The sequence below is a fragment of the Variovorax humicola genome, from assembly GCF_037889915.1.
Classification (GTDB): domain Bacteria; phylum Pseudomonadota; class Gammaproteobacteria; order Burkholderiales; family Burkholderiaceae_C; genus Variovorax; species Variovorax humicola.
The window spans coordinates 734008-790919 of the sequence record NZ_JBBKZV010000001.1; the positions used below are offsets into that span (position 1 = coordinate 734008).

The 56912-nt window shown below is 67.3% G+C and carries 50 protein-coding genes (1 of these 50 running past the window's edge); 16 read left to right on the forward strand and 34 right to left on the reverse strand.

The genetic code is table 11. The features are described 5' to 3' along the window. Both WKW80_RS03500 and WKW80_RS03505 read left to right on the forward strand, forming a co-directional pair. Positions 1-105, forward strand: the end of a protein-coding gene (locus tag WKW80_RS03500; RefSeq protein WP_340362120.1) for a MarR family winged helix-turn-helix transcriptional regulator. The gene continues 438 nt to the left of window position 1, outside the view; only the last 105 of its 543 coding nucleotides appear in the window; its start codon lies beyond the left edge, outside the window; its stop codon occupies positions 103-105. 219 nt (positions 106-324) lie between these two features. Beyond that, positions 325-1197 carry a RibD family protein gene (locus tag WKW80_RS03505; protein WP_340362121.1) on the forward strand — a complete coding sequence of 291 codons (873 nt, stop codon included), beginning with the start codon at positions 325-327 and terminating at the stop codon, positions 1195-1197. On the opposite strand, the gene WKW80_RS03510 is transcribed toward WKW80_RS03505, so the two are convergent. The 9 genes from WKW80_RS03510 to WKW80_RS03550 all read right to left on the reverse strand — a co-directional run bounded on the left by WKW80_RS03510 (position 1140) and on the right by WKW80_RS03550 (position 10987). Further along, a complete protein-coding gene (locus tag WKW80_RS03510) occupies positions 1140-2066 on the reverse strand; it encodes a class I SAM-dependent methyltransferase (RefSeq protein WP_340362122.1) in 927 nt (308 codons plus the stop codon). The two genes, WKW80_RS03505 and WKW80_RS03510, sit on opposite strands and share 58 nt — an antisense overlap. Then, the gene (locus WKW80_RS03515; RefSeq protein WP_340362209.1) at positions 2063-3124 is read right to left on the reverse strand and encodes a glycosyltransferase family 4 protein; all 1062 of its coding nucleotides are present in this window, start codon (positions 3122-3124) and stop codon (positions 2063-2065) included. The genes WKW80_RS03510 and WKW80_RS03515 overlap by 4 nt, the downstream gene beginning before the upstream one ends. 5 nt (positions 3125-3129) lie before the next feature. Continuing rightward, positions 3130-3528, reverse strand: a complete 399-nt coding sequence (locus WKW80_RS03520; RefSeq protein ID WP_340362123.1) for a 6-pyruvoyl trahydropterin synthase family protein — start codon at positions 3526-3528, stop codon at positions 3130-3132. A gap of 22 nt (positions 3529-3550) precedes the next feature. Then, positions 3551-4543, reverse strand: a complete 993-nt coding sequence (locus tag WKW80_RS03525; protein WP_340362124.1) for a zinc-dependent alcohol dehydrogenase — start codon at positions 4541-4543, stop codon at positions 3551-3553. 11 nt (positions 4544-4554) lie between these two features. Then, positions 4555-5436 carry a 1-acyl-sn-glycerol-3-phosphate acyltransferase gene (locus WKW80_RS03530; RefSeq protein WP_340362125.1) on the reverse strand — a complete coding sequence of 294 codons (882 nt, stop codon included), beginning with the start codon at positions 5434-5436 and terminating at the stop codon, positions 4555-4557. 7 nt (positions 5437-5443) lie between these two features. Then, complete coding sequence (locus WKW80_RS03535; protein WP_340362126.1) at positions 5444-6739, reverse strand: SGNH/GDSL hydrolase family protein; 1296 nt, start codon at positions 6737-6739, stop codon at positions 5444-5446. 300 nt (positions 6740-7039) lie between these two features. After that, positions 7040-8335 (reverse strand): phosphopyruvate hydratase, encoded by a 1296-nt coding sequence (eno, locus tag WKW80_RS03540; RefSeq protein WP_340362127.1) that lies wholly within the window; start codon positions 8333-8335, stop codon positions 7040-7042. Positions 8336-8385: 50 nt separating this feature from the next. Then, positions 8386-9753, reverse strand: coding sequence for a dicarboxylate/amino acid:cation symporter (locus tag WKW80_RS03545; RefSeq protein ID WP_340362210.1), 1368 nt, complete (start codon positions 9751-9753; stop codon positions 8386-8388). Positions 9754-9898: 145 nt separating this feature from the next. After that, the gene (locus WKW80_RS03550; RefSeq protein ID WP_340362128.1) at positions 9899-10987 is read right to left on the reverse strand and encodes a tartrate dehydrogenase; all 1089 of its coding nucleotides are present in this window, start codon (positions 10985-10987) and stop codon (positions 9899-9901) included. 111 nt (positions 10988-11098) lie between these two features. Here WKW80_RS03550 and WKW80_RS03555 point away from each other — a divergent pair, with 111 nt between their 5' ends. After that, complete coding sequence (locus WKW80_RS03555; protein ID WP_340362129.1) at positions 11099-12022, forward strand: LysR substrate-binding domain-containing protein; 924 nt, start codon at positions 11099-11101, stop codon at positions 12020-12022. Between the two features lie 43 nt (positions 12023-12065). Here the strand turns inward: WKW80_RS03555 and WKW80_RS03560 are convergent, their stop codons facing one another. Then, positions 12066-12872 (reverse strand): alpha/beta fold hydrolase, encoded by an 807-nt coding sequence (locus WKW80_RS03560; RefSeq protein WP_340362130.1) that lies wholly within the window; start codon positions 12870-12872, stop codon positions 12066-12068. A gap of 530 nt (positions 12873-13402) precedes the next feature. After that, complete coding sequence (locus WKW80_RS03565; RefSeq protein ID WP_340362131.1) at positions 13403-14713, reverse strand: O-acetylhomoserine aminocarboxypropyltransferase; 1311 nt, start codon at positions 14711-14713, stop codon at positions 13403-13405. Positions 14714-14857: 144 nt separating this feature from the next. Between WKW80_RS03565 and WKW80_RS03570 the strand changes: the two genes are divergently transcribed. After that, the gene (locus tag WKW80_RS03570; RefSeq protein WP_340362132.1) at positions 14858-15313 is read left to right on the forward strand and encodes a CBS domain-containing protein; all 456 of its coding nucleotides are present in this window, start codon (positions 14858-14860) and stop codon (positions 15311-15313) included. Between the two features lies 1 nt (position 15314). Here WKW80_RS03570 and WKW80_RS03575 read toward each other — a convergent pair whose 3' ends face one another. From WKW80_RS03575 to WKW80_RS03605, 7 genes are all read right to left on the reverse strand, one after another. After that, entirely contained in the window at positions 15315-20429 is a 5115-nt protein-coding gene (locus WKW80_RS03575) for a malto-oligosyltrehalose synthase (protein ID WP_340362133.1), read from the reverse strand. Continuing rightward, the gene (treZ, locus tag WKW80_RS03580; protein WP_340362134.1) at positions 20422-22242 is read right to left on the reverse strand and encodes a malto-oligosyltrehalose trehalohydrolase; all 1821 of its coding nucleotides are present in this window, start codon (positions 22240-22242) and stop codon (positions 20422-20424) included. The genes WKW80_RS03575 and treZ overlap by 8 nt, the downstream gene beginning before the upstream one ends. Before the next feature lie 18 nt (positions 22243-22260). Next, the gene (locus tag WKW80_RS03585; RefSeq protein WP_340362135.1) at positions 22261-23100 is read right to left on the reverse strand and encodes a mechanosensitive ion channel family protein; all 840 of its coding nucleotides are present in this window, start codon (positions 23098-23100) and stop codon (positions 22261-22263) included. Further along, complete coding sequence (treS, locus tag WKW80_RS03590; protein ID WP_340362211.1) at positions 23097-26450, reverse strand: maltose alpha-D-glucosyltransferase; 3354 nt, start codon at positions 26448-26450, stop codon at positions 23097-23099. The genes WKW80_RS03585 and treS overlap by 4 nt, the downstream gene beginning before the upstream one ends. A 13-nt stretch (positions 26451-26463) precedes the next feature. Further along, positions 26464-28503 carry an alpha-1,4-glucan--maltose-1-phosphate maltosyltransferase gene (locus WKW80_RS03595; protein ID WP_340362136.1) on the reverse strand — a complete coding sequence of 680 codons (2040 nt, stop codon included), beginning with the start codon at positions 28501-28503 and terminating at the stop codon, positions 26464-26466. Beyond that, a complete protein-coding gene (glgB, locus tag WKW80_RS03600) occupies positions 28496-30394 on the reverse strand; it encodes a 1,4-alpha-glucan branching protein GlgB (RefSeq protein WP_340362137.1) in 1899 nt (632 codons plus the stop codon). The genes WKW80_RS03595 and glgB overlap by 8 nt, the downstream gene beginning before the upstream one ends. Positions 30395-30530: 136 nt before the next feature. Further along, on the reverse strand, positions 30531-31751 hold the full coding sequence (locus WKW80_RS03605; RefSeq protein WP_340362138.1) for a polyhydroxyalkanoate depolymerase: 1221 nt from the start codon (positions 31749-31751) through the stop codon (positions 30531-30533). A 128-nt stretch (positions 31752-31879) separates the two neighbouring features. Between WKW80_RS03605 and WKW80_RS03610 the strand changes: the two genes are divergently transcribed. Next, positions 31880-32536 (forward strand): glutathione S-transferase, encoded by a 657-nt coding sequence (locus WKW80_RS03610; protein WP_340362139.1) that lies wholly within the window; start codon positions 31880-31882, stop codon positions 32534-32536. A 44-nt stretch (positions 32537-32580) separates the two neighbouring features. On the opposite strand, the gene WKW80_RS03615 is transcribed toward WKW80_RS03610, so the two are convergent. Both WKW80_RS03615 and WKW80_RS03620 read right to left on the reverse strand, forming a co-directional pair. Continuing rightward, positions 32581-33183 carry a hypothetical protein gene (locus WKW80_RS03615; RefSeq protein WP_340362140.1) on the reverse strand — a complete coding sequence of 201 codons (603 nt, stop codon included), beginning with the start codon at positions 33181-33183 and terminating at the stop codon, positions 32581-32583. Beyond that, complete coding sequence (locus WKW80_RS03620; protein WP_340362141.1) at positions 33180-33557, reverse strand: hypothetical protein; 378 nt, start codon at positions 33555-33557, stop codon at positions 33180-33182. The genes WKW80_RS03615 and WKW80_RS03620 overlap by 4 nt, the downstream gene beginning before the upstream one ends. Before the next feature lie 154 nt (positions 33558-33711). On the opposite strand from WKW80_RS03620, the gene WKW80_RS03625 reads away from it, so the two are divergent. Beyond that, complete coding sequence (locus WKW80_RS03625) at positions 33712-34800, forward strand: PA0069 family radical SAM protein (protein ID WP_340362142.1); 1089 nt, start codon at positions 33712-33714, stop codon at positions 34798-34800. A 6-nt stretch (positions 34801-34806) separates the two neighbouring features. Here WKW80_RS03625 and WKW80_RS03630 read toward each other — a convergent pair whose 3' ends face one another. Then, entirely contained in the window at positions 34807-35367 is a 561-nt protein-coding gene (locus WKW80_RS03630; protein WP_340362143.1) for a methyltransferase family protein, read from the reverse strand. A 93-nt stretch (positions 35368-35460) separates the two neighbouring features. Between WKW80_RS03630 and WKW80_RS03635 the strand changes: the two genes are divergently transcribed. The 9 genes from WKW80_RS03635 (at position 35461) to WKW80_RS03675 (ending at position 43252) form a co-directional block, all read left to right on the forward strand. Further along, complete coding sequence (locus WKW80_RS03635) at positions 35461-36441, forward strand: dialkylrecorsinol condensing enzyme (RefSeq protein WP_340362144.1); 981 nt, start codon at positions 35461-35463, stop codon at positions 36439-36441. Then, a complete protein-coding gene (locus WKW80_RS03640) occupies positions 36431-37567 on the forward strand; it encodes a beta-ketoacyl-ACP synthase III (RefSeq protein ID WP_340362145.1) in 1137 nt (378 codons plus the stop codon). The genes WKW80_RS03635 and WKW80_RS03640 overlap by 11 nt, the downstream gene beginning before the upstream one ends. 2 nt (positions 37568-37569) lie before the next feature. Further along, the gene (locus WKW80_RS03645) at positions 37570-37962 is read left to right on the forward strand and encodes a DarG family dialkylresorcinol biosynthesis protein (protein ID WP_340362146.1); all 393 of its coding nucleotides are present in this window, start codon (positions 37570-37572) and stop codon (positions 37960-37962) included. Positions 37963-38282: 320 nt separating this feature from the next. Further along, positions 38283-39263 carry a BtrH-related acyltransferase DarH gene (gene darH, locus WKW80_RS03650; RefSeq protein WP_340362147.1) on the forward strand — a complete coding sequence of 327 codons (981 nt, stop codon included), beginning with the start codon at positions 38283-38285 and terminating at the stop codon, positions 39261-39263. 9 nt (positions 39264-39272) lie between these two features. Further along, a complete protein-coding gene (locus WKW80_RS03655) occupies positions 39273-40184 on the forward strand; it encodes an ABC transporter ATP-binding protein (RefSeq protein ID WP_340362148.1) in 912 nt (303 codons plus the stop codon). Between the two features lie 12 nt (positions 40185-40196). After that, entirely contained in the window at positions 40197-41354 is a 1158-nt protein-coding gene (locus tag WKW80_RS03660; protein ID WP_340362149.1) for an ABC transporter permease, read from the forward strand. Beyond that, positions 41351-41626, forward strand: a complete 276-nt coding sequence (locus tag WKW80_RS03665) for a phosphopantetheine-binding protein (RefSeq protein WP_340362150.1) — start codon at positions 41351-41353, stop codon at positions 41624-41626. The genes WKW80_RS03660 and WKW80_RS03665 overlap by 4 nt, the downstream gene beginning before the upstream one ends. Continuing rightward, positions 41623-42741: a beta-ketoacyl synthase N-terminal-like domain-containing protein gene (locus WKW80_RS03670; protein ID WP_340362151.1), complete on the forward strand. Its 1119-nt coding sequence runs from the start codon at positions 41623-41625 to the stop codon at positions 42739-42741. Before WKW80_RS03665 ends, WKW80_RS03670 begins: the two co-directional genes overlap by 4 nt. Beyond that, positions 42719-43252, forward strand: a complete 534-nt coding sequence (locus WKW80_RS03675) for a hypothetical protein (protein WP_340362152.1) — start codon at positions 42719-42721, stop codon at positions 43250-43252. Before WKW80_RS03670 ends, WKW80_RS03675 begins: the two co-directional genes overlap by 23 nt. Before the next feature lie 17 nt (positions 43253-43269). Here the strand turns inward: WKW80_RS03675 and WKW80_RS03680 are convergent, their stop codons facing one another. The 5 genes from WKW80_RS03680 to WKW80_RS03700 all read right to left on the reverse strand — a co-directional run bounded on the left by WKW80_RS03680 (position 43270) and on the right by WKW80_RS03700 (position 50679). Next, positions 43270-44733 (reverse strand): efflux transporter outer membrane subunit, encoded by a 1464-nt coding sequence (locus WKW80_RS03680; protein ID WP_340362153.1) that lies wholly within the window; start codon positions 44731-44733, stop codon positions 43270-43272. After that, the gene (locus WKW80_RS03685) at positions 44730-45938 is read right to left on the reverse strand and encodes an efflux RND transporter periplasmic adaptor subunit (protein WP_340362154.1); all 1209 of its coding nucleotides are present in this window, start codon (positions 45936-45938) and stop codon (positions 44730-44732) included. Before WKW80_RS03685 ends, WKW80_RS03680 begins: the two co-directional genes overlap by 4 nt. A 63-nt stretch (positions 45939-46001) precedes the next feature. Further along, entirely contained in the window at positions 46002-49208 is a 3207-nt protein-coding gene (locus WKW80_RS03690) for an efflux RND transporter permease subunit (protein ID WP_340362155.1), read from the reverse strand. 144 nt (positions 49209-49352) lie between these two features. Next, the gene (locus WKW80_RS03695) at positions 49353-49553 is read right to left on the reverse strand and encodes a 4-oxalocrotonate tautomerase (RefSeq protein ID WP_340362156.1); all 201 of its coding nucleotides are present in this window, start codon (positions 49551-49553) and stop codon (positions 49353-49355) included. Between the two features lie 361 nt (positions 49554-49914). Next, the gene (locus WKW80_RS03700) at positions 49915-50679 is read right to left on the reverse strand and encodes a class II aldolase/adducin family protein (protein ID WP_340362157.1); all 765 of its coding nucleotides are present in this window, start codon (positions 50677-50679) and stop codon (positions 49915-49917) included. Between the two features lie 173 nt (positions 50680-50852). Between WKW80_RS03700 and WKW80_RS03705 the strand changes: the two genes are divergently transcribed. Beyond that, positions 50853-51581: an alpha/beta fold hydrolase gene (locus WKW80_RS03705; RefSeq protein ID WP_340362158.1), complete on the forward strand. Its 729-nt coding sequence runs from the start codon at positions 50853-50855 to the stop codon at positions 51579-51581. 12 nt (positions 51582-51593) lie between these two features. On the opposite strand, the gene WKW80_RS03710 is transcribed toward WKW80_RS03705, so the two are convergent. The 8 genes from WKW80_RS03710 to WKW80_RS03745 all read right to left on the reverse strand — a co-directional run. Next, the gene (locus WKW80_RS03710) at positions 51594-52145 is read right to left on the reverse strand and encodes a GNAT family N-acetyltransferase (RefSeq protein WP_340362159.1); all 552 of its coding nucleotides are present in this window, start codon (positions 52143-52145) and stop codon (positions 51594-51596) included. A 113-nt stretch (positions 52146-52258) separates the two neighbouring features. Further along, positions 52259-53689, reverse strand: coding sequence for a decarboxylating NADP(+)-dependent phosphogluconate dehydrogenase (gnd, locus tag WKW80_RS03715; protein WP_340362160.1), 1431 nt, complete (start codon positions 53687-53689; stop codon positions 52259-52261). Beyond that, positions 53664-54347, reverse strand: a complete 684-nt coding sequence (locus WKW80_RS03720) for a 3'-5' exonuclease (RefSeq protein ID WP_340362161.1) — start codon at positions 54345-54347, stop codon at positions 53664-53666. Before WKW80_RS03720 ends, gnd begins: the two co-directional genes overlap by 26 nt. After that, positions 54344-54742, reverse strand: coding sequence for a TfoX/Sxy family protein (locus WKW80_RS03725; RefSeq protein ID WP_340362162.1), 399 nt, complete (start codon positions 54740-54742; stop codon positions 54344-54346). Before WKW80_RS03725 ends, WKW80_RS03720 begins: the two co-directional genes overlap by 4 nt. 7 nt (positions 54743-54749) lie before the next feature. Beyond that, positions 54750-55019, reverse strand: coding sequence for a hypothetical protein (locus tag WKW80_RS03730; RefSeq protein ID WP_340362163.1), 270 nt, complete (start codon positions 55017-55019; stop codon positions 54750-54752). Then, positions 55016-55483, reverse strand: a complete 468-nt coding sequence (locus tag WKW80_RS03735) for a GNAT family N-acetyltransferase (RefSeq protein ID WP_340362164.1) — start codon at positions 55481-55483, stop codon at positions 55016-55018. Before WKW80_RS03735 ends, WKW80_RS03730 begins: the two co-directional genes overlap by 4 nt. Beyond that, entirely contained in the window at positions 55480-56391 is a 912-nt protein-coding gene (locus WKW80_RS03740; RefSeq protein ID WP_340362165.1) for an alpha/beta fold hydrolase, read from the reverse strand. Before WKW80_RS03740 ends, WKW80_RS03735 begins: the two co-directional genes overlap by 4 nt. A 115-nt stretch (positions 56392-56506) precedes the next feature. Beyond that, positions 56507-56912, reverse strand: a 406-nt coding sequence (locus WKW80_RS03745; protein WP_340362166.1) for a zinc-binding dehydrogenase, incomplete at its 5' end; no start/stop codon positions are given.

The window sequence follows — 56912 nt, forward strand, 5'->3', positions numbered from 1 at the left end:
CTGGTGAAGGGGCTCGAAAAGCTCTACCACTCCCTGATGGATGCGAGGGACGAGGCAGACATCGCTTCGTCTGCTCGGCCGCCGGCCGATGATGGCTTGACCTGACCGGACAAAGGTCGGCGAACTGCACAGGGCCGCGCATGAAACCTGCGTGCGTTGGTAATGTTCAGCTTCACCGGCGACGCTTTCGTGGCTGAAGCCACCCGCCATTACGATTTGACATGCCCGCTCGGCGAATCATCGCGTCAGAATGGCCGGAAAGCGCAAAAGCCGAGGGCTTTGCGCACAACCCGAGGTGTCCACACGTATGAGCCCTGCCTGCGCATGAAAGCCGAAACACTTGCCGCCCCTGGTGTCGAGGCGCTGTGGCCCCTGTGCCTGCACATCGTCCGACAACGCCGTCTCGGCAAGCCGCCGCCGGACGGCGCAGCGCTCACATGGCATGAGTCGCAAGGATTTACCCTCGGCGACGACTGGAGCGCGCAGGCGGCCGAGCTGTTCACGCTCGTCAAGCCCGTGCTCGATCGCACGCCCGGCAGCACTCCCTGGGTGATCGGACAACTGGGCCAGAGCCTCAACGGCTGCATCGCGACGCGCAGCGGCGATGCCAACTACATCAACGGTGCCGAGGTGCTGCTGCATCTGCATCGGTTGCGTGCGCTCAGCGACGCGGTGGTCGTCGGCGCGGCAACGGCAGCCATAGACAACCCGCAACTCACGACGCGCCATGTGGAGGGTGACAACCCGGTGCGCGTGGTGGTCGACCCGACGCTTCGCCTGTCGCCGGCGTTGCGCGTCTTCTCTGACGGCGCGGCGCCGACCTTGCTGGTCTGCGATGCCTCACGCGAGGCGGAGGCGGCAAGACGCGTGGGCGCGGAGCAGGTGCTGGGCGTGCCGCACCTCACGGGTCCGGACGGCGCCGTGGACGTGCGCGCCTTGCGGGCGGCCTTGGTCGGGCGCGGCCTGCGCGTGCTGTTCGTGGAGGGCGGCGGCATCACCGTGTCGCGCTTCATGCGGCAGGGCTGCATGGACCGGTTGCACTTGAGCATCGCCTCCGTGGTGATCGGCGATGGACGGCCGGGCCTGTTGTTGCCGCAGGACTTGTCGCTGCGCGAGTGCGCCCGTCCGCCCTGCCGGGTTTACCGGATGGGCGCGGACGTGCTGTGGGACCTTGACCTGCGGGCAGCGATGCCTTGAGCCGGCACGGCCAGTACGTCCACATGGCCGACACGCAAGGATGTGCGCTCGATCGCGGCCAGGCGCCGTGCTTTCCAGCCGTGCACGAGCGCTTGCGCCGAAGCATCCTGTTCCAGCGCCGCGGCGGCCATGCCGTGGACCATGGCATCCAGCATCGCGTGACGCGAGGGCTCGATGTACCAGTCGCTGCGGGCCTGCCTCAGCGTGAAGCCCGGCCCGCGGAGGCGCGCGACGACATGGGACGGGGCGCCGGTGCCGAGGGCCGGGCCAAATCCCTTGTCGCTCAGTTGGTGCGCGGAAAAAAGCGCGTGGATGCGGTCGTCGTCCGCGTCTGCCTCGTTCCACTCGACAAGGCCATCGACGGTCAGCGCAAACAGCAGCGCCGAGTTTGCGGCAAGGGCTTGGCCCAGCAGCGCGTCGAGCCACGCAGCCGAGACGAGGTCCAGCAACGCCGAGGCGGTCACGAGTTGCGCCGCGTGGAACGGCAGGGCGTCGAGCCCGGTCGCGAGGTCGGCGCGTCGAAACACGACGTCGGCCCGCCAGCCCGCGCCTTCGAGCCGCAAACCTTCGGCAACCGTGCGGCACGCAAAGCCTTGCGCTCGCGCCCACGCGGCGAAATGTTGCGCAAGTGCGGCCAGGAGCGCGGGATCATGGTCGATCAACAGCCACTGTTGTGAGCCGCCGAGTTGCGGCGCCAGCGCGCGCAGGTTGGCACCCGTGCCACAGGCAAGGTCGAGCACACGAAGCGCGCCCGCGCCGCGCAGGCGGCTTGCCAGGGACCGCAATGCGAGCGAGTCGGCCGACCTTGCGCGGGCCGCCAGGTCGCAGGGCTCGCGCAACGCAAGCCAGTCGGCGCTGAACCCGGTCATGCCGCGTGCGGCCGCTGCATCGCATCGGCCAACGCAGACGCGAAACGGGCGCCGCTTTGTGCCCAGGTGGGCAGGGCAAGGCGTGCTGACATTGCGCCGGCACGCAGGCGCGCGCGCCATGCCGTGTCGTCCATCAGCCGCTGCAGCGCAGTGCGCAGCGCGCTCACGTCGCCGGGTGGTACCAACTCGCCGGCTTCGGCGGGCACGGTGTCGGCGATGGCGCCGGCCCGCGTGCTGATGACCGGCAGGCCCCGCGCCAGCGCCTCGGCAAGCGCCATGCCGTAGCCTTCATGAAAGGAGGTCAGTACGAAGGCATCGGCCACGGCGTAGAACGCCGGCAGGTCGGTCTCTGCCTGGTCGCCATGCAGCACGACGCGCTCGCGCAGCCCGTGGCGGTCGATCGCCTCGCGCAGCGCGGCCGCACATGCCGCGTCCATTGCCTGGCTGCCGACGCAGTGGAGCGTCCATGCGCGGTCCTTCAGGCCGGCGAGCGCTTCGATGAGCACCGCGTGGCCCTTGCGCGGCGTGATGGTGGCCACGCACAGCAGCGACAACGCCTCACCGCCCGAGCCCACGGCCGGAGCGGCCGGCTCGGTGCCCGGGATGACGATGGAAATGCTGGAAGGCGCAACGCCGAAGGTGGCCAGCCCGCGGGCGGTGAAGGGACTCGTGACGATCACGCTGCAGGCCGCGGCCAGGGCACTGCTTTCGCTTTCGAACAGCGCGCGCCGCCGATCGGGATCGAGCCCGGTTTCCAGCGAGAGCGGATGGTGCACCAGCGCCACCCATCGCAGTCGCCGCGCATGCCGGTGCGCCAGTTCGTCGAGTACGCCGAACGCCAGGCCGTCGACGACTGCCAGCATGCCATCCGGCAACGCTTCGACCACGCGCGCCGCACGGGCCCTCGCTTGCGCGCCGGGCGCCGGAAAGCCGTCGCCCAATGCATGGACGTCGACCTGCCATTGCAATGCGCGAAGCTCGTCGATGATGTGCCGGTCATAGGTGTAGCCCCCGGTGTGCGCGTCCAGGTCGCCCGGTACCAGGAAGCTGCACTGCATGCGGCTCAAAGCGCGCGCTCATACGCGGCCCAGGCCACGTGCGACTCGTGCAGGCATACACGCATGGAGGCAAGGCCGCTCGCATGCGGTCCGAGGTCGCCCGCAGCGATGCGCGAGGCCACGCGGTCGAAGACCACGCGCGCCATGAATTCGGTCGTGGTGTTGCGTCCGGTGAATGCGGGGTCGTCGTCGAGATTGCGCAGGTTGAGTTCACCGAGCACGCTGCGCAGGACTTCGGTGGCGAGTGCAATGTCCACGACCACGCCGTCGGCGTCGAGTTCAGTGCGGCGCAGTTCGAGGTCCACCACATAGGTGGCGCCGTGCAACCGCTGCGCGGGGCCGAACACCTCGCCGCGAAAGCTGTGGGCGATCATGAAGTGGTCGCGGACGTTGACGCTGTACATGCGGGATTTCTCCGGTAAGGGTTCAGGCGTAGTCGATTCGGTGACAGAGCACGTCGGGCGCACCGCGGGCCAGCCGCGCCAGCACCTGGGGCAGTTCGTCGAAGGGCGCGCTGTCGGTGACGAGTGAATCGAGCACGGGCTCACGCAACAGTTCCAGTGCCAGCGTCAGCCGGCGGCGATGGCTCCAGCGCGCACGTTGCGCCGCGGCCACCTGGCCGACCTGCGAACTCTTCAGCACCAGGCGTCGCGCATGAAAGGCTTCACCGAGCCGCAACGTGACGGGCTGCTGCCCATACCAGCTCATCTCGAGCACCGTGGCTTCAAAAGCGGCGAGGCCCAGCGCCAGCGCCAGGCCGTCCGGGTTGCCGCTGGCGTGGATGACGAGGTCGGCATCAGGCCGTGCATCGGGCGGGCTCGCAAAGTCCGCACCAAGGCGCTCGACCACCGTCCGGCGCGGCGCATGCGTGTCGACCAGTTCGATTTCGCACCCCGGCATGCGAGCGGCGAGCCAGGCCACCAGCAGGCCGACCACGCCGCCGCCGACCACGGCGATGCGGTCTCCGACGCGCGGTGATGCATCCCACAGCGCGTTCACCGCGGTTTCCATGTTGGCTGCCAGCACCGCACGCGCGGGCGGCACGCCCTCGGGCAGCACGTGCACCGCATTGGCCGGAACGCGGTACCGGGTCTGGTGGGGGTGGAGGCAAAACACGTGGCGGTCGAGCAATGCCGCAGGGCCTTGCTCGACCACGCCGACGCTGGCGTAACCGTACTTCACCGGCACGGGGAAATCGCCTTCCTGGAACGGCGCCCGCATGCGATCGAACTCGCTGGGCGGCACCTGGCCCCGATAAACCAGCAATTCGGTGCCGCGGCTGATGGAAGAGTGCAACGCGCGCACGACGACCTCGTCGGGGCCGGGCTCGCCGACGGTGGCGAGGCGGATCTCGGCGCGGCCCGGCGCTGTGATCCAGCAAGCGCGGGACTCGGGGGAAGCGGCGCGATTTGCTGGCATCGAACGGGATCTTACGGCGATGCCCGCGAGTCTCCCGCAAAGATGAGGTCGTGCATCTGCGCGGCGATCGATGCACGGAGCGCCTGCGCCCCGACCGGTCCCGCTGCACTGGGTGGATTGCCGAAAGTGACCTTGGCGACCAGGTTGCGGTAGCGTGGCAGGGTCACCTGCAGCGCCGCAGCGAGCTTCTCCTTGTTGCGCGCCGTGCGGCGCAGCAGGGTCAGCGGATGCCGCTGTGCAACCGGCGAAATGACATTGCTCACGAGCGCGGGCACGAACAGCGTTCCGGGCGCCAGGCGGGCGAACAAGGTATAGCTGCTGGACCAGTTCTGCAATGAAGCCGCTGCCCGCTGCGCGCCGAAGGTGGCGGGGTCGGGCTCGATCTCTCCCGCCGGAAAAGTCAGCAGGGCACCGCCTTCCTGCAAATGCCTGGCGGCAGCTCTCAGCACGGTCAACTGCCCTCCGTCTTCATCGCGCAGCAGGATCAGTTGCCGCGCGACGTTGGGCAGGGCGCGAAGGAACGGGCGATCCGAGGCGATCACCCGAAGGTCGGGACGACGGGACGCCAGACTGGTGAAGAGTGCGACCGTGTCGGTCATTCCGGGGTGGTTTGCCAGGATGACCACAGGGCCGTGCGACGGAACGTTTTCCAGGCCCGAGGTGACGATGCCGGCGGTCATCCGGCTCATCAGCCACGCGCTGCCTTGCGCAAGGCCGTGCTCGCCGACGCGGGTGTCGAATTCGTACGCAGTCCGGGCGAAGCGGCGGGCCGCAGGCCGAAACAGACGGCACAAAGGCGTTCCACGCAGGCGCAGCAAGCCAATCGAATCCAGCAGGTCGACGACGTTGACCTCGGTGAGCGTGTCGACCCATGGTGAAGCTGTGGCGGACACGGCTCCCCTACTGGAATAGCTGCAGCACGATCGCCTGGCCCATCGCGCGATACCCGGCGTCGTTGGGGTGCAGGTGGTCGCCGCTGTCATAGAGCGGCCGCAGGCGGGACGGGTGGCCCGGATCGCGAATGGCCTGGTCGAAGTCGATCACGGCGTCGTACTCGCCGCTGGTGCGGATCCAGTTGTTGACCGCCTGACGCTTGCCTTCGCCTTCGGCCGAGTAGTAGCCGGCGCCCTCGAACGGCGGCAGCGTGGCGCCGAAGATCCGCACCCCCTTCTGGTGCGCGCGCGCGATCAGCTGGCGATAGCCGGCGATGAGCTGGTCGGCCGTCACCGGCTCGGCCGAAGCCAGGGCGCCCAGGCCGATGTCGTTGATACCTTCGAGCACGATCGCGTACTTCACGCCGGCCTGGGCCAGCACGTCTCGGTCGAAGCGCGTGATCGCGCTCGCACCAGTGACATTGCGCACCACCCGATTGGCCGAAATGCCCTCGTTGGCCACCGCCACCGGGATGCGCGCGGCCTGCAGCCTTTCCGTCAGCACATTGGTCCAGCGCCGGTTGGCGTCGGTCGTGGAGCGGTATCCGTCGGTGATGGAATCGCCGAGCACGGCGACCGCCGACGCCCCGGTCACCGAGAGCACATCCACCGCGGTCAGGAAGAAATACGACTGCACCGTGGACGACACGGGCGGGACGGGCATGCCGGTGTAGTCGCCGAACTGCGACAGGTAGTTGGTCTGCAGCGAAAAGTAATGCCTGGTGCCGGCGGTGACGGCGTTGGGCAGGTAAATGCTGACCGCGAGATCCGACTGCGCCGGCACGTCGAGCGTCACCGGGTCGCTCAACGCGGGCGCGCCGGCCGGGATGGTGACCGAGTTCGCGCCGCCGAAGGTGAGGAGCCGGTCCGACGCGGGAACGACGCCGGCGCCCGAACTGCGCAGGCCGACGTGCGCGGCGCCGATCACCAGCGGCTGGCTACCGGATTCGTTGGACAGCCGCACCCGCACGCGGGTGCCGCCGCTGCTGACGCGCACGATCTGCCGCAACGTGGTCTGCGCGGCGAACTGCGTGTAGGGCGCGAATTCGTTGCCCGCGTGCGGCCCGGCGGCCCAGGTGACCACCCAGACCTCGTCGCTCCAAAGCGCCCAGGCGGTCGAGCCGCCGATCACGCCGGACAGGCAGATCGATGTCGCGACCGCCAGCAGGACGCGCCGCGGCAGGTTCGGACGGGCGGCCGCAGCGGCCCTCAGGCGAACGGCGCCACGACTCAGCGCGGCAAGGGCTTGAACGATGGTTCTCATGGGGGCACTCCTCGTTGCAATGGACCGTCGCCGCCCTCTCCGCAGCGCTTGCACGGTGAGCGCAGGTTCTACGCCGATTGCGGCGGCGGGGCCGTAGTGGCCCTTCGGACGGCATGGTTGGCCATCCGTGCGGCGATGACGAAGGACCTCGGGAAGGCGTGGGCCGGCACGCGACCCGCTTTCGTGAAATAGGCCCTTTGAAACGCTCGGCATTGCCTTCCAACTTCAGCTGCCCCGGCAAGAAGGTTACTAAAAGTTACAATCCGCCTGTCCTGAACAGAGTTGCTTGCTGCCCGCGCGTCATTGCAGTGGAAGCGAGCGCGGAAATGCGGCGCGTCCGGCGAACCTGGCCGATTGGCCCAGCTCCGCCTCGATGAGGAGCAGCCGGTTGTACTTGGCCATGCGATCGGATCGGCACAGCGAACCCGTCTTGATCTGCGTGGCCGCGGTGCACACGCTGAGGTCCGCGATGGTGGTGTCTTCGGTCTCGCCAGAGCGGTGCGACACCACCGAGGAATAGCCTGCGTCGTCCGCCATCGCGATGGCCGCCAGCGTCTCGGTCAGCGTGCCGATCTGGTTCGGCTTGATTAGGATCGAATTGGCCGCTCCACGCGCGATGCCTTGCCGGAGGATTCCGGTGTTGGTGACGAACAGGTCGTCGCCGACCAGTTGCAAGCGGCGGCCCAGCTTGGCGGTCAGCAGTTCCCATCCCTCCCAGTCGGCTTCGGCCATCCCGTCTTCGATGGTCACGATCGGATAGGCATCGACCCACCTGCCGAGGTATTCGGCAAACCCTGCGGAACTGAAGCGTTTGCCTTCCGACGCGAGTTCGTAGAAGCCGTTCCTGTGGAACTCCGAGCTGGCGACATCGAGCCCCAGCGCGATGTCCTGTCCGGCCTTGAAGCCGCCCTGCTCGATGGCCGAGAGAATGACTTCGATCGCAGCTTCGTTCGAAGGAAGGTCGGGCGCGAAACCGCCTTCGTCTCCGACAGCGGTGGACAGGCCGCGGCCTTTCAGCAGCGCCTTCAGCGAATGGAAGACCTCGACGCCCCAGCGCATCGCTTCGGAGAAGCACGGCGCGCCGACCGGCACGATCATGAACTCCTGCATGTCGACGTTGTTGTCGGCATGGGCGCCCCCGTTGATGATGTTCATCATGGGCATCGGGAGCACCGGCGTGCGATCGCCACCGAGATGGCGATACAGCGGTTGCCTGCTCGACGCCGCCGAGGCCTTGGCCAGCGCGAGGGAGACGGCGAGGATCGCGTTGGCCCCCAGGCGCGCCTTGGTCGGCGTTCCGTCCAGCGCGATCATCAGGCGGTCGATCTCGCCCTGGTCACCGGCGGCTTGGCCCACGAGCGCATCGCTCAGCTCGCCGTTGACGTGGCCGACTGCATTGGTCACGCCCTTGCCGAAATAGCGCTTCGCATTGCCGTCGCGCAGTTCGATCGCTTCACGCGCCCCGGTGGACGCACCCGAGGGCGAAGCGGCAAATCCACGCGAGCCGTCGGACAGAACCACCTCTGCGGCGACCGTCGGATTGCCGCGCGAGTCCAGCAGCTCGAAGCCGCGTACCTGTTGAATCGTGTCTGTCATGGAGAGAGCTCCTGCTATCAGTTTTCCGTTACCTATCGGTGATTCATGCTTCATGCAGCGATCCGGACATCGGACGGATTCGCCGCATCGGCCGGCGCCCGCAGCGTCTTCACCTTGGTGTCGTCGTCGCCCTCGTAGAGCTTGTCGAGGTCTTCAGGGTCGCTCTTGCCGTCCAGCACTTGCGTGAGACGGGTGCGATCGACGGCGCCGACCCAGCGGGCGATGGCCAGGGTGCCCACGGCATTGCCGATGGTGTTGGTGATGGCGCGCGCCTCCGACATGAAGCGATCGACGCCCAGCAGCAGCACCATGCCGGCAACGGGGATCTTGCCCATCGAGGCCAGCGTGGCGGCCAGCGTGATGAAGCCGGAGCCGGTCACGCCCGCCGAGCCCTTCGAGGTCAGCAGCAGCACGCCCAGCACGACGAACTGATCGGTCATCGTCAGCGGTGTGTTGGTGGCCTGCGCGATGAAGATCGCCGCCATCGTGTAGTAGATGCACTGGCCATCCGGGTTGAAGGTGAGGCCGGCCGGCACGACCAGGCCCACCACCGGCTTCGACACGCCGGCATGCTCCAGCTTGCGCATGAGTTGCGGCACCACCGATTCAGACGAGCTGGTGCCCAGCACGGTGAAGAGCTCGTCCTTGATGTACTTCAGGAACTTCCACAGGCTGAAGCCAGACACCCTCGAGATGGCACCGAGCACCAGCGTCACGAACAGGAAGCAGGTGATGTACATCGTGCCCATGAGCTTGCCGAGCGACAGCACCGAGCCCAGGCCGTACTTGCCGACGGTGAAGGCCATCGCGCCGAAGGCGGCGAGCGGTGCGAGCCGCATGATCATGCCCACGACCGAGAACACGCCATGCGTGAACGAGTCCAGGAAGTCCACCACCGGCTTGGCGCGCGGCCCGATGTGCGAGAGCGCCACGCCGAACATCGTCGCGAACACGAGGATCTGCAGGATGTCGTTCTTGGCCAGCGCGTCGACGATGCTGGTCGGCACCAGGTGCAGCACGAACTCGACGAAGCCTTCGGGCTTGGCCGCGGCGGCCGTGTAGCTCGCGATGGCTTTTGTGTCGAGCTGCGTGGCGTCGATGTTCATGCCGTGGCCGGGCTGGAACACATTGACGACGACCAGGCCCAGCAGCAACGCGAAGGTCGACAGCACCTCGAAATAGATGAGCGCCCGGAAGCCGACGCGGCCGAGCTCCTTCATGTTCTCCATGCGGGCGATGCCGAGCACCACCGTCGCAAAGATGATCGGTGCGAAGACCATCTTGATCAGCTTGATGAAGATGTCGCCGAACGGCTTGAAGTCGCTGGCCATGTTGGGCGCGAAGATGCCAAGCATCACGCCGGCGAACACGCCGATGAGCACTTGCACGTAAAGTTTTCCGAGGTAGCGGCGCATGATTTGTCTCCGTCGATGGGTGTGTGGGCGCGGGCTGGCCCGGCAGCGCTTGAGGGCTGCTTTCGGGTCGAGGCGCGGCGCGTGGCGCCGGCCTTGTTCAGGAACTGGGAATTGCCTTGCCCCGGGCCGGGCCCGGGGCGGGGCGCTGTCAGGCCGCCTTGCGTTGGCCGGCGGCTGCCACCTGACCGCACACGGCCTTGGTGACGTCGGCGGTGGTCGCCTTGCCGCCCAGGTCGCGGGTGTGCAGCGACTTGTCGGCCGTGACCTTCTCGATCGCAGCCATCACGCGCTGTGCGGCTTCGGTCTCGCCGAGGTGCTCCAGCAGCATCACGACCGACCAGAAGGTGCCGACCGGATTGGCCAGGCCCTTGCCCATGATGTCGAAGGCCGAGCCGTGGATGGGCTCGAACATCGACGGGTAGCGGCGTTCAGGGTCGATGTTGCCGGTGGGCGCGATGCCCAGGCTGCCGGCCAGCGCGGCGGCCAGGTCGCTCAGGATGTCGGCATGCAGGTTGGTCGCGACGATGGTGTCGAGCGAGCCCGGGTTGTTGATCATGCGGGCGGTCGATGCGTCGACCAGTTCCTTGTCCCACTTGACGTCCGGGAACTCCTTGCTGATCTGCAGCGCGATCTCGTCCCACATCACCATCGCGTGGCGCTGGGCGTTGCTCTTGGTGATGACGGTCAGCAGCTTGCGGGGACGCGACTGGGCCAGCTTGAACGCGAAACGCATGATGCGTTCGACGCCGGCGCGGGTCATCATCGACACGTCGGTCGCGGCTTCGATCGGGTGGCCCTGGTGCACGCGGCCGCCGACGCCGGAGTATTCACCCTCGGAGTTCTCGCGGACGATGACCCAGTTGAGGTCGTCCGGGCCGCAGCGCTTGAGCGGGCCGTCGATGCCGGGCAGGATGCGCGTCGGCCGCACGTTGGCGTACTGGTCGAAGCCCTGGCAGATCTTCAGGCGCAGGCCCCACAGGGTGATGTGGTCGGGGATGTGCGGGTCGCCGGCGGAGCCGAACAGGATCGCGTCCTTGTCGCGCAGTGCGTTCAGGCCGTCGTCCGGCATCATCACGCCGTGCTCGCGGTGGTAGTCGCCGCCCCAGTCGAAGTTCTCGAACTCGAAGCGGAAGTCGCCGCTGCCTGCAGCGAGCGCTTCCAGGACCTGCTGGCCGGCGGGCACGACTTCCTTGCCGATGCCGTCGCCGGGGATGGTTGCAATCTTGTACGTCTTCATGGTGTGTCTCCGAGGTGGTTGGGGGGTGGAGTGAATGTAAAAACTCGACAGCCTTTCCGACCGGCCCTAAAGTGAATCCATCGTTAACCTGAATTCAACAATGGAGCGGTCATGCCCAGTGAAGTGCAGCCGGCCGACCTCGGCTTCTTCTCGACGCTGGCCAGTGCCGGCAGCTTGAGCGCAGCGGCGCGCGAGCTGGGCATCACTACGCCAGCGGTGAGCAAGCGCCTGGCGCTGATGGAGTCGCGCATCGGCGTGTCGCTGATCAACCGCACCACCCGGCGCATGAGCCTCACGCCCGAGGGCGAGCTGTACCTGGAGCATGCGCGCCGGATCCTGAGCGACATCGACAGCATGGGCGAGCTGCTGGGCGCGTCGAAAGCCACGCCCAAGGGATTGCTGAGGGTCAACGCGACCCTCGGCTTCGGGCGCAGCCACGTGGCACCGTTGATCTCGAAGTTCGTTCGCAAGTACCCGCAGGTCGAGGTGCAATTGCAGTTGTCGGTCAACCCGCCGCCGTTGACCGAGGACTCCTTCGATGTCTGCATCCGCTTTGGCGTACCGCCGGATTCGCGCGTGATCGCGCGTCACATCGCGGCCAACCGCCGGCTGCTGTGTGCGGCACCCGCCTACCTGGCCAGGCACGGCATACCCAAGGTGCCGAACGACCTCACGAAGCACAACTGCATCGGCATTCGCCAGGGCGAGGAGGCCTATGGCGTGTGGCGCCTGTCGAGCGGGCGAGGCCCCAATGCCAGGACCGATGCCGTCAAGACGCGCGGCAACCTGGCCACGAACGATGGCGAGATCGCCGTGAACTGGGCGCTCGATGGCCACGGCATCCTGATGCGGGCGGAATGGGATATCGAGCGCTATCTGCGCAACGGCCGGCTGGTGCAGGTCCTGCCGCAGTACTACACGCCCGATGCGGACATCCACGCGGTGTATCCGCAGCGGCACCAGCTTGCCGCACGGGTGCGGGCGTTCGTCGATTTCGTCGGGCTGGCGTTCAAGCAGCAGGAAGCCGCATCCTGAGGCCACCCGGCGGCCCGAATGGCCCTGATGGCCCGGATGGCCATCAGGCGCCCAGGAAACCCTTCAACGCGAACAGCGTCTGCTCGGGCGCCTCGGTCATCAGCGCGTGGCCCGCGGGCACTGTCGTCACCTTCGCGCCGCGCGCCTTGGCCGTCAGCGTCTTCGCGGCGCGTGGCGGCGTCATCTGGTCGGACTCGCCGAGGACGAACAGCACCGGGCAGGTGACGGCCGCCATCGCCGCCTCGCCGTTCGCGTAGTCGTTGCAGGCCTTGAAGCCGACGTGGAACACGTTGGCTTCGCGGTTGCTCGCGAGCACGCGCCGCATCAATGCGCGCGAGCCGCCGTAGAGCCAGGTGCCGGGCCCGAGCGAGGAGGGCGGCGGCGCCAGCAGCGAATGCGAAAAGGTGTTGACCATGTCGATGGCGCGCTGCGGGTCGTTGAGCGCGCCGTCGAGCAGGGCTGGCGACACCGTCATCGGGTACGCCGTGCCGACCAGAACCAGGTGCGAAACGCGTTGCGGCGCGCGCGATGCGGTTTCCAGCGCGATCAACGAGCCGAAGCTGTGGCCGACCAGCGCGGCCTTGACGACGCCCGCCGCGTCGAGCAGCGCCACCACGAACTCCGCCGCTTCCTCGACGCTTGCAGGCGGCGTGCCTTCGCTCTTGCAGTGTCCCGGCAGGTCGATCGCCAGCACGTTCCAGCCGTGGTTGGCGAACCAGCGGCTTTGCAGGATCCAGACGCTGTGGTCGTTCAACACGCCGTGGATGAACACGACGGTGGGCTTGGCGGCGTCGAAGGGCTTGCCGCCGGTGTAGCAGTAGGTGCTGTGGCCGTTGACGGTGTAGTTCATTTCAGTTGCTCCAGCGCGCGTTGTGTTGTTGCGGGCTGCTTGTGTTTGGGGTGCGCTTGTTCAGGGTGCAAAGGCTCGGGGTGCAAAGGTCAGGGGTGCAGAGGTCAGGGGTACAAAGGTCCGCGGTGCGTGCCGAGGCCACTGGGTATCCCCCTCCGCGAATGTCCCCCGCCTTCGGCTCCTCCTTTATTTCGCTGCGGGGGACACCCAGCACCCTCGGCACGAGGAACGGTCGGTGGTGTCGGCCGATCGACGACTGCGTGTCTGGATCACGTCGATGGTGTGCTCTGCGCAGCGAAATAAAGGAGGAGCCGGCAGCCGCAGGCTGACGGCGGGGGACATTCGCGGAGCAGAGCACGCCGTCGGCGTGATCGCGCCCCGAACAGAGCGCAGCGTTGGTGCAATCGCGCCCCGAACAGCGCACGCTGTCCGCGCAATCGCGCCCCGAACAGCGCACGCTGTCCGCGCAATCGCGCCCCGAACAAGAATCCGGGCCGACACCCGGCCGAATCGAAGAGCAAGGTTTCATCCTAGGCACCCGCCTTCTCCGCGGCTTTCAGCGCGCGCTTCAGGTCGTCGATCAGGTCGGCCGGGTCTTCCAGCCCGATCGACAGGCGGATCGTTCCCTGCGAAATTCCCGCAGAAGCCAACGCCTCGTCGGTCATCCGGAAATGAGTCGTGCTGGCCGGATGGATCACCAGGCTGCGGCAGTCGCCCACGTTCGCCAGATGGCTGAACAGCTTGAGCGCCTCGATGAACTTCTTGCCCTGCTCGCGGCTGCCCTTCAGGTCGAAGCTGAAAACCGCGCCCGCGCCTTTCGCTCCGTGGCGCAGCAGCTTCTGCGCGAGCGCATGGCTGGGATGCGATTCGATCAGCGGGTGCCCGACATGCGAGACGAAAGGATGCGCCGCCAGGAATTCGACCACCTTCTGCGTGTTGTCGATGTGACGCTCCATGCGCAGCGGCAGCGTCTCGATGCCCTGCAGGATCAGCCAGGCCGTGTGCGGGCTCATCGACGCGCCGAAGTCGCGCAAGCCCTCGCGGCGCGCACGCAGCAGGAACGCGCCGACCGTGCTTTCCTCACTGAACACCATGTTGTGGAAGCCGTCGTAGGCCTCGGTCAGCTCGGCGAATTTGCCGGTACGTTCCCAGTCGAAACTGCCGCCATCGACCACCACGCCGCCGATCACCGTGCCGTGGCCCGACAGGAACTTGGTCGCCGAGTGATAAACCAGGTCCGCGCCCCAGTCGAAGGGCTTGATGAGATAGGGCGAGGTCAGCGTCGAATCGACCAGCAGCGGCACGCCCGCCGCGTGCGCGATGTCGCTCACCGCGGGAATGTCGAGAACGTCCAGGCCGGGGTTGCCGACCGTCTCGCCGAACAGCAACCTCGTCTCCGGGCGGATCGCGGCGCGCCAGCCGTCCAGGTCGCCGGGCTTGACGAAAGTGGTCGAGATGCCGAAGCGGCGCATCGTGTAGTGCAGCAGGTTCTGCGAGCCGCCATACAGCGCGGTGCTGGCGACGATGTGCGAGCCGGCGCCCATCAGCGTCGCAATGCTCAGGTGCAGCGCGGCCTGCCCGCTGGCCGTCGCGATGGCGCCGATGCCGCCTTCGAGCGCTGCCACGCGCTGCTCCAGCACCGCGTTGGTCGGGTTGCTGATGCGGCTGTAGACATGGCCCGCGCGCTCGAGGTTGAACAGCGCCGCCGCGTGGTCGCTGGACTCGAAAACGAACGAGGTGGTGAGGTGGATCGGCACGGCGCGCGCGCCGGTGGCCGGATCGGGCGCAGCACCGGCGTGCAGCGCGAGCGTGTCGAAACCGGGGTCGGAATAGCCTGGCATGAGGGCCTTTGGTAGGAGCTGGAAATCGGCAACGGCCTGTGACCCTTGCAGCGATGCGGTGGGTGACGCGGGCGTCGCGGTGGGCGATGATTGTGGGCTATATTCAAATTGCAATTGCCACCGTCCAGCAGAGGAAAACCACCCATGAAAGTCAGCGACATCCTGCGCGTCAAGGGCAGTACGCTTTTCACCGTCACGCCCGACGAGACGCTGTTGGTGGCGGTGAACACGATGGCCGAGAAGGACATCGGTTCGCTGGTCGTCATGGAGCATGGCGACCTGGTGGGCATGCTCACCTTCCGCGAAGTGATCCAGGCCATCGTGGGCAATGGTGGCCAAGTCGGCAGCACGCTGGTGCGCAAGGCAATGGACGACCATCCGGTGACCTGCACCATGGAAACCGAGCTCGACGAAATCCGCCGCATCATGCTCGAGCGGCACGCCCGCTACATGCCCGTGATGGACAAGCGCATGCTGATGGGCGTGATCAGCTTTTACGACGTGGCCAAGGCGGTCGTCGACAGCCAGAACTTCGAGAACAAGATGCTCAAGGCCTACATCCGCGACTGGCCGGCGGAGAACGAGTCGGACAACAACTGAGCTACGCCAGCGCGACCAGCGCCGCCGCGGGCAGGCTCGCGAAGGCATCGCCGACGCGCAGCGCGCCGTCGGCCGCTGACAGCGTTTCGTCGGTCAGCACGTTGCGAAAGCGCTTGCCTTCCGGCCAGCCCGGCAGCTTGACCACCGTATCGTCCCAGCTTGCCGTCCCAAGCGGCAAACGGTGAGCGGCAGCCGCCGCCGGGGCGTCTGCCTCCAGCCCGGCGAACAGCCGGCCGGCGATGACCACCAGCACCTGGCCCTGGTGCTGCCGCATGAAGGCAACGACGTGGGGCGTTGCTGCGCCCCGGGCATGCAGCGCGGTATAGCGGCCATCGCGAAACAGCGCGGGCATTTCCTTGCGCAAGCCCATCAGGCGCCACGTCAGCCAGAGCTTCGCGCGGCCATCGTGCGGCGCTTCGGCAAGTCCTTTCGCCATGGCCGCGATGCCGGGTAGCCCGGGCTGCCCGCGCTGTTGCGACAGTTGCGCCAGCTCGTCGAGCCAGCGGGACCGCCTCGCATAGTCGACCGGCCGGCGGTTGTCCGGGTCGACCAGGCTCAGGTCCATCAGTTCGTTGCCCTGGTAGAGGTCGGGCACGCCCGGCGAGGTGTACTTGATGAGCGTCGCCGAAAGGCTGTTGAGCGCGCCGAACCAGGCCAGCGTGGCGCTGAGCGCCTGCAGGTCGGACAGGAAGGCGTTGTCTGGCGATGTCGACAGCAGCCGGTGCACGAAACCGGTGAGCGCGTCTTCGTACTCGGCGTTGGGGGTGACCCAGCTCGTGTGTTCCTTCGCCTCGCGCGCGGCCTTCAGGGCATAGCGTTCGATGCGCGCGAGGTACGGCGCCCGCGTGCCGTCGTCGAGCCCGGCCGCCGGCAACGTGCCGAGCAGCGTCTGGTAGAGCAGGTACTGGTCTGCCGCGCAAGGCAGCTCCACACCCTCCGGCGCCGCATTCATTTCGCGCCAGCGACGCAATGCCAGCCGCCAGGTCGCCGGCATCTCCGACAACACGTTGATGCGGTTGCGCACGTCTTCCGAGCGCTTGTTGTCATGCGTGGACGTGGCCAGCATCGTGTGCGGCCAGCGCAGCGAGCGGTCGGTGCTGGCCTCGTGGAAGGCGGCCACGGTCATGCCGAAATGCCCGGGCTCGCCGCCGACCTCGTTGAGCGAGCAGAGCGGAAAGTAGCGGTAGAAGGCCGTGTCTTCCACGCCCTTGGCGGTGACGGGCGCGCTGAACTGCTGGAAGCGGATGGCAAAGCGCAGCACGCGCGCATGCAATTCGGCGGCCGCGTCGGGCACCGGCTCGCCCAGCAGCGTGCGGCGCACGAAGTCGAACACCGAGGCATCGGCCTCGGGGCTGCGCTCGAGCGCGCGGGCGACGGCCTCTTCGATGTAGTGACGGTCTTGCGCCGACGGCGATTCGATGACGTAGGTGCGATACACCTGCAGGCATGCCGTCACCTGCGCCAGCGCACGGCGCAGGGTGTTGAGCGTGTAGTCGCGCGTATGGCGGTCGGCACGGGCGATGCGCAGCAATTCGGTCGAGAGCACGTTGAGTTCCGACGACAGCGCGTTGCGCATGATGGCGCGCTTGCCCCGAAAGGCGAACTGCTCGAAGGAGGCTTCCACGCCGGTGAAGCTGCGCCAGATGCGGGTGAAGCGTTCCGCCGCGCTGGTGTCGATCAGCACGCCGTTGAGCACCGTGGCAAAGCGGTAGCCGGTGGTGCCGTGCACATGCCATTGCTCGGGCACTTCCTCATGCGAGGCGGCGATTTTTTCCGCGACCACGTAGAGAGGCCGCGCCGGCCGGCCCTCCGCGTCCGGCCCCGGCAATGCAAGGCCGGTACGTCGCGCAAAGCGGTGCTGGAGCCGCTCGAAGTATTGGGCCGGGTCGTAGAGGCCGTCGGGGTGGTCGATGCGCAGCCCGTCGACCAGGCCGGCCGCCGCGAGGTCGAGCGCCATGCCGTGCGTGGCTTCGAACACGGTCTCGCGTTCGATGCGCAATGCTGCCAGGTCGTTGATGTCGAAGAAGCGGCGGTAGTTGATTTCGTCGGCCGCCACGCGCCAGAACGCAAGGCGATAGGCCTGTGCATCGAGCAGCGCGTGCAATGCGTCGCGCTCCCCCGCGCCGTTGAGTTCGGCGACGGCCGACGCAATCGCATCTGCCGCTTCGCGTTGCCGTGCCACGAGCCGCGCCAGCCGGCCCTTCAGCACTTCCTTGTCGCGCGCGCGTTCGGCCACGGCCTCGGGCTCGGTGGCGGTGCGCGCGGGCAGGTGGCCGAACGACGCCGCGATGCTGGCGAGGCTGGCGGCGAGGTCGGCATCGTCGATGCGTCCCTTGGCCCGCTGCAGCACGCGCGGATAGGTTTCAGGAGCGAGCGGGAAGCTGTGTTCGTTGTAGCCCAGCGCAAGGCTGCCGGTGTCGGCCACGAAGGCGAGCACGAGCTCGCCGCGCGCCAGCACGTCGCCGTAGTGGTCGCCGAGCACGGGAAGCAGCACCTTGTCCTGCAGCTCGACATTGAGCGGGTGCCAGTCGATGTCGAAGTGCTGCGCGTAGCGCGAGGCCGGGCCGTTTTCCAGCACGTCGGTCCACCAGGCGTTGTCGGCGCCGAGCACGCCCATGTGGTTGGGCACCAGGTCGAGCAACTGGCCCATGCCGTGCGACTTGAGCGCGGCGCTGAACCGCTCGAAGCCTTCGCGTCCGCCCAGCTCGGGGTTGATTTCGTCGTGCGCGACCACGTCGTAGCCATGCATGCTGCCGGGCCTTGCGCGCTGGATCGGCGAGCAGTAGATGTGGCTCACGCCGAGCTTTGCGAGATAGGGCAGCACGGCGATCGCGTCGTCGAAGCCGAAGTCCTTGTGGAACTGCAGGCGATAGGTGGCGCGCGGTATGACCGCCTCGGCGCCGCGCCGCGCACCGGCCGGCGGCGCGGGGTGCGGGCGGATGGCGGCGAGGGCTTCGCAAAGCTGCAGCGTCGACACGTCTGCCGCAAGCTGCGGCAGGTCGAGCCGCAGCTTGCGCCGCCAGTTGGGATGCGTGTCGATCGTGCCCGGCATGTTGGCCTGTTCGAGCATGCCGACCGTGTCTTCGAGCTGCACCATCATCACTTGCGACGGCGTGCTCGCGATGTAGGCGTGGATGGCGGTCACCGTCGCGGGAGACAGCGTCTGCGCGCCAGTGGCCTCGACCACCGCGTCGGCCGACAGCAGGCCGGCGCGCTGCACCGCGAGCAGCAGCCGCACGCGTTCCTGCGCGCGGTCGAACAACTGCTTCTCGAAGATGGCCTGGCTCGGGAACAGGCCGAGCGTCAGGCGCAGACGCAGGTCGTGGCCGGCCCACCATCCGGTGAGCGTGGCCAGGTCGTGCGTGCTGATCGCGACGAGCGCATGGCGCGGGTATTCGGACGGCGCCTTGAAGTCGCCTTCATGATTGCGCTCGAAGTAGAGCAGGCGGTACGACAGCACTTCGAAGCGGGCCAGCGCGTGGCGCATCTCGTCGGCCACAGTGCCGAGGTCCTCGCCGATGACCATGCAGCGCTGCCGCTGGCTTTCGATGGCGACGATGGCCAGCATCTCGTGCAGCGCGTAGTGCACATAGGCGCCGTCCTGAGGCGTCTTGCCGGGCGGGATCCAGAACAGGCGCATCAGGCCCATCACGTGGTCGATGCGCAACGCGCCCGCGCCGCGCATGCTGCCGCGCAGCGTCTCGATGTAGAAGCGGTAGCCGCTGGTTCTCAGCTTGTCGGGCCGCAGTGGCGGCAGTCCCCAGCCCTGGCCGTTGGGGTTGAACTCGTCGGGCGGCGCACCGACACTGGCGCCCAGGGCGAAGATGTCGCGCTCGCACCAGGCGTCGGAACCGGCACGGTCGACCGACACGGCCAGGTCGAGGTAGAGACCGATGGCCATGCCGAGGGCCTGGCATTGCTGCCGCACGTGGTCGAGTTGCTTCGCTGCCTGCCATTGCAGGTATTCGAAGTAGCCGATGCGGCTGGCATGCGATTCGGCGAAGCGCGCGACCTCGGGCGTGCCGGGCGAACGAAAGGCCTCGGGCCAGACCGGCCAGCCCCAGATGCCGGGATCGGCTTGGTGGAAATGCTCTTGCAGCGCCTCGAACAGCGCGTGCTTGCGCAAGGCATCGCCGCGGTCGGCGCGAAAGGCGTCGAAAGCCGCCGCGCTCGCCGTGCGGCTGGCAATGTGCTGCGTGCGGAAGTGCGCGTACAGCATCTCCAGCACTTCGAACTTGGCCGCCGCCACGCCGGGATAGTCGACCAGTTCGGCGTCGCGCAGGGCGGCCAGCCGCGCCTGGAACTCGGGCGAGCTCACCCGCTGTTGCGCGGCCTCGCATTCGCGGAATTCGTCGACGGCCTCGACGTCGACGTAGAGCACGTCGAGTTGCACGCGCGACGACGGGCTGTAGGGGCTGGCATGCGCCGGGTTGTGCGGGAACAGCGCATGCAGCGGATTGAGGCCGAGGATGCCGGCGCCGCGCGGCGCGGCCTGCTGCGCGAACCCGGTGAGGTCGGTGAAATCGCCGACGCCCCAGTTGCGGTCGGAACGCAGCGCATACAACTGCACGGCAGGGCCCCATACGCGCACATCGTCCTTCATGGCCGGCGGCCTGTAGCAATGTGGCGGTGCGCTGATGAGGAGGGTTTCGCCGGGCTGTTCGTCGAGCGTCAGGTGGTGATAGCCCATCGGCAGCGCCAGCGCGAATTTGACGCGGCGTTCGCAGTGCGCCACGCCATCCACGTCGGTGCGCGCGTCTTCGTGGATGTCGTGCAGCCGCACGTGACCGCGGTGAGTCAGGCCGGTTTCCTCGACCAGCGTCCAGCTCGTTCTGGCCAGCGCGGCCGGAACGCGCAGCACGATCGACCAATGGGGCTGGCCCGCGTCGATCGCGGCGGCGGGGGGCAGCGCAACCCGCCATGCTGCCGACTGCAGGGCATGCAGGCTTTGCTGCAACGGGCTCGCGGTGTCGACGCCGAAGGTGCCGAGCAGTGCCCGCAGGTTCTCCGGCGCGATGACATGCCGGTGGCCGAAGATGTCGTAGTAGTCGGTGGCAATGCCGAAGAGGGCGCACAGACGCTCCAGTGCCTCGTGGTTGCCGGGGGCCTCATCCATGGTCGTTTTCCTGCAGCGCGACGCACACCGCACCCGGTGCCAAGCGTAGCGTGTTGCCGTCGGGTGCGAGGCCAACGGAATAGATCAGCGGGCCGGCGAGCGGCTGGATGCCTGTCAGGGGCTTCCTTCCGAAGTGCGCGAGCAAGCGCAGGCGCGCGCCGCCGAGCGGCCATTCGACGCGAAGCGCCTCGCCGTCGCGCCAATGACGACCGCCGCCGCGCTGGGCGTCGAGGTGCGGCCTCACGGCGCGCCGACGGATCGCCAGCAACTCCGAGACGAAGGCCAGGAAGTCGCGGTGCGGGCCATGCTGGCGCTCCTGCCAATGGAGCTTGGAGGCCTCGAAGGTCGAGGCTGCATTGGGGTCGGGGATGCGCGCCCGATCGGTTTCGTCGGCGAAGGAGGCGAACTTGCCGAACTCGGCGCGCCGGCCGGCCGATACCGCGGCCGCGAGCTCTCCGCCGAAATCGCAGAAGTAGAGGAATGGCGTCGAGGCCGCGTATTCCTCGCCCATGAACAGCATCGGCACATGCGGCGACAGCAGCAGGCAGGCATAGGCCGCGCGCAGCAGCGCGGGGTCGGCGAGCGAATCGATGCGCTCGCCGAAGGCGCGGTTGCCGACCTGGTCGTGCGTCTGCAGGAACGAGACGAAGGCGCCTGAGGGCAGGTGCGCGCTCGGCTCGCCACGGCGTTCGCCATCGCGAAACGGCGAAGGCTGGCCCTGGAACACGAAGCCCTCTGCCAGCGCTCGGCCGAAGTGGCCGATGGGGTCGTCGGCATAGTCGGCGTAGTAGCCGTCGGTATCGCCGGTCACCAGCACATGGGCTGCGTGATGCAGGTCGTCATTCCATTGCGCGGTGGCCATCGAGGGCTGGCCTTCGGCGTCGCGCGCGAGGTAGCGTGCGCCGTTGGCGTCGTTCTCCAGCACGACGTGGATGTGGCGCTCCCGGCCCGGCCCGTTGCACAGCGCGGCGCAGATTTCCTCGACGATGTCGAGGCGGCTGTCGTCGCGAATTGCGTGCACGGCGTCCATGCGCAGTCCGTCGAAGCGGTATTCCTCCACCCAGAACAACGCGTTGTGCACGAAGAAATCGCGCACCGTGCGCGAGTGCTCGCCGTCGTAGTTGATGGCGGCGCCCCACGGCGTCTGGTGCGCGGCATTGAAGAAGTGCGGGCTGCCGGCATGCAGGTAGTTGCCTTCGGGGCCGAAGTGGTTGTAGACCACGTCCATCAGCACCATGAGGCCGAGATCGTGCGCGGCGTTGACGAAGGCCTTGAGATCGTCGGGCGTGCCATAGGAGGCGTCGGGTGCGAACTGCAGCACGCCGTCATAGCCCCATCCGTGCCGGCCCGGAAAGTCGGCCACCGGCATGACCTCGACCACCGTGATGCCGAGCGCCGCAAGGTCGGGCAGGCGCTTGCGCGCCGCCGCGAAGCTGCCTTCCGGCGTGAAGGCGCCGATGTGCAGTTCGTAGATCACCGCCTCGGTCCACGGGCGGCCGTGCCACGCGTCGTCGTGCCATGTGAAGGCGCGGGGGTCGATCACCTCGCTGGACCCGTGCACGTCGTCGGGATTGCGGCGCGAGGCGGGGTCGGGCACCCGGGTGCCGTCAGGCAGGCAGAAGCGGTAGCGGTCGCCCGCGCGGGCCTGCAAGACGTCCAGGCGATGCCAGCCCTCGGCATCGGGCGTCATGCGCAGGGGAGGATGCGCGCCGAGTTCGAGCCCGATCTCCGCCGAATCGGGCGCCCAGTAGCTGAATCGCACGCCGGTGCCGAGCACCATGGCGCCGAAGGGCATCGGGTGGACATGTTGCATCGGGCGTCGCCGGCGCCCTCAGAGCGGTGGTGGCGGATCGCTGGGCCGGCTCGGCATGAGCGGCCGGCCGCGCGGGCGCAGCGCCGTGACGTGGCTGGTGGCGGCGTTCTGCTCGGCAGCAGGCGGCGATGTGTCGATGGCGCTTTCCGCAGGCGGCGCCGGGATGTCGCGCGGCGCCGGCGGCTTGGCGCGCCCCTCGTGCGGCCACCATTGCGCAATGCGGTCGGCGGCCCACTCCTTGCCCGCCAGCCCGAAAGCCAGCGCCAGCGCGAACACCACGCCGGCCAGGATCACGAGGAAGCTCTCGCGCACGATGTCGCCGCCGACCTTGACGTGGTCCAGCGCGATCAGCACCACGAAGATCATGATCGCGTAGCGCGCAACCTTGCCGAAGAAAGTAGCGTCCGCCAGCTTGACGCTGCGGCCGTAGTGGATGACCGCATCGCCGACGAACTTCGCGAAGTACGAGCCGAAGGCCAGCACCATCAACGCGACGAAGATGTTCGGCACGAACCACATGACGCGGCCAAGCAGGTCGGTGATGTAGGTCAGCCCCAGGCCGTTGAACGCGATGATGAACGCGGCCAGCATCACCATGCCATAGGCCAGTACGCCGATGAGGTCGCTGGTGTCCTTGTTGAGGCCGCCCTGGCGCAGGAAGTTGTCCAGGCCGGAGCGCTGCGTCAGCACGCCGAAGTTGGCGGCCCGCAGTCCGCGTGTGACCGCGAAGCGCACCACCTTGGCGATGAGCCAGCCGGCAACGATGACCGCGGCCGCGAAGAACAGCCGCGGCAGGTAGGCGCCGACCTGGAACAGGAAGGCGCGCAGTGGCTCGAGGCCCATCTCGAATTGGTTCATGCGGCATCTCCTCTTGCAATCGATGTGCCGTCAGCCGTGGCCAGCGCCTGCAGGCCCTGCATCGGCACCTGGAGCCAGTCGACGCGGTTGTTCAGCTCGTAGCGAAGCTCGTACATGGCCTTGTCGATCTCGAACAGCGACAGCAGCTCGGGCTCCGGCGGCGGCGCGCCGGCCACGGCCAGGGTGTCGGCATAGCCGCCGAGGAAGGCCTTGCGCACCTGCAGTTCCCAGTCGGAGGCGGCGCTGTCCAGCCGCAGCAGTTCCTCCGGGTTTTGCGCGTTGCGCTTGAGGGAAGACCAGCGTGCGTAGTTGAACGAGCGCAGCATGCCGGCCACGTCGCGCAGGGGCGAAGTCTTGGCGCGGCGCTCCGTGAAACTGCGGGCCGGCTCGCCTTCGAAATCGATGATGATGAAGTCGTTGCGCGAGACCAGCACCTGGCCCAGGTGGTAGTCGCCATGGAAGCGTGACTTGATGGCCGCCGGGCCGGCTGTCTCCGTCGGGAAGGACTCGATGCGCTGGAGCAGCGCGGCTTCGCGCGCCAGCAGTCGCTCTGCATCTTGCTGCGCTTCCGGCGGCAGGCCGGACATGCGTTCGCGCAGCATGTCGAAGCTGCGGCGCGCCTCGACTGCGGCCGTGTCGCGAAACGCGGTGCGGTCGGCTGCAGACAAGGGTTCGGGATCGAAGGCGGCATCGCCCTTGGAGCGTGCGAATGCCAGGTGCAGCTCGGCGGTGCGCTGGCCCAGCACACGCGTCAGTTTCAAGAAGGCGCCATGGTCGGGCACGGCATCGCCTTCCGGCGAATCGCGCTGCTCCGACAGCACGCGGTCGAGGTAGCCCAGCGTGTAGTCCCATGCATCGCCCTGGTTCGGCACGTAGGCTTGCAGCAAGGCGAGCGTCATCACGCGGCCGTCCGCGCCGTGGTATTCGATGGCGCCGGCAACCGGCACGCAGTTGGCAAAGCGCGCCACTTGCGTGAGGTAGCGGCCCACGTCGAGTTCGGGGTTCACGCCCTCGTGCAGACGCCGATAGCCCTTGAGGAACAACTGGTCGCCCAGCGTGACGACCGTGTTGCTGCTCGCGGCGCTGGGCTTGCTGACTTCGAGCGCGTCGATGTCCTCGTCGGTCACGTCGACCAATGCGCCGGTGGAAGTGAAGCGGATCTCGCCGTGCATGGCCGGCAGTACCAGTCCCTGCGCGATGCCGAGCACGACCGCGCGGCAGAACGACTCGTCGTAGAAGGCGTCGCCCATCAGGCCCACCTCGGCCTGCTGGCGCACCTTGGCGATGATGGCCTGTGCGAGCTGCTTCATGCGTTCTTCGTCGTGGTCTTCCCAGGCCAGGGCGAGCGGCATGAAGTAGGTCGAACGGACATCCGAGGCCTGCACGTCGAGTATCGGCAGCATCCAGCGCAGGCGGCCGCGTTCCCACACCACATGCTCGGCGATGGTCGCACTCGTGATGGCGCTGCCCTTGGACCCATACCAGCGTTGCGCCTCGATGTGGCGCGCAAACAGGTCCGACTCGACCTGCTCGCGCAGGCGGTCGGCCATCGCCATGCGCCACGGCATCACCCGCTCGCGGAACAGGCTTTGCCAGCCGTCGAACAGCACCAGCGTCGGGCGGTCGCGCAGGCCGACTTCCTCCTGGTGCCACACCGGCATCGGCGCGTCGGTGGTGAGCTTGAACCAGTAGAAGCCGTACGAAGGCATCGTCAGCAGGTAGGGCAGTTCACCGATCGGCGGGAACGACGAGCGCCCGAGCATCTCGACGGGCACGCGCGTCTTGTAGGCCGACAGGTCCAGCTCCACCGGCTGTGCCGCGCGCGAGAGGTTGAACACCGAGAGGATCACGTCGTCCTCGAACAGGCTGAGATAGGCCAGCACCTTGCGGTTGCCGGGCCTGAGGAAGACTTTCTTGCCGCGGCCGAAGGCGCTGCTGGTCTTGCGCACGGCCAGCATGCGGCGCGTCCAGTGCAGGAGCGAGCTGTTGTCGCGCAACTGGGCCTCGACGTTGACCGATTCATAGCCGTACATCGGGTCCATGATCGGCTGGAGGTACAGGCGCTGGGGGTCGGCGCGCGAGAAGCCGGCGTTGCGGTCGGGGGCCCATTGCATCGGCGTGCGCACGCCGTTGCGGTCGCCGACGAACACGTTGTCGCCCATGCCGATCTCGTCGCCGTAGTAGATGATCGGCGAGCCGGGCATCGACAGCAGCATGCCGTTCATGAGCTTGATGCGGTCCTTGTCGTTGTCCATCAGGGGCGACAGGCGGCGCCGGATGCCGAGGTTGATGCGCGCGCGCTTGTCGGCCGCATAGGTGGTGTACATGTAGTCGCGCTCGCGGCTGGTCACCATCTCCAGCGTGAGCTCGTCGTGGTTGCGCAGGAAGATGGCCCACTGGCAGCCATCGGGAATGTCGGGCGTCTGCTGCAGGATCTCGACGATCGGGTCGCGGTCTTCCTGCGCGATCGACATGTACATGCGCGGCATCAACGGGAAGTGATACGCCATGTGGCATTCGTCGCCGCTGCCGAAGTATTCGCGCACGTCTTCGGGCCACATGTTGGCTTCGGCGAGCAGGAAGCGGTTCTTGTATTCGGCGTCGATCGCGGCGCGGATCTTCTTGATGACGGCATGCGTCTCGGGCAGGTTCTCGTTGCTGGTGCCGTCGCGCTCGATCAGGTAGGGAATCGCGTCGAGCCGGAAGCCGTCCACGCCCATGTCGAGCCAGAAGCGCATCGTCTTGAAGATCGCCTCCAGCACGGCCGGGTTGTCGAAGTTGAGATCGGGCTGGTGGCTGAAGAAGCGATGCCAGAAGAACTGCTTGGCGACCGGGTCCCAGGTCCAGTTGGACGTCTCCGTGTCGGTGAATATGATCCGCGTGCCCCGGTAGATCTGGTCGGTGTCGCTCCACACGTAGAAGTTGCGCTCGGGCGAGCCGGGCGGCGCCTTGCGCGCGGCCTGGAACCACGGGTGGTCGTTCGAGGTGTGGTTGATGACCAGTTCGGTGATCACGCGCAGCCCGCGCTTGTGCGCCTCGTCCAGCATCTCCTTGAAATCGGCCAGCGTGCCGTATTGCGGATTGACGTCCTCGTACTCGGCGATGTCGTAGCCGTCGTCCCGCAGTGGCGAGGGGTAGAAGGGCATCAGCCAGATCGTGTTGACGCCAAGGTCCTTCACATAGTCGAGCTTGGCTGTCACGCCCTTGAAGTCGCCCGTGCCGTCGCCGTCGGTGTCGAAGAATGCCTTGACGTTGAGCTGGTAGATCACCGCGTCGCGGTACCACTGCGCGTCGTCGGTGTGGTCGATCTCGGGGGTTTCCAGGGCGAGGGCGGGCACGTTGGCGTTCATTTTCGTCATGCCCTTACAGGTAGTAGTCGAAGTCCTGCTCGCTGCGCGTGCGCCGCCGTACCAGCATGATGTGCGCCGGCGTGTGGTGCGGGTCGAGCCGCACGTAGTGGTAGTCGCCCTGCCACTGGTAGCGCTCTTCGCTCAGCAGGTCGTGCATCTGCCAGGTGCCGCCGGGGTCGACGCCGATGGAATGCGGCGTCAAGTGCACCCAGCCGTACTGCGCGTTGTGCGGGTCGAGGTTGACCACGGTGACGATGACGTTCTGCCCATCGTCGGATTGCTTTGCATAGGCCAGCAACTGGTCGTTCTCCACCGGCAGGAAGCGCAGGCTGCGGTTGAACTGCAATGCGACGTTGTCGCGGCGAATCTGGTTCACGCGCTCGATCAGCGGGGCGATGCTGTCGGGGCGGCCGTGGTCCCAGTGCCGGATCTGGTATTTCTCGGAGTCGAGGTATTCCTCGCTGCCCGGATTGCGCGGCAGGTGCTCCAGCAACTCGTAGGCGGGGCCGTAGATGCCGTAGCTGGCGGCCAGCGTGGCGGCCAGCACCAGGCGCAGGCGGAACATCGCCGGTCCGCCGGTCTGCAATTGCTCGTGCAGGATGTCCGGCGTGTTGGGCCAGACGTTGGGGCGGAAGTATTCGTAGCCTGGGCCGTGCGCGAGTTCGGTGAAGTACGTGACGAGTTCGTCCTTGGTGTTGCGCCAGGTGAAGTAGGTGTATGACTGCGAATAGCCGAGCTTGGCCAGCCGGTGCATCACCTTGGGCCGCGTGAAGGCCTCGGCCAGGAAGATCACGGTCGGATGCTCGCGCTTGATCTGCGTGACGCACCACTCCCAGAACGGGAAGGCCTTGGTGTGCGGGTTGTCGACGCGGAAGATCTTCACGCCCTCGTGGATCCAGTGGTCGAACACGCTCTTGAGTTCGACCCACAGGCCCCGCCAGTCGTCGCACTCGAAGTTGAAGGGGTAGATGTCCTGGTACTTCTTCGGGGGATTCTCGGCGTATTGCACGGTGCCGTCGGGGCGCCAGCGGAACCAGCCGGGATGCGCCTTGACGTAAGGGTGGTCGGGCGCGCACTGGAAGGCGATGTCGAGGGCGATGTCGATGCCGTGCCCGGCGGCAGCCGCGACCAGGTGGCGGAAGTCCTCGGCCGTGCCGAGCGCCGGCAGGATGTCCTTGTGCCCTCCCTCGGCCGCGCCGATGGCCCAGGGGCTGCCCACGTCGCCGGGCTCGGTCACCAGCGCGTTGTTCTTGCCCTTGCGATCGACGCGCCCGATCGGGTGGATCGGCGGCAGGTACAGCACGTTGAAGCCCATCCTTGCGATGGCGGGCAGGCGGCTCTCCACATCGCGCAGGGTGCCGTGTTGGCCGGGCGCGCCGGTCGAGCGGGGGAACAGCTCGTACCAGCTGCTGAAGCGTGCGCGCTCGCGATCGACGATGAGGGGCAGCTCGATGTATTGGGTCTGGAAGCGGCGGTCCGGGTAGCGGCCCGCCAGCTCGGCGAGATCGTCGTCGAGCGCCTGCGCCTTGAGCGTCGTGCCTTCGATGCTGCGGTCCGCGGCGTCGCGGTCGAGTGCCTGCGCCCATTCGGTCAGCGCCTGCTGGTCCGCGCCCGACGCACGGCGGGCCGCGGCGGCGATTTCGATGGCACCCACCTGCGCCGCGACGCGAATGTCCTCTTCATCGACGCGGCGCGTGAGTTCATGCCGCCACGACGCGAACGAATCGACCCAGGCCACGACGCTGTAGCCGTAGCGCCCGGGCGTCGGCGCCGCGAACTCGGCCTCCCAGATGTCGTTGTTCAGCAAGGTCATCGGCACTTCATGGGTGGCCCCGCCGTCGGGGCGCCACAGCAGCAGCACGCGCAGCACGTCGTGTCCGTCGGCGAAGCAATGCGCTTTCACCTCGAGTTTTTCGCCGGCGGTGCGCTTGACGGCGAAGCGCCCGCAGTCGACCGCCGGGAGCACCGCGTCGATGACCGCACGCGCATGGCCGTCTTCCGGCATGCCCGGCAGCGTCGGTGTCAGAAGAACCGGTGTATGGATCTCAGTCATGGACAGCAGGCTTCAGCAGCAGGGTGGATAGCGGTGGCAGCGTCAGGCTCAGCGAAAACGGCTGGCCACGGTCGGGAAGCGGCGCAGCGCTCACGCTGCCCATGTTTCCCCAGCCCGCGCCACCATACTCCTTCGCGTCGCTGTTGAGCAATTCGCGCCAGACGCCGCCCGTGGGCACGCCCACGCAATGGTTTGTACGCGGCAAAGGGGTCAGATTGCAAGCGACCAGCACCGGCGGGCCGCTCGTGCGCGGCTTGCGCAGGAAAACGAACACGCTCGTGTCGGCCTCGTCGGCCTGCAGCCATTCGAAGCCTTCGGGCGAAAAGTCGATCTGGTGCAGCGCCGGCTCGTCCCGGTAGATGCGGTTGAGTTGCTTGACGAAGGCCTGCACGCCCGCATGCTCGGCAAGCTCGGCGACCCACCACTCCAGTTGGTCGTCATGTGTCCATTCACGCCGCTGGCCGAATTCTCCGCCCATGAACAGCAGCTTCTTGCCGGGATGCGCCCACATGTAGCCGAACATCGCGCGCAGGTTGGCAAACTGCTGCCAGCTGTCGCCTGGCATCTTGTTGAGGAGCGAACCCTTGCCGTGCACCACCTCGTCGTGCGAGAGCGGCAGCGCGAAGTTCTCGCTGAAGGCATAGATCAGGGAGAAGGTCAGCTGGTTGTGATGGTACGGGCGGTAGATCGGGTCTTTCGCGAAGTACTTCAGCGTGTCGTGCATCCATCCCATGTTCCACTTCATGCCGAAGCCGAGCCCGCCCATGTCGACGGGGCGCGTGACCAATGGCCAGGAAGTCGATTCCTCGGCGATTGGCACCGTGTCGGGCTGCTCGCGGTAGATGGCCTGGTTGAGATCCTGCAGGAACTCGATGGCTTCGAGGTTCTCGCGCCCGCCGTGCCGGTTGGGAATCCACTCGCCGGGCTGCCGCGCGTAGTCGAGATAGAGCATCGAGGCCACCGCGTCGACGCGCAGCCCGTCGAGGTGGTAGTGCTCCAGCCAGAACAGCGCCGACGAGATCAGGAAGCTGCGCACCTCGTGGCGGCTGTAGTTGAAGATGCTCGAGTTCCACTCCGGATGGAAGCCCTGGCGCGGATCTGCATGCTCGAACAGGTGCGTGCCGTCGAAGTAACCGAGGCCATGTTCGTCGGTGGGGAAGTGCGAAGGCACCCAGTCCAGCAGCACGCCGATGCCGCGCTGGTGCAAGTGGTCGACGAAGGCCATGAAGTCCTGCGGCGTGCCGTAGCGCGCGGTCGGCGCGAAGTAGCCGGTGGTCTGGTAGCCCCATGAGCCGTAGAACGGATGTTCGGTGACGGGCATCAACTCGACGTGGGTGAAGCCCATGTCGATCACGTAGTCGGCCAGGCGGTGCGCCAGTTCGCGGTAGCCGAGCATCTGCCCATCGCGGCGTTGCCAGGAGCCGAGGTGCACCTCGTAGATGGCGATCGGCGCGTCGAGCGCGTTGCTGGGGCCGCGCGTGGCCATCCAGTTGCCGTCATGCCATTCGTGCTCGAGCGACCACACGCGCGAGCCCGTGGCCGGCGGCGCCTCCGCGCAGAACGCGAACGGGTCGGCCTTGTCGACCACGTAGCCGTTGTGATTCGAGAAGATCCGGTACTTGTAGACCTCGCCCTGGGTGGCCTTCGGTGCGATGGCCTCCCAGATACCGCTGCCATCGGGCCGCGGATGCATGCGCAGGGCAGTCTCGTCCCAGCCGTTCCAGTCGGCAATCACGGAGACCGCGCGCGCATTCGGTGCCCACACCGCAAAGGTCGCGCCGCTGCCATCCGCATGGAGATGACAGCCGAGGTTGTCATGCATGCGCGCATGTGTGCCTTCGCGAAAGAGCCAGCTGTCCTGCTCGCCGAAATGCTGATGATGAATTTGCACTGGGTGTCCTTCTGACCGGACGTTCTGACTCGTCCCGTGGCTTGCGAGCGGCTCATTGAAGCGCATGCCCCGCCGGCACGCAAGTCGCGGGTGCCCCTCGTCGTGTCGGACGACAACTACATGCCCGGGCAGCGCGTCAGCGAATCAGTTCGGCCGCCGCGTAGATCGTCTCGCGCACCCGCGGATAGATCTGCGAATTCCAGCGGGTGCCGCTGAATACGCCGTAGTGGCCCACGCCGGCTTGCAGGTGGTGCGCCTTCAGGTACGGGCGGATGCTGCTGCAAAGGTCCTGCGCTGCGACGGTCTGGCCGACGGAGCAGATGTCGTCGCGCTCGCCTTCGACGGTCAGCAGCGCGGTGCGGCGGATCGCGGCCAGGTTGATCTTGCGCTCGCCCACAGTGAGTTCGCCGCGCGGCAGGTCGTAGGTCTGGAACACGCGCTGCACCGTCTCCAGGTAGAACTCGGCCGGCAGGTCGTTCACCGCGAGGTATTCGTCATAGAAGTCGCGAATGTCGTTGGCCTGCTCCATGCGGCCTTCGACCAGGTGCGCGTAGAGCTCCCGGAACTGCTTCTTGTGCCGGTCCATGTTCATGCTCATGAAGGCCGTCAACTGCAGGAAGCCGGGGTACACCTTGCGCCCGACCCCCGCGTGCGGCCATGGCACCTGGCTGATCAGGTTTCGCTTGAACCACGCGATTGGCCGCTCGGTCGCGAGTTCGTTCACCTTGGACGGGTTGATGCGGCAGTCGACCGGGCCGGCCATCAGCGTGAGGCTGCGCGGCGTGGCGGGATGCTCGTCTTCCGACATCAGGGCTGTCGCGGCCAGTGCCGCCACGCAGGGCTGGCACACGGCCACGAGATGCACGCCCGGGCCGATGGCATCCATGAACGCGATCAGCTGGTTCGTGTATTCGTCGAGGCCGAAGCCACCATGCCACAGGCCCACATCACGCGCGTTGTGCCAATCGGTCACGTACACGTCGTGGTCGCGCAGGAGCGTCCGCACGGTTTCGCGCAGCAGGGTGGCGAAATGGCCCGAGAGTGGTGCGGCCAGCAGCACCGGTGGATGCACCGCCTTGGTGTCCCTGCGGAAGTGCAGCAGCGTGCCGAACGGAGCGACCAGTCCGGGCTCCTCATGCACCGCGACCTGCTCGCCGTCGACGATCACGCTGTCGATGCCCCAGCCCGGCCGCGTGTGCGTGAGCCGCATGCGCGAAAACACCTCCATCTGCGCCGAAATCTGCCGTGAAGCGGTGCGCTCGGTGCCATCGATCCACAGCGCGGCCCCCAGGAACTGCGCCCCGAGTCGCAGCGGAGACATCAGGTCGGCTTGGTTTTGGTAGGCCCGGTACAGCATGAATCCCTTGCAGGCAAGTTGCGGGCCAACGGAGCGCCGACGCGATGCGCTCGGCTTCTTCTTTATGGCATGGGCCTTGCACGGAGCAGGTTGCGCACCGCCAAGACAACAGCCCACGGAGCCTCGCCATGTCCAAACCCGTACTCACGATCAGCAGCAAGAACTACGGCGCCTGGGCGTTGCGCGGCTGGCTCATGTGCCGCTTTGCCGGACTCGACTTTGCCGAGAAGATCATCCCGCCCGACGATCCCGCGATGAAGGCCGAGATGCTGCTGCTGTCGTCGTCGATGCTGGTGCCTTCGCTGCAGCACGACGACCTCAAGGTGTGGGACACGCTGGCCATCGGCGAGTATCTCCACGAAATCAAGCCCAAGGCCGGCCTGCTGCCCGCCGACGCCAGGGCCCGCGCCCACTGCCGCGCCATCTGCGGCGAGATGCATTCGGGTTTTGCCAGCATGCGCGGCGCGCTGCCGATGAATGTCAAGGCGCGCTTCCCCAACTTCAGGATCTGGTCGCGTGCGCAAGGCGACATCGACCGCATTGTCGAGATCTGGAAGGAATGCCTCGCCAAATATGGCGGCCCGTATCTTTTCGGCAAGAAGCCCGGGTTGGCGGACGCGATGTACGCGCCGGTGGTCACGCGCTTCCTGACCTACGACGTGAAGTTGCCGCCGGCCTGTGCGACCTACGTCAGGCACATGGTGGAACTGCCCGACATGCAGGAGTGGATCGCCGCGGCGAAGCAGGAGCCGGAGGCCATAGACGAACTCGAAGCGGAGTTCTGAGCCGGCCTGTTTCCCTGATCCTCGCCGAGCCTCTCCGAGCCGGCCTATTTCTTCTTCTGTGGCTTGGGCGCCGGGCAAGCCGCGGGTTTGCACGCGGCGGGCGCGCCGATCTGCGATCGCAACGCCGCCAGTTCCTTGCGCAGATTGTCTGTCTCGACGCGCTGCCGTGCGTCAGCGGCGGAAGCAGCCTTGGCCTGGTCGTCCAGCGAGCGCCGCAACTCCAGGATCTCGTTTTGCAGCGCGGTCTCGTCCGCACCCTTGGCGCGTGCGGGAGACGTCAGTGCCGCGGAAAGCATCGCCAGCAGGAAGGCGAGCCCGATCAGGCCGAACAATGCCTGCTGGTTGAACTTCGATTTGGAGACTTGGACATTCCAGTTCCCAATGATCCCGTCATTCCTCGCCAGAGTGATGCCCTTGCCAGCGCAAAAAATGCTGTACAGGAAGCATGCGGCTGCGAGCAGGCCCGAGATCACGCCCCATGAGGACAATTCGCGGTAGGTCAGCGCAAAGATCAGCAGTGCGCCTTCGACCGTCAGCATGCCGAGCGCGGTCGCCATCAGCTGGACGCTGAGCTTGACCGACATGTCGATCGCGGCGCGCTTGTCCGCGTTGTCCACGGTGGCGGCCGGACCCAATACAGCGCTCATCCCCAGATCTCGGAAGCGGCGGTCCTGAGCTTGCCGATCAGCAGGCTGGTGGCCCGGAGAACATCATTGCCGGATATGGGCTCGGGCCCCGCAAAGGCCCTGGCCACCTGCACGATGCGCTCGATGTCCAGCATCGACGCCTCCATCAATGCCGACGAGCCGTCGTTGCGAAGCGGCCGGAACACCATCTGGTAGAAATTTGCCAGCAGGAAATACCTTGCGTCGCTTCGCAAGCTGGCGTCATGCAGCGACGCTGCCCGCCGGATGGCTTCCTTGAGATCGGAGACGGTGCGCCGGGCGTTCCTGTCGGCCTCCTCGTCGCCGCGATAGGTGTCGTACATCCGCTCGTATTCGTCTTCAGTGTCCGATCGCATGAAACGCCCTCGTGGTTTGGGAGCGCCAGTATTCCGGCGCGTGCAAGCGTGCGCAATAGGTCGCTGTGCATACGCGCGGCACCGCGTGCCCGCGAGCACTGGCATTCCATTCGGTATCGCTGCATACTGTTTATTTATCCAGTAATCCAGCGCCATGGCCGAAACCTTCATCCCCGTTCACGCCCTCAAGGGCCGCGGCGCGGCGACGCGCATTCCGCACCGGTTCGAAAAGGACGCGCGCGATGCGTACGACGACGGCTGGGGCACGCTGGAGAGCGATGCCGCCGAGGAAAGATGCGCGCCGCAGACCGAGGTTCGCTTCGAGGATGCCAAGTCGGTGCTCAGCGGCAACGACTCGCCCGACGTTCCCTTCGACCGGTCGCTCAACCCGTACAGGGGCTGCGAGCATGGCTGCATCTATTGCTTTGCGCGGCCGACGCACAGCTACCTCAACCTGTCGCCCGGCCTCGACTTCGAAACGAAGCTCATCGCCAAGCGCAACATCGCCGAAGTTCTGCGCGCCGAACTCGGCAGGAAGAACTACCGGCCCAGCCAGATCGCAATCGGCACCGCCACCGATTGCTACCAGCCGATCGAGCGCGAACTGCGCCTGACGCGTGCCGTGATCGAGGTGATGCGCGAAACGCGCCATCCGTTTGCCGTGGTCACCAAGTCGAGCGCCATCGAGCACGACCTGGACCTGATCGCACCGATGGCTGCGCAGCGGCTCGCCGCCGTCTACATCACCGTGACCACCCTGGACGGCGAACTCGCACGCAAGCTGGAGCCGCGCGCCGCCGCGCCCTACCGGCGCCTGCGCACGATCCGCACCCTGGTCGATGCCGGCGTGCCGGTGGGCGTGAGCGTGTCCCCGCAGATTCCGTTCGTCAACGAAGACATGGAGCAGGTGCTCGAAGCCGCATGGGAGGCCGGCGCCCGCCGCGCCTTCTACAACGTGATCCGGCTGCCGTGGGAAGTGGCGCCGCTGTTCAGGGAATGGCTCCAGTTGCACTACCCGCAGCGCGCCGGCCGCATCATGGCGCGCATTCGCGACATGCGCGGCGGCAAGGACTACGACGCCGATTTCGCCACGCGCATGAAGGGCAGCGGCCTGTGGGCCGAACTCATCCGCCAGCGCTTCGAAAAGGCAACGCAGCGCATCGGCTTCAACCGCGAACGCATCCCGATGGACCTCGAAGCCTTCCGGCCGCCGGGTGTGGCGGGGCAGGGCAGCTTGTTCTAGCCAGCCCTAGAGAACATACGGAATGAACCGTCGCGTGCCGCGCATGTAGTCACGGTAGGCCTCGCCGAAGTGCTGCAGGCACTCCTGTTCGTCCCGCAGCGCGGTGATGAAAAGCAGCGCCGTGGCGGCCAGTGCCAGCACCAGGCCGATCCATGAGAACTGCTTCAGGAAGGCGCCCCAGGCCAGGAGGATCAAGGCGGTGTACATCGGATGACGGATGTAGCGGAATGCGCCGCTGGTCACCAGTGCGCTGGTCTTTTCAAAGCCGAGCAGGGCGTCGTCCCGGCGTTCGTCGGTCGGCTTGCCCACCTGCTTGAGAAGGCGCACGGCATGCAGCGGCAGCCATGCCGACGCGACGAGCATCAGCCATGACAGCAATTGGTGCATGGCCAACGGATCGTCGCCCCACACGGGCAGGTTCAGCAAGACCAGGCCCAGGATGCACTCCCACGCAAAGAAGCGATAGAAGCCGTGCGAACCGGGGCGCTTCAACGCGCCACGCGAGACGTGGAGCAGCGCGGCAGACCCGGCGATGAAGGCGACGGCAAACGCAATGGCATGGAACATGCGCCGAATCTACACGGCCCGGGTGCCGCCCCTGGTCGCGCCGGCGGCCGCAGGCATCACCTAAACTCCGACCCTCTCCTGCGCATTGATCCCGTGACCCCACCACCGCCGAGCCAAGTCGCACCGCCCAAGCGTGTGCTCGTCATTCGTTTTTCCCAGACGGGACAACTCGAAGCCGTCGCCGACCAGATCGTGGCGCCGCTGAAGGCGGATCCCGGCATCCAGGTGCATGTTGAGACGCTCCAGCCCTTGCAGCCGCTGCCGTTTCCGTGGCCCATCCTCGCGTTCTTCGACGCCTTTCCCGAGACGGCGCACATGCGGCCCCCACCGCTGGCGCCGCTTTCGCTGACTGGAGACGAAGACTTCGACCTCGTGATCCTGCCATGGCAGGTCTGGTTCCTGGCGCCGTCGCAGCCCATCGCGGCCTTCCTGCAGCATCCGGTCGCGGCGCGCCTGCTGAAGGGCAAGCCGGTGGTGACGGTGATCGCCTGCCGCAACATGTGGTTGACGGCACACGAGAAGCTCAAGACCTTGCTGGACGCGGTCGGCGCGCGGCTGATGGACAACGTGGTCCTGACCGACCCCGGCCCGACGCTGGCCACGTTCATCACGACCCCCGCCTGGCTGCTGTTCGGCCGCAAGCGCGGGTTCTGGGGCATGCCCGATGCCGGGCTTACCGCCGCGCAGATCTCGGGTGCGCGCCGCTTCGGGCTGGCCTTGCGCGACGGCCTGCACCGCGATGCCGAGCGGGGCACCGAGCCCCTGCTGGCCGGGCTGGGCGCCGTGGTGGCCGATCCGCGCCTCTACGTCAGCGAGAAGGCGGGCACGCGCAGCTTTTTCATCTGGGGCAAGCTGATCATGGCGGTGGGGCGGCCAGGCAGCGTGCAACGCAAGCCGCTGGTGCTGGCGTACGTGGTGTTCCTGTTTGCCCTCATCGTCACCGTGGTGCCGCTCAGCCTCGGCCTGCAGGCCCTGCTGCGGCCTCTCTTCAGGAAGCAACTGACTAAAATCAAGACCCGCTTTGAGCTGCCCTCCGGCTCGGCCTACGACCGATGCCACCGTTATGACAGTTGATGTATTCCTGACGCGTTCCGCAGCTTATTTGCCTTTCTCGCCGGTCTCCAATGACGAAATCGAAGATGTCCTGGGCCGGGTCGGCGGCAAGGACTCGCGCGCGCGCCGGCTGATCCTGCGCAGCAACGGCATCCAGTCCCGGCACTACGCCATCGACCGCACCACCGGCAAGGCGGCCATGACCAACGCGCAACTCACCGCCAATGCGGTCCGCGCGCTGGGCGACGACATCGGTGCGGTGGATTGCCTGGCCACCGGCACGTCGTTGCCCGACCAGCTCATTCCCAATCATGCGGTGATGGTGCACGGCGAACTGGGCTGGCCGCGCCTGGAGGCGGTGTCGTGCGCCGGCGTCTGCCTGTCCGGCACGGCCGCCTTGAAGCACGCCTGGCTGTCGGTGCGCGCAGGCGACGCGCAGCGTGCCGTGGCCACCGGCTCCGAACTGGTGTCGCCCCTGCTGATGGCCGCGAATTTCGAGGCCGAACTCGCGCACAAGGTGCAGGCGCTCGAAACGCGGCCCGAGATTGCGTTCGAAAAGGACTTCCTGCGCTGGATGCTGTCCGACGGCGCCGGCGCCGTGCTGCTCGAGCGCGCACCGCGCGGGCCGTTGTCTCTGCGCGTCGACTGGATCGACCTGTCCTCTGCCGCGAACGAGTTGCCGGTGTGCATGTACGCCGGCGCCGACCGCGGTGCCGGCGGCACCCTGCAAGGCTGGATGCAGACACCGTCCGGGCAATGGCACGCCCAGTCCATCTTCGCCATCAAGCAGGACGTGCGCCTGCTCAACGAGAACATCGTGCGCGCCACGATCGACGAGCCGTTGCGCGACATCATCGCGCGACGCAAGCTGAAGGTGGGCGAGATCGACTGGTTCCTGCCGCATCTTTCGTCGAATTACTTCGCGCAGCCGGTGGAGCAATGCCTGGAAGATGTCGGTCTGCCCATTCCGCGCGAACGCTGGTTCAACAACCTGGCGCAAGTGGGCAATACCGGCTCTGCCTCGCCGTTCATCATGCTCGACGCGCTGTTGCGGTCCGGCCGCGTGCGCAAGGGCCACAAGCTGTTGATGTTCGTTCCTGAAAGCGGCCGCTTTTCAAGCGGCTTCGTGCATCTGGAGGCCGTGTAGCCATGGATGTCGACGCGGTTCCCCAGGAAGGAAACGCCACACTCGACGGGCATCGCAAGCTCATGTACGCCCGGGATGCCAGCGGCCATACGGTCACCGTCGGCTCGCGCGGCTGGGAGGCCGAGGAAATCGTCACCACGCATGCGGTCGATGCACTCGTCGCGCAGGCCCGGGCCGCGCGGGAACGTGTCGCCGCGGGTATCGCGTCGCCGCTCGAATACTGGATGTACGAGCGCCGCATGGACGTGGCGCTGCTGTCGCAGACCAGCGGCTTCTGGCAATGGCGCGTGCGGCGTCATTTGCAACCGCGCCACTTCGCTGCTCTTTCACCTGCGCAACTGGCACGCTATGCCGATGCGCTGGGCCTGTCGGTCGACGCTCTGCGCTGCATATGAAACACCCCCGAAGCGCCTTCGGCGCCTCCCCCTCGAGGGGGCGCACCCAGCGGCCCGGCAAAGCCGGTTCCGCGGGTGCCCACGAACAGACTTCGCCGTGCTCGTCATGGTTTCATGCGCGCGGGGCACGCGATAGCGTGGCGGAAAACTGAAATGGGACACCCCCGATACGCCTGCGGCGCCTCACCCTCGAGCCCCTCGAAAGGGCGTACCCAACGGCCCGGCAAAGCCGGTTCCGCGGGTGCCCACGAACAGACTTCGCCTTGCTCGTCCCGGTTTCATGCGTTGCGGAAAGCGCTCCGGCGTCGTGGAGTGCTGACATGAAATTCGAACACCGGCATGCCGCGCACTGCGAGAGCGGTGTCATCTCCAACATGCTGCGCCACCATGGCGTGCCGATGACGGAGAGCCTTGCGTTCGGGCTCGCGTCGGCGCTGACTTTCGCGTACTTCCCGTTCATCAAGCTCTCGGGGCTGCCGCTCATCTCGTATCGCATGCCGCCCCGGTCCATCATCAAGGGCATGCTGGCGCCGCTGGCAGCGCGCTTTCGCTTCGAGACCTTCAGCAGCCCGCAAGCCGGGCAGACGCGGCTGGACGCGTTGCTGGCGCAAGGCCAACTGGTCGGCGTGCAGACCTCGGTCTATTGGCTGCCGTACTTTCCGCCGCAGATGCGTTTTCACTTCAATGCGCACAACCTGCTGGTGTACGGCAAGGACGGCGACGACTATCTCGTCAGCGACCCGGTGTTCGAGACGCCGATGCGCTGCGCCAGCGCCGACATGGCGCGCGCACGATTTGCCAAGGGCGTGCTGGCGCCGAAAGGGCTGCTGTACTACCCGGAAAGCATCGACCGCAAGACGATCGAGCCCCAGGCCATCCGCAAGGCGATCCGCAAGACCGTCCGCACCATGCAGGCGCCCGTGCCGATCATCGGCGTGCGCGGCATGCGCACGCTGGCCAGGAAACTGGCGAGCTTGCCGGCCGGGGATGCGCACACGGTGGACTACATCGGCCACATGGTCCGCATGCAGGAAGAAATCGGCACCGGTGGCGCCGGCTTCCGGTTCATCTACGCGGCTTTCCTGGAGGAAGCCGCGCAGCTCGCGGCCATGCCGGAGCTGGTCGGTTTCTCCGACCGGATGACCGCGATCGGCGACGGGTGGCGACTCTTCGCCCTCAAGGCGGCGCGCATGGTCAAGGGACGCGAGCCGGTCAACCCGCCCGCACTGGCCGACATGCTGCGCGACCAGGCCGATCAGGAAGATGTTTTCTTTCGCGACCTGAAGCGCGCCGTGGCGTAGGGGGCGCGTGTGCTGGCGCTCGAACACCTGAGCTACCGTTACCGCGGTGCCGCGCAAGCGGCCCTGGACGATGTGTCGCTGACGGCACAACGCGGCAGCGTGCTCGGCCTCCTCGGGCCGAACGGCGCGGGCAAGACCACGCTGATCTCGCATGTGTCGGGCGCGCTCGCCGTGCAAGGCGGCCGCGTGCTGGTAGACGGCGAGCCTTTGCAGGCGATACGTGCGCGGGCGCCCATGCGCATCGCCGTCGCGCCGCAGGAGCACGCGTTCTATCCCATGCTCACCGTGGCCGAGAACCTCGCATGCTTTGCGGCAGCAGCCCGGCTGGACGGCGCGCGCAAGCAGGCGCGCATCGCGGCATGCATTCGATTCGCGCAGCTCGAGGCCGTTGCGGCGGTTCGCGCCGAGCGCTTGTCGGGCGGACTGAAGCGGCGGCTCAATCTCGCCATTGCCTTGCTGGCGGAGCCCGAACTCCTCTTGTTCGACGAGCCGACCGTCGGCGTCGACCCGCAGTCGCGCGCCTTCGTGCTCGACGCCATCAAGACGCTGGCCGCCAACGGGGCGGCGGTGATCTATGCAACGCACTACATGGAAGAGGTGGAAGCCATCGCCGACCGCGTGGCAATCCTCGACTACGGCCGTGTGCTGCGCAATGACACGCTCGAGGCCTTGCTGTCCGAGGGCGAACGGGTGCTGAGCGTGCGAGCAGACGGCGTCGATGCGTCCGTGCTCGCGCGATTTGGCGAGGTGGAGCAGGGCCCGGACCACTGGCGCGTGCGGCTGGCCGCCGATGTGCGCCCGGCCGAGGTGCTGGCTGCGCTCGACGCGTCCGGCGTGACGGTGCGGCAGGCCGAGTTCGGCCGCTACAACCTCGAGCGGCTCTTCATGGCGCTGACCGATCGCTCGCTGCGCGATACCTGAAGACGAACGACGATGCTGGCCGCGCTCATCAAGAAGGAACTGATTGCCCTCGGGCGCGACGTGCACGGGCTGGCCGCGCTGTTCCTGATGCCGGTGATCTTCATCGTGGTGATGTCGCTGGCGCTCAAGGACTACTACAACCCGCCATTGGGAGCGCTGCACCATGCGGTCGACTCGCAAGACACCGGCGCGCCGGCGCAGATGATGCTCGCCGACTGGAAGCGCACGCATGGCGCGCCGCTGCCGCTGCCGGCCGACTGGCGGGCGCAGCTGACCAACGGGCAACTCAAGTACGTGATCGTGCTGCAGCCGGGCTTGTCGGACGCACTCGATGCGGACGCGCTCCCGACGGCAGCGCGCGTGCAGTTGCTCGCGGAGCCCGGCATCGATGGCAACCTGTTCAACGCGTTGCGTGCCGAGTTGGTGGGCGTGGCCGGCGAGGTCAAGGGCCGGCTGGAATCCACCGTGGCCGGCGGACCGCCGCCGCCGCCCGGTGCGTCGATGGCGACGCTGGTGAAAGCCGAGCGCTTCGCACCCAGCGGACCGCGGCCGACCGCGGTGCAGCAGAGCGTGCCGGCCTGGCTGGTGTTCGGCATGTTCTTCGTGGTGGCGTCGATGTCCAGCCTCTTCATCCAGGAGCGCGCGTCGGGCACGCTGGGCCGGCTGCAGAGCCTGGGTGTTTCGACCGGCATGTTGCTTGTTTCCAAGGCCTTGCCCTACCTCGCCGTCAATGCGCTGCAGGCGGTGCTGATGCTGGCCGTGGGGGTGTGGCTGATGCCCGTGCTGGGAGGTGATGCCTTGTCGCTCGCAGGCATCCATTGGGATGCGTTGGCCGTGGCGCTCGCGGCCATCGGCCTGGCGGCGGTCAGCCTGTCGCTGGCACTGGCTTGCGCGGTGCGAACCCATGCACAGGCGGCCACGGTAGGCCCCGTCGTCAATGTGCTGATGGCGGCGGTCGGCGGCATCATGGTGCCGAAGTTCGTGATGCCCGCCGCCATGCAGCATGTGGCCGAGTGGTCCCCGATGAACTGGGGTCTGGAAGCGCTGCTGACGGCGCTGCTGCGCGGCGGCGGCGTGGCTGCGATGCTGCCCGAACTCGTCCGCCTGATTGTTTTTTCAGCGGTCATGCTTGCAATGGCCGCCCTGTTGTTCCGAAGACGTGTTGCATGAACGATCGCCTCTCGCTGCCTGACCTGATCGCCGAGTTGAAGACACTCGTGCTCGACGCCGTGGAAAAGGCCGCGCCCGACGGTGGCCTGTCGGACGACGAGCCCCTGTTCGGCCCCGACGCGCGGCTCGATCTCGATTCGCTCGACGCGCTGCAGGTGTCGATGGCGATCCAGCAGCACTATGGTGTGCGCATGCCCGACAGCAAGGACACGCGCCGCGCGCTCACCTCGATTGCGCACCTGGCGGAGCACTTGAGCGCCAGCCGGCCATGAGCGAAGTGCCGAGCGTGGGGGCAATGATGACCACGCCGGTCTACATGGCAGGCTGCGGCTTGGCCTGCGCGCTCGGCCGGGACCTGCCGCAGTCACTGGCCGCGCTGCGGCGAGGCGGCGTCCCCGCGACGCCGATCACGGTTCCTGGCGGCTTCACCTTCCCCGTGCATGCGCTGCCGCCTGCCGAAGGCGACTGGAGGCAGCAGTTGCGTCGCACCGTGCGCGACGTGGTCTCGCAGTGCGGCCTGCCGGACGACATGGCGACGCGGGAGATGCCGCTGTTCGTGGCCTCGTCCTCGCTCGACGTGGGCTTTGAGGAAGAGGCCGGTTGCTTCGCAGGCGACGTGCAGATCTTTGGCGACCTGGTGGCCGAGGCGATCCGCTGGCGCGGGCCGGTGTTCACCGTGTCGACCGCCTGCACATCGGCCGTCAATGCCGTGCTGGCGGCAGCGGATCTGATTCGCAGCGGCGCCGTGCCGCTCGCGCTGGTGCTGGGCATCGAATTCAGCAACCGCCTGACGCTGGCCGGTTTCGGCGGCATGCAGTTGCTGTCGCCCGACCGCGCCTTGCCCTTCGGCGCCGACCGCAACGGCCTGGTTCTCGGTGAGGCCGTGGCGGCGATGGTGTTGAGCAGTGCGCCGGCCCGATGGCGCCTGGCCGGCGGTGCCAACGTGGTGGCCGGCGACACGCCGACCGGCGCCGACGCAGGCGCCATCGTCTCCGTGAGCCGCGCGGCCATGCAGCAGGCCGGTCTGCGCGCGGAGGACATCGACCTCATCAAGCCCCAAGCCGCCGGAAGCCCCGGCAACGACGCCATCGAAGCCATCGCGTTGAAGACCCTGTTCGCCAGCTTGCCGCCGATGGTCGCGCTGAAGCCGCTGATCGGCCACACGCTCGGCGCAGCCGGCGCGGCGGAACTCGTGTTGCTGATCGCCTGTATCGAAGCCGGCGCGTGGCCCGTCGCGGACCATGCGCTCGACCCGTCGCTGGACGTGGTGCTCGCCGCGCAGGTACCGGCGCGCCTGCGGCACATCCTGTTCAACGCCATCGGGTTTGGCGGCGGGCATGCGGCGCTGGTGCTGGAGGACTGTGGTGGACCGGGCCGAATTGACTGACGCAGCGGGGAGCCTTCCAGGCTGGCGGATCGCGGCGCATGTCGTGGCGGACCCGCCGCCGCCCGATTGGCGCGATGCACTGGCCGTTCGGCTGGGAGCGCGGCCGCGCCGCATCGGCGTGTGGGCCGAGTCGGCGCTCTTCGGCGCCTGGCAATGCCTGGATGCCGCCGGCGAGTCCGTGCTGCCGCCCGGCGCCCGGCTGCGGGTGGCAAGCCTGAGCGGCCCCCAGGCCGCCACGCGTGCCTGCATGACGCAACTGCGCACCGGCCTGCCGATGCCATTCGATTTCATGCAGAGCCAGTCGGGCCTGATGCTTGCCGCGTTGGCCAAGGGACTGGCCTGGCAAGGCGACGCAAGCTTCATGGTGTGCCGCAATGCGCCGTTGCTGATGCGCACGGCCGCGTGCGGCGCGGGACCGGACGGCCTGTTGCTCGGTTGGATCGAACAGGATGGCGACGCGATTCGCAGCGAGTGGTGGCGCTGGTTGCCGGAAGCCGCTTCCGGCGCGTGAGTCGCTCTCAGGAGCCGCTATCCGCAGCCGGGCGCTCCGTCCTGTGAGGTGCTGCACCAATCCCCGCCCAGGGCCTTCACCAGAAACACCGAGGTGACGAGCCGTTGCCCCAGCAACTGTGCCACCTGGCGTTCGGTGTTGAGCACAGCCTGCTGCGCGGTGATGACGTCGAGATATGTCGAGGCGCCGCCCTCGTAGCGCGTGGTCGACATGTCGAGCACGCGCCGCGACGCTGCCACGGCCGACAGCGCCTGCCGTGTGGCGCTGTCGAGCGCGGCCAGGCCGCTGATGCCATCCTCGACCTCCTGCATCGCCGTCAACACGACGCGCCGGTAGTTGGCTACCGCGGCCTCGTAGCCGCCCTGCGCAAAGTTCACGTTGGCACGCACACGGCCGCCGTCGAACAACACCTGCGTGGCCGACACGCCCACCGACCACAACAGGCTGGGCGCATCGAACAGCGACTCGATCATGCGGCTGTCCACGCCGACTGCAGGCGCCAGCGTGATGCTCGGATAGAAGGCCGCGGTGGCAATGCCGATCTGCGCATTGGCCGCCGCCATCGCGCGCTCCGCCGAGGCCACGTCGGGCCGGCGCTGCAGCACCTCCGACGGCAGGCCCAGCGGAATGGCCGGCGGCGTCATCGGCGTCAGGTCGGGCGCCACGGCGAACGCGGGTGCAGGCGTGCCGGTGAGCGTGGCCAGGGCGTGCTCGTACTGCGCACGCTGCTTCTTCAACAGGTCGACCTGGGTCAGCGTGTTCTGCAGCAGCGCTTCCTGTTGCGCCACGTCCAGCCCGGACACGGCGCCCAGGTCGTGCCGCGCGGTCACCAACTCCAGGGCGCGGCGCTGCAGCGCAATGGAACGTGTCACCACGTCGAGTTCGATGTCGGTCGAGCGCAGGTTGAAGTAGTTGGTGGCGAGGTCCGCCGACAGCAGCAGGCGCACATTGGCGAGGTCGGCCGCAGACTGTTCGGCGGCGGCGGCGGAGCCTTCGACCAGCCGCTTCACCCGGCCGGCAAGGTCGATCTCGTAGCTCGCTGTGAGCACCAGCGCAAAATCGTTCTGCACCGTTTCGAAGTTGGGTGTGCTGTAGTTCGTCAGCGGCCGGTTCGCGGAGATCTTGAAGCGTTGCGTACGCGCACCAAGGCCGACCTGCGGGTAGCGCGCGGCGGCGCTCGCATCGAGCGTGGCCCGCGCCTGCGTCAGCCGCGCGATGGCGATTGCGACGGTCGGATTGTTGGCGAGTGCCTTCTGCTGGAGTGCGTCGAGTTGTGCGTCGTTGTAGCGCAGCCACCAGCGTCCCTTGTCGATCGCGTCGCCGGGCTCGGCCTGACGCCAGGGCTGCTCGACCTGCCAGGTCACCGGCAGATCCGGCGTCGTCGGCGCGTGATAGTCCGGCCCGACGGCGCAGCCTGCGAGCAGGGCGGCAGCGACCACGGCCAGCACCGCCCGCACGGGGGCGCGGCGCAATGTCTTCACGTGCTTTCCTTGGCCAGGGCCACGACGTCGCCGTCGGCCAGCGAATCGGCGGGGTTCAGCACCAGCCGGTCGGTCGCGGCGATGCCATCGAGCAGTTCCACCGTCTCGCCGTAGTTGCGGCCCACGGTCACCGGGCGCAGGCGGATCTTGTTGTTGGCATCGACCAGCGCCACCCGCGTTCCCTCCGCACGGAACAGCAGCGCGTTGGACGGCACCGTGAGCGACTGGCTGGCCGCGAGCGGTAGCGAGACCTGTACGTAGGCACCCGGCAACAGCGTGCCGTCGCGGTTGGGCAAAGCCACTTCGACCTGCATCATGCGGGTGGCCGTGTCGATGGCGCCCGACGAGCGCGCCACCTCGCCCTTGAAGGTCTGGCCGCGCAACTCGGCCTGCGTCACCACCACCGGCTGCCCGGCCTTGACGAGCTGCGCATAGGCTTGCGGCACGTTGACGTACACCCGCAACGGATCGGTTTGCGACAGCAGGAAAAGCGGACGCCCGCCGCCACCGGCGCCAGCGTCGATGAGGTCGCCCACATCCACGTTGCGCCGCGTGATCACGCCGGCAAAAGGCGCCAGTACGCGCTTGAAGCCTTCGGTCTGCTTCAGGCGCTGCACGTTGGCGTCGGCGGCAGCCAGGTTGGCCACGGCGGAGGCCGTGGCGCTGCGGCGCTCGTCGAGATCCTGCTGCGAGACCACGTCCTTCTGGCGGAGCGCTTCCCAGCGGGCCACGGTGCTCTTCGCCAGCGACAGGCCGGCGGCAGCCTGCTCGCGCGCGGCGATGGCTTGCGACAACTGCTGGTCGATTTCCGGCGTCTCGATTTCGGCCAGCAGCTCGCCCTGCCGAACGCGCGCACCGATGTCCTTGGTCCAGCGCTTGAGGTAGCCGCTGGCGCGCGCCGAGATCGGCGATTGCACGTAGCCCTGCAAGGTGCCGGGCAGGGCCAGCGTCTGGCCGGCCGTCGGCTGCAGCGGGAATGCGGTCTTGACGTACTGGATGGCGCGCTCGGTTGCCCCGGTTTCGAGCGCCTTGGCGTTGGACATGCGAAGCAGCACCGTCCGCGTTGCGCCAAGGGCCAGCAGGACGAGAGCAATCAGCACCAGCCATCGCGTGCGGCGCACGATCTGGCGTCGCTTCAGCAGTTCATGGTGGTCGTCGGATTCGACCGGGTGGATCGCCAGGCCGGCGTGGCGTTGTTCGGACATGGTCAGGCCTCCGCAGGGCCGGGCGGCGGGCAAGGGAAGCGATCGAGCTTCGGGGTCATGCTTTCAGGTCTCCTGCGGCGCCGCGCTTGCGGGCAGCGTCGGATGCGTGTCATCACGCGCCGCCTTGCGATGCGCAAGCCGGCTGTGAACGCCGGCAAAAACCGCCGGCACGAAGAAGAGGGTGGAGACAGTCGCGAACAGCAAGCCGCCGATCACTGCGCGGCCCAGCGGCGCATTCTGCTCCGCGCCTTCGCCCAGGCCCAGCGCCATCGGGATCATGCCGATGATCATCGCCAGCGCCGTCATCAGCACCGGCCGGATGCGCGTGGCGCCAGCTTCCAGCGCCGACGACAGCGGCGGTACGCTCGCCGCCAGCCGCTCGCGTGCGAACGACACCAGCAGAATGGAGTTGGCCGTGGCCACGCCCATGGTCATGATGGCGCCGGTCAGCGCCGGCACGCTCAGCGTGGTGCCGGTGATGAACAGCATCCAGGCAATGCCGGCGAGCGCGGCCGGCAGCGCGGTGATGATGATGGCGGCGTCGATCCACGACTGGAACGTGACCACGATCAGCAGGTACACCAGCACCACCGCCATCGCCAGCCCGACGCCCAGGCCGACGAACGAGTTCTGCATGGTCTGCACCTGCCCGCGGATCGTGACGACGTTGCCGCGCGCGAGCTTCGGCCGTATCTCGTCCACCAGCTTCTTCACCTCGCCGGCCACGCTCGCGAGGTCGGTGCCCTGGACGCTCACATACACGTCGATCACCGGCTGGATGTTGTAGCGCGAGACCACCGTCGGCATGCGCGCGGGCTGCGCGTCGACCAGGTTGCCCAGCAACTGCGGTGCCTGGGTGCCGCTGACCGGTCCCGAATTGCCAACCGGGATATTGAGCAGCGAATCCATCGAGTCGATGTTGTACTGCGGCGATTGCACGGCGATGTTGTAGACCACGCCGTTCTGCGGGTTGAGCCAGAACGCCGGCGCGGTCTGCGAGCTGCCCGACAACGCGATCAGTACGTTCTGCCCGACGTTGGACGCGGTCAACCCGTATTGCTGCAGGCGCGTGCGATCCATCTGCAGGCTGAGGCTGGGTGCGTCCAGGCGCTGGTGCACATGGGCGTCGACGGCGCCCGGGATCATGCGGATCTGCTTGACCAGTTCCGCCGCGCGCGCCGCGTTGCCGGCCTGGTCGTTGCCGCCGAACTGCACGTCGATGGCGGCGGGCAGGCCGAAGTTCAGGATCTGCGTGACGATGTCGGCCGGCTGGAAGAAGAACTCGGTGCCCGGAAAGCGCTTGGGTAACTCCAGGCGCAGCAGCGAGACGAATTCGTCGGTCGGCCGATGGCCTTCCTTCAGCGACATCAGGATCTCTCCGTCGAGCGTTCCGATGGTGCCGGCGTTGCTGTAGGAGAGGTTGATGCCGCTGTTGGGCACGCCGAGGTTGTCGAGGATGGTTTCGAGCTGGTCCTTCGGGATCAGCTCGCGGATGGCCTGTTCCACGGCGTCGGCCAGCCGGGCCGTTTCCTCGATGCGGGTGCCGGTGGGTGCGCGAATGTGCAGCCGGATCTGGCCGCCGTCCACGCTCGGGAAGAAGTCGCGGCCCAGCACGGGAAACAGCGCACACGAGAGCACACAGAAACCGAGGAAGAAGCCGATGAACGCGCCGCGCTTCGACAGCACCGTCGACAGCACCAGCGTGTAGGCGCGCCGCACGCGTTCGAACTGCCGGTCGAAGGCGCGGTAGAGGCGCGGCAGCAGGCTGGGCTTGGCGGCGGAAGCGTCGGCGTCGTGCACGCCGCCCATCAGCAGCATCACCAGCGTCGGTACCAGCGTGCGCGACAGCAGGTAGGAGGCGAGCATCGCGAACACGACCGCCTCGGCCAGGGGCACGAACAGGAACCGCGCCACGCCCGTCAGGAAGAACATCGGCACGAAGACGATGCAGATGCACAGCGTCGACACGAACGCCGCCGCACCGATTTCGCCTGCGCCGGTGTCGATGGCCTCCAGCAGCGGCGTGCCCATGTGCAGGTGCCGCTCGATGTTCTCGATGGTCACGATCGCCTGGTCGACCAGGATGCCGACCGACAACGCAAGCCCGCCCAGCGTCATGAGGTTGAGCGTTTCGCCCAGGCCGTAGAGCACGAGGATCGAGGCCAGGATCGACAGCGGGATCGTCAGCGCGATGATCAGCGTGGAGCGCCAGTTGCCGAGGAACAGCAGCACCATCGCGGCGGTCAACGCCGCCGCCAGCGCAGCTTCCGCCACCACGCCCTGCACGGCGGCCTTGACGAACAGCGACTGGTCGAACAGCGGCGTGATCTTGATGTCCTGCGGCATGGCCTGCGCCGCCACCGGCAGCAGCGCGCGCAGGTTGGAGACGATGTCGAGCGTCGAGGCACCGCCGTTCTTCAGGATCGACAGCAGCACGCCGCGGGTGCCGTCCTGACGCACCACGTTGGTTTGCGGCGAGAAGCCATCGCGCACGTAGGCCACGTCGCGCAGATAGGTGGTGGCGCCGTTGACCGTGCGCACCGGCAGGTCGTTGAGCCCGGCGATTTCGTCGGGCGAGCCGTTCATGCGCACGCTGTATTCGGTGGCGCCGAACTTCACCGTGCCCGACGGCAGGATCAGGTTCTGCGTGTTGACCGCGTTCACCACGTCGGCCGGCGACAGGCCGCGCGCCTGCAGCGCCTTCGTGTCGAGGTCGACCGAGATCACCCTGTTCTTGCCGCCATACGGAAAGGGCACCGCCGCGCCGGGGATCGTGATGAGCTGCGGCCGCAACTGGTTGATGGCCGAGTCGAACAGCGAGTTCTCGGCGCGCGTGGGGCTCGACAGCGCAAGCTGGATCACCGGGATGCTGGACGCCGAATACTTGATCACCAGCGGCGGCGTGATGCCCGGCGGCAATTGCCGGATCTGCGTCTGCATCGATGCCACGACCTGTGCGATGGCGGTCTCGATGTTGGCGGTCGGCTGGAAGAACACCTTGATCACCGCCACGCCCGCCAGCGACTGCGACTCGATGTGCTCGATGTCGCTCACCGTCGTGGTCAGCCCGCGCTCGGATTGCCCGGAAATGCGCTGGCCCATTTCCTGCGCCGGCAGGCCGGAGTAGTTCCAGATGATGCTGATCACCGGAATGTTGATTTCCGGAAAGATGTCCGTGGCCATGCGCAGCAGCACGAACGGCGTGGCCAGCACGATCAGCATCGCCATCACGATGAAGGTGTAGGGGCGACGCAGGGCGAGCTGGACCATAGTGTCGAATTGTTACTTCAATCGGCGAAGGGCGCCATGTTGGGACGAAAGCGCAGCACATTGGGTGCCCGCCAGGCGCTTTGCGCTCCCGAGACGATGGCCGATTACGGATGCCCTTGCAACGGGCCGCAATTCGCGACGGGTTCAGCCGGCCGGCGAGGGCGGGTCGCTCCAGAGATTGCCGCCGGTGGCCCAGTCGTGCCGGGCGATGTCGAAGAAAAGGATGTCGACACCGTCGGGCGAGCCGCCGAGAGTGCGCACGGTGGCTTCGGTCAGGGCCTGCGCGAGCGCGCGCTTCTGCTCGACGGTGCGGCCTTCAAACAGTTCGACGCGAATGGTTGGCATGGTGAGGTCTCCTGGTGAAAATTCGCGGTGCTTGCGGTGCTCGCAGCGCTTGCGGTGCCGGGGCTGCGGCGTTCGGGGTGCGTGCCGAGGGCACTGGGTATCCCCCTCCGCGAATGTCCCCCGGCCTGCGGCCTCCTCCTTTATTTCGCTGCGGGGGACACCCAGCACCCTCGGCACGTGGAACGGCCGGTGGTAGCGGCCGATTGACGACTGCGCGTCTGGAGCACGCCGTCGGCGTGATCCCATCCCGAACAAAGCCCGCCGTCGGCGTGATCTCGACCCGAACAGGGCACACCTTCGGCGTGATCCCGCCCCCGCCGCAAGCACCGCTCAATAAATCCCGAACGCATCGCCCGCCCGATCAATCGCGATAACCCGGCATGCCGCGATCGAGCCGCCGCAGCAGCGCCGGCCACTCCACGTCGCCATCCCACTCGCTGCCATCGCCGACCCATTCGCCGTAAGTGCGCGCGGCCAGCTCGTCGCTCACCACCCGCACCACGCCGCCATTGGCCGCCATGGCGCGAAGCTGCGCCTGCGCGGCACGCTCGAGCAGGTGCATCAGCATCCAGGCCTCGGCCACGGTGCGTCCCACGACCAGCGTGCCGTGGTTGTCGAGGATCAGGCCGTCGAGCCCGCCAAGGTCCGCGACCAGCCGCGCCTGTTCATCGGCTCCGAGCGCCAGCCCTTCGTAGGCATGTCGGCCGAGCCGCCGATGGAGCCGCATCGCATACTGCGACGTTGGCTGCAAGCCATTCGGCGACATCGACAATGCCACGCCCCAGGGCGTGTGCAGATGGATCACGCATTCGACCTCGGGCCGCGCAGCGTGTACCGCGCCGTGGATCGCGAATCCGCTCGGGTTCACGCGCGCGCCGGAGCCATCGACCACCTCGCCGCGCACGTTCACCTTGACCAGGTCCGACGCGCAAATCTCCTCGAAGGTGGCGCCGAACGGGTTCAGAAGGTAGTGGCCGGGCTCGCCGGGCACGCTGGCCGACAAGTGGGTGTACACGGTGTCGTCCCAGCCGTTTTGCGCGGCCATGCGGTAGGCGGCAGCGAGGTCGATTCGGACGTCCTGTTCGGTGCGCGGCGCGCGCTTGGGGGCGTGGGCGTTCGGGGTCATCGGTCGGATGGGCTGGCTGCCGTGTGGGGCGTCGTGAGTTTAATGTGCGCAATGTGCGGCCAGCCGTGGAATGGCGCGGATACGGCCAGGCGGGCGTTGCCCCGTTGGTCGACTGTTCGCACCGCTGCAATCCTCATAGGATGCCCCCGATTCCAACAACGAAAGGAGACTCCATGTCCGACACCTATGTTCTCGTCCACGGCGCCTGGCATACCGGCGCCGAAATCGAAGCCGTGGCTGGCGTGATGCGCGAGGCCGGCCACACCGTCCATTGCCCCACGGTCGCGGGCAATCGCCCCGGTGACGATCGGGCGACCACCGGGCTGGCGGACGCGATCGACTCGATCGTCAGCTTCATCGAACAGAAGAACCTGACCGAGGTGCGGCTCGCCGGACACAGCTATGGCGGCATGGTGATTTCGGGCGTGGCCGACCGCATCGCGCCGCGCCTGAAGCGGCTGGTGTACATCAACGCCTTCGTGCCGCTCGACGGGGAGTCGCTCAACGACATGGTGCCGCCCCACTACGTCGGCATGTTCGACGCCATGGCGGCGGCCGGGAACAACGCGGTGAGTCTGCCGTTCGAGATCTGGCGGGAAGCGTTCATCAACGACGCCGACCTGGCGCTGGCGCAGTCGGCCTATGCCAAGCTGAATCCGCATCCCTACCGCACCTTTACCGACAAGATCAAGCTGGGCCAGCCGCTGGCGGCGCTGGCGCTCGGCAAGTCCTACGTCAATTGCCAGCAGGACATCGCATTGCCGCACAGCATGCCGTGGCATCCACGGCTGTCGGAGCGCCTGGGGCTTTTCAGGCTGGTGGAGTGCCCCGGTAGCCACGAGATGTTTTTTTCGAACCCGAAGCGGCTGGCGCAGGCGATCCTGGAAGCGGGGCGGGACTGAAGAAGGCGCGACTCACTTGCCAGGAAGGTCCAGCCGCAGCCTGGTCACGTTCGGATCACCCGGGTCGCGCTGTGCCTTGAACCCGAGCTTGCGCGCCAGCGCCAGCATGCCGCGGTTGTCGTAGAGCGTGATGTCGGCGAGGCGATGCACGCCGGCCTCCTCGGCGGCGGCGATAAGGCGGCGCATCAGCTTTTCCGCCAGGCCGCGGCGCTGCCATGCATCGGCGATCACGATGGCAAATTCGGCGACGTCGAAGGTCTCGGGCGTGGCGCCGCGCACATAGCGTGCAACGCCCACTTCCCGCACTTCGCCGTCGACGCGGGCCAGCGCGATCAGCGCCAGTTCATGCGTGTAGTCGACGTCCGTCATGTGCCGCAGCTCGGCTTCTTCCGGCGTGCGGGGCGACAGCAGCCGCGCAAAGCCGGTAGCCGGCGAGAGCCCATGCACGAAGGCCGTGTGCATGGCCAGGTCCGCCGCACAGATCGGCCGGATGCGAAACGGCGTGCCGTCGGCCAGACGGCCGCTGTCGATGAGGTGCGCGGGATAGTCGCCGGCATGGTCCATTGCAAGCTCCCGGTGTCGGTGTCGGTGTCGGTGTCGGTCTCGGTCTCGGTCTCGGTCTCGGTCTCGGTCTCGGTTCTCGGTTCTCGGTCTCGGTCTCGGTCTCGGCGCCGGCGTCAGCCGATGACCTCGGGCCAGTCGGTGTGGAAGAACTGGCCTTCCGGCTTGTCGATGCGTTCGTAGGTGTGCGCACCGAAGAAGTCGCGCTGCGCCTGCAGCAGGTTGGCCGACAGGCGCCCCGACCGGTAGCTGTCGTAATAGGCCAGCGACGCGCTGAACGCCGGCACCGGAATACCGTTGCTCACGGCCAGCGCCACCACTTCGCGCCAGCTTTGCTGCGTGCGGTTCAGCAGGTCCTTGAAGAACGGGTCGAGCATCAGGTTGGCCAGCGCGGGATTGCCGCGGTAGGCATCGGTGATGCGGTTGAGGAAGCGCGCGCGGATGATGCAGCCGCCGCGCCAGATCGAGGCGATGCCGCCGAAGTCGAGGCCCCAGTTCTTCTTTTCGCCCATGGTCTTGATGAGATCGAAGCCCTGCGTGTAGCTGATCACCTTCGACGCGTAGAGCGCGTCGTGCACCTTGGCGACCAGCTCCTTTTTCACCTTGTCGAGCGCCGGCGCCGGGCCCTGCAACTGCGTGCTGGCGGCCACGCGCTGCTTCTTCTGCGACGACAGCACGCGCGCCTCGACGGCTGCGTTGATGGTGCTGATGACCACAGCGTTCTCGGCCGCGTTGAGCAAGGTCCATTGGCCGGTGCCCTTCTGGCCGGCCTTGTCGAGGATCAGCTCGACCAGGGGCTGGCCGGTCTCCGGGTCTTTCTGCTCCAGCGCCTTGCCGGTGATCTGGATCAGGTAGCTCTGCAGTTCGCCTTCGTTCCACGCGTTGAAGATCGCCGCCATCTCGTCGGTGCTGAACCCGGCCGCCTTGAACAGGCTGTAGGCCTCGCAGATCAGCTGCATGTCGCCGTACTCGATGCCGTTGTGGATCATCTTCACGTAGTGGCCGGCGCCACCAGGGCCGATGTGGATCACGCACGGCTGGCCGTCGACTTTGGCCGCGATGCTCTCGAAGATCGGCTTCATCACCTCCCACGTGGAAAGCGGGCCGCCGGGCATGATGGCCGGCCCCTTGCGCGCGCCTTCCTCGCCGCCCGAGACGCCCGCGCCGATGAAGCGCAGGCCCTTGCTCGTCATGTACGCGTCGCGGCGCTCGGTGTCGGTGTAGAGGCTGTTGCCGCCGTCGATGACGATGTCGTCCTTGTCGAGCAGCGGAACCAGTTGCTCGATCACCTGGTCGACCGGCGCGCCGGCCTTCACCATGATCTGGATCTTGCGCGGCCGGGCTAGGCTCTGCACGAAGGATTCGAGCGTGTCGCAGCCGACCAGCTTCTTGCCGGGATGCGCCGCCACGAATCCGTCGGTGACGGCCGACGTCCGGTTGTAGACGCTGACCTGGAAGCCGCGGCTCTCCACGTTCAACACCAGGTTTTGCCCCATCACTGCCAGGCCGATCAATCCGAAGTCACTCTTGCTGTCGCTGCTGCTCATGTTGTCCCTTGTGCGCGGGCGGCATGCCCGCGGGTGGTTGGCGGTCGGACATTGTGCCGAGTGCCGCGAATACGCGCATCGCCGCATAGGCATCGTTCGCTGCGTAGCGAAGCTGTCCTTCGCTCAGGTGGCGGCTGGCCCAGTTCGACGTGCTCTGCTTGCGCGACTTGGCGAAGCGCTGCTGGAACACCAGCGCCACCGCGGTCTTCACGCCGACCGAATGGCGATAGCCGCGGCGCCTGAACACCGTGTCGAGATCGATCACCGCCCGTGGCTCGATGCCGAGCTTCGCGCGGATCTGCGTCCGGTCGCTCGACAGGCCGAAGCCGACCTTGGTCAGCACACTGGATTCGAGCAGGCTCGCGGCGGCGGCGCAGCAATCGGCGTCATGCAACTGGAATACCCAGGCATGGTCGAGAGTGGCCAACTGCAGCGTGTGCGGTCCGGTCGACACTTCGTTCTTCTGGAACGTGGGCTTGGATTCGGTGTCGAAGCCGACCACGTCGAAGCGGCCCAGCGCGGCCAATGCGCGGGCCGCATGTTCGGCGGTGGCGACAAGCTCGATGTCGGGCATATCGAGCCCCTTGAACTCTTCGAGCAGCGCGATGTCCTCGCGGCTCGGCAGCGTGGGTGGCGGAGGCGACGGTGACGCGGTCATCGGGGGGGCGCCTTGCGTGGTGCCTTGGCGGTCTTCGACGCCCTGGGTTTCCTTGCGGCCCCGGCCTTGCGCGGGTGGCCCGATCGCATCGCAGCCTCCCATGCGCGGCGGCCCCACACGGCGGCCTCTTCGCGGTCTTCGAACACTTCGGCGGGCGCCTCCCGGTACGACGTCTGCATTGCCTTTCCACCGCGGAGGTATTCGAAGGCCGGCAGGTTGAGCCGGTCGAAGTGCGCGGCGCTTTCGGCGTCGGTCTTGAGATAGAGCGTGTCGCCGGCGACCAGGCCGATCATGCGGCCCTCGTGATAGATGCCGTGCCCGCCGAACATGCGCCGCGCCTCGATGCGGCCGAGCCGTTCGAACACTTCATGCAGGCTGTCGACGAATGCGCTCATGGGGGTTTCAGGCATGGCTGCCCGAGCGTTCGACCGTTGCCGGCAAGGCGCTGGCCGCGACGAAGGTGGCGCCCGACGCGACGCTGCCGCCGGCGGCGAAGAAGGTGCGCCGCGCACCGTGGTTGACGCCGTGCGTCATGCACATGAGCACGCTGGGACCGGGTGTGACGGTCGACACGAAGACGGCGGCGACATCGAAGAGCCAGGCTTGCAGCAACACGGGAGGGGAGTCTTTCAGCGAAGGAATGTGCAGGCGCCCGACACGGTCAGCGCTCAACGAGGGAGGTAATGGTATTCAACCCGCGCGCGCCCCGTGCCGGGGTGCCGATCAGCCGCACCGCGCACCAGGCCATAGCGTGCGTAGATCGCCTGTGCGGCAAGGTTGACCGTGGCCACATGCAGTCGCCAGCCGCCCGGCATGCGCCGGCAGGCTTCGTCGAGCATCATGCGGCCGAGTCCCTGGCCCTGCAGGTGCGTGTCGACGTAGAGCTGCGCGACATAGCGGCGCGCGGCCTGCAGCCCCATGAAGGCCAGGATCTGCCCCTCGCGCTCGGCCAGCAACAACTCGTTGGGCGGCCGGAACTCGGCCTCCACCCGCGCTCTCCAGTGGCCGATGGGTTCCAGCACCTGTACGTCGTAGTGCGCCGAGGCCCATGCGCGCCGCCAGATGCCCGCGACGACCGCCGTTTCATCCGCCGCCAAGGTGGCGTCGACGATGCGAGCGGTCGAGGCGGGGGTCATTCGGAGATGGGGGTGACAAGTTCGAGGACCGCATAGGCGAACACGCGCGGCGCCTCCTGCGGCATGTCGTGGCCCACGTCCGGCACGATCCGGTGCGAGCGCGGTCCCGTGAATCCGGCGGCGTGCACCGATGCGTCGGCGGGTTCGCGCACGCCGTCGTCGGCGCCGTCGAAGGTGATGGACGGAACCGTGATGGCGGGCTGGGCGGCGAGTCGTCGTTCGATGGCCGCGTACGCCGGGTCTCCGGGCACCAGGCCAAAGCGATGCCGGTACGACTGGATCACCACGTCGACGAAATCGGGATTGTCGAAAGCCGCAGCGCTGCGTTCGAAGGTGGCATCGTCGAACTGCCACGTCGGCGACCAGAGCTTCCAGAGCAGCCTGGCAATGCCGCGCCGGTTCTTCGCCAGCCCGGCCCGGCCGCGCTCGCTGTGAAAGTAGTACTGGTACCACAGCCGGTGCTCGTTCTCCGGCGTATCGGGCACCATGCCTTTCGCGATGTTCTGGATGTTGTAGCTGTTGTACGAGACGAGGCCCGCGCAGCGCTCCGGCCACAGCGCCGCGACCACGCAGGCCGCGCGCCCGCCCCAGTCATAGCCCGCGAGGACCGCCTGCCGAATCTGCAATGCGTCCATCAACGCGAGCAGGTCGGCGCCCAGCGCGGCCTGTTCGCCCGAGCGCGGCGTCGCCGCATCGAGGAAGCGCGTGCCGCCATAGCCGCGCAAGTACGGTACGACGACGCGGCAACCGGCCGCGGCCAGCACTGGCGCAACGTCGACATAGGCATGGATGTCGTACGGAAAGCCGTGCATCAGCAGCACCGGCCGTCCGTCGGCCGGGCCCGCCTCGAAATAGGCGATGTCGAGCACGCCGGCTTCGATTCTTCGCAACGGTCTCAAGCTGTCCATCAGAGCCTCTCGCAGTCCGATCGATCAAAGCAGAAATACCGCGCCGGCCTTGCCGTGCCCCCGGTATCGCCCCGGCCGCGGCGACCGGTGCGCACGAAGTGCGCAGCCCCGGGCGTCAGTAGATGACCACGCCGCGAATCGACTCGCCACGCTTCATCAGCTCGAAACCCTTGTTGATGTCCTCCAGCGGCATGGTGTGCGTGATCAGGTCGTCGATGTTGATCCTGTTCTCCATGTACCAGTCGACGATCTTCGGCACGTCGGTGCGCCCGCGCGCCCCGCCGAAGGCCGAGCCCTCCCACTTGCGCCCGGTCACCAGCTGGAACGGCCGCGTGCTGATCTCCGCCCCCGCCTCGGCCACCCCGATGATGATGCTGCGGCCCCAGCCCTTGTGCGTGCACTCCAGCGCTTGGCGCATCACCTGCGTGTTGCCGATGCATTCGAAGCTGTAGTCGGCGCCGCCGTCGGTGAGCTGCACGATCGCGTCGACCACGTTCGCCACGTTCTTCGGATTGATGAAG

Excerpts from the sequence above, each read along its gene's own strand:
- WKW80_RS03505 (WP_340362121.1), top strand. The coding sequence starts at position 325 with ATGAAAGCCGAAACACTTGCCGCCCCTGGTGTCGAGGCGCTGTGGCCC.
- WKW80_RS03510 (WP_340362122.1), bottom strand. The coding sequence starts at position 2,066 with ATGACCGGGTTCAGCGCCGACTGGCTTGCGTTGCGCGAGCCCTGCGAC.
- WKW80_RS03515 (WP_340362209.1), bottom strand. The coding sequence starts at position 3,124 with ATGCAGTGCAGCTTCCTGGTACCGGGCGACCTGGACGCGCACACCGGG.
- WKW80_RS03520 (WP_340362123.1), bottom strand. The coding sequence starts at position 3,528 with ATGTACAGCGTCAACGTCCGCGACCACTTCATGATCGCCCACAGCTTT.
- WKW80_RS03525 (WP_340362124.1), bottom strand. The coding sequence starts at position 4,543 with ATGCCAGCAAATCGCGCCGCTTCCCCCGAGTCCCGCGCTTGCTGGATC.
- WKW80_RS03535 (WP_340362126.1), bottom strand. The coding sequence starts at position 6,739 with ATGAGAACCATCGTTCAAGCCCTTGCCGCGCTGAGTCGTGGCGCCGTT.
- eno (WP_340362127.1), bottom strand. The coding sequence starts at position 8,335 with ATGACAGACACGATTCAACAGGTACGCGGCTTCGAGCTGCTGGACTCG.
- WKW80_RS03550 (WP_340362128.1), bottom strand. The coding sequence starts at position 10,987 with ATGAAGACGTACAAGATTGCAACCATCCCCGGCGACGGCATCGGCAAG.
- WKW80_RS03555 (WP_340362129.1), top strand. The coding sequence starts at position 11,099 with ATGCCCAGTGAAGTGCAGCCGGCCGACCTCGGCTTCTTCTCGACGCTG.
- WKW80_RS03560 (WP_340362130.1), bottom strand. The coding sequence starts at position 12,872 with ATGAACTACACCGTCAACGGCCACAGCACCTACTGCTACACCGGCGGC.
- WKW80_RS03565 (WP_340362131.1), bottom strand. The coding sequence starts at position 14,713 with ATGCCAGGCTATTCCGACCCCGGTTTCGACACGCTCGCGCTGCACGCC.
- WKW80_RS03570 (WP_340362132.1), top strand. The coding sequence starts at position 14,858 with ATGAAAGTCAGCGACATCCTGCGCGTCAAGGGCAGTACGCTTTTCACC.
- WKW80_RS03575 (WP_340362133.1), bottom strand. The coding sequence starts at position 20,429 with ATGGATGAGGCCCCCGGCAACCACGAGGCACTGGAGCGTCTGTGCGCC.
- treZ (WP_340362134.1), bottom strand. The coding sequence starts at position 22,242 with ATGCAACATGTCCACCCGATGCCCTTCGGCGCCATGGTGCTCGGCACC.
- WKW80_RS03585 (WP_340362135.1), bottom strand. The coding sequence starts at position 23,100 with ATGAACCAATTCGAGATGGGCCTCGAGCCACTGCGCGCCTTCCTGTTC.
- treS (WP_340362211.1), bottom strand. The coding sequence starts at position 26,450 with ATGAACGCCAACGTGCCCGCCCTCGCCCTGGAAACCCCCGAGATCGAC.
- WKW80_RS03595 (WP_340362136.1), bottom strand. The coding sequence starts at position 28,503 with ATGACTGAGATCCATACACCGGTTCTTCTGACACCGACGCTGCCGGGC.
- WKW80_RS03605 (WP_340362138.1), bottom strand. The coding sequence starts at position 31,751 with ATGCTGTACCGGGCCTACCAAAACCAAGCCGACCTGATGTCTCCGCTG.
- WKW80_RS03610 (WP_340362139.1), top strand. The coding sequence starts at position 31,880 with ATGTCCAAACCCGTACTCACGATCAGCAGCAAGAACTACGGCGCCTGG.
- WKW80_RS03615 (WP_340362140.1), bottom strand. The coding sequence starts at position 33,183 with ATGAGCGCTGTATTGGGTCCGGCCGCCACCGTGGACAACGCGGACAAG.
- WKW80_RS03620 (WP_340362141.1), bottom strand. The coding sequence starts at position 33,557 with ATGCGATCGGACACTGAAGACGAATACGAGCGGATGTACGACACCTAT.
- WKW80_RS03625 (WP_340362142.1), top strand. The coding sequence starts at position 33,712 with ATGGCCGAAACCTTCATCCCCGTTCACGCCCTCAAGGGCCGCGGCGCG.
- WKW80_RS03630 (WP_340362143.1), bottom strand. The coding sequence starts at position 35,367 with ATGTTCCATGCCATTGCGTTTGCCGTCGCCTTCATCGCCGGGTCTGCC.
- WKW80_RS03640 (WP_340362145.1), top strand. The coding sequence starts at position 36,431 with ATGACAGTTGATGTATTCCTGACGCGTTCCGCAGCTTATTTGCCTTTC.
- WKW80_RS03645 (WP_340362146.1), top strand. The coding sequence starts at position 37,570 with ATGGATGTCGACGCGGTTCCCCAGGAAGGAAACGCCACACTCGACGGG.
- darH (WP_340362147.1), top strand. The coding sequence starts at position 38,283 with ATGAAATTCGAACACCGGCATGCCGCGCACTGCGAGAGCGGTGTCATC.
- WKW80_RS03660 (WP_340362149.1), top strand. The coding sequence starts at position 40,197 with ATGCTGGCCGCGCTCATCAAGAAGGAACTGATTGCCCTCGGGCGCGAC.
- WKW80_RS03665 (WP_340362150.1), top strand. The coding sequence starts at position 41,351 with ATGAACGATCGCCTCTCGCTGCCTGACCTGATCGCCGAGTTGAAGACA.
- WKW80_RS03670 (WP_340362151.1), top strand. The coding sequence starts at position 41,623 with ATGAGCGAAGTGCCGAGCGTGGGGGCAATGATGACCACGCCGGTCTAC.
- WKW80_RS03685 (WP_340362154.1), bottom strand. The coding sequence starts at position 45,938 with ATGTCCGAACAACGCCACGCCGGCCTGGCGATCCACCCGGTCGAATCC.
- WKW80_RS03690 (WP_340362155.1), bottom strand. The coding sequence starts at position 49,208 with ATGGTCCAGCTCGCCCTGCGTCGCCCCTACACCTTCATCGTGATGGCG.
- WKW80_RS03695 (WP_340362156.1), bottom strand. The coding sequence starts at position 49,553 with ATGCCAACCATTCGCGTCGAACTGTTTGAAGGCCGCACCGTCGAGCAG.
- WKW80_RS03700 (WP_340362157.1), bottom strand. The coding sequence starts at position 50,679 with ATGACCCCGAACGCCCACGCCCCCAAGCGCGCGCCGCGCACCGAACAG.
- WKW80_RS03705 (WP_340362158.1), top strand. The coding sequence starts at position 50,853 with ATGTCCGACACCTATGTTCTCGTCCACGGCGCCTGGCATACCGGCGCC.
- WKW80_RS03710 (WP_340362159.1), bottom strand. The coding sequence starts at position 52,145 with ATGGACCATGCCGGCGACTATCCCGCGCACCTCATCGACAGCGGCCGT.
- gnd (WP_340362160.1), bottom strand. The coding sequence starts at position 53,689 with ATGAGCAGCAGCGACAGCAAGAGTGACTTCGGATTGATCGGCCTGGCA.
- WKW80_RS03720 (WP_340362161.1), bottom strand. The coding sequence starts at position 54,347 with ATGACCGCGTCACCGTCGCCTCCGCCACCCACGCTGCCGAGCCGCGAG.
- WKW80_RS03725 (WP_340362162.1), bottom strand. The coding sequence starts at position 54,742 with ATGAGCGCATTCGTCGACAGCCTGCATGAAGTGTTCGAACGGCTCGGC.
- WKW80_RS03735 (WP_340362164.1), bottom strand. The coding sequence starts at position 55,483 with ATGACCCCCGCCTCGACCGCTCGCATCGTCGACGCCACCTTGGCGGCG.
- WKW80_RS03740 (WP_340362165.1), bottom strand. The coding sequence starts at position 56,391 with ATGGACAGCTTGAGACCGTTGCGAAGAATCGAAGCCGGCGTGCTCGAC.